Origin of the sequence: Streptomyces sp. A012304 (genome assembly GCF_026008495.1) — a bacterium.
Classification (GTDB): Bacteria; Actinomycetota; Actinomycetes; order Streptomycetales; family Streptomycetaceae; genus Streptomyces.
The window spans coordinates 66703-122106 of sequence record NZ_BQUN01000068.1; the positions used below are offsets into that span (position 1 = coordinate 66703).

The 55404-nt window shown below is 72.5% G+C and carries 55 protein-coding genes and 2 pseudogenes (1 of these 57 only partly in view); 31 read left to right on the forward strand and 26 right to left on the reverse strand.

Annotated elements, in window-relative coordinates; genetic code table 11:
* A partial coding sequence (locus ALMP_RS15435; RefSeq protein WP_264928280.1) for an NADH:flavin oxidoreductase occupies positions 1-1054 on the forward strand: 1054 nt, incomplete at its 5' end.
* A gap of 26 nt (positions 1055-1080) precedes the next feature.
* A complete protein-coding gene (locus ALMP_RS15440; RefSeq protein ID WP_264928282.1) occupies positions 1081-1944 on the forward strand; it encodes a metallophosphoesterase in 864 nt (287 codons plus the stop codon).
* 73 nt (positions 1945-2017) lie between these two features.
* On the opposite strand, the gene ALMP_RS15445 is transcribed toward ALMP_RS15440, so the two are convergent.
* From ALMP_RS15445 to ALMP_RS15460, 4 genes are all read right to left on the reverse strand, one after another.
* Complete coding sequence (locus tag ALMP_RS15445; protein ID WP_264928284.1) at positions 2018-2587, reverse strand: hypothetical protein; 570 nt, start codon at positions 2585-2587, stop codon at positions 2018-2020.
* A gap of 135 nt (positions 2588-2722) precedes the next feature.
* Positions 2723-4150, reverse strand: coding sequence for a PTS transporter subunit EIIC (locus ALMP_RS15450; protein WP_264928286.1), 1428 nt, complete (start codon positions 4148-4150; stop codon positions 2723-2725).
* Positions 4151-4166: 16 nt separating this feature from the next.
* Positions 4167-5102 carry an N-acetylmuramic acid 6-phosphate etherase gene (murQ, locus tag ALMP_RS15455; protein WP_264928288.1) on the reverse strand — a complete coding sequence of 312 codons (936 nt, stop codon included), beginning with the start codon at positions 5100-5102 and terminating at the stop codon, positions 4167-4169.
* 182 nt (positions 5103-5284) lie between these two features.
* Positions 5285-6148, reverse strand: coding sequence for a MurR/RpiR family transcriptional regulator (locus ALMP_RS15460; protein ID WP_264928656.1), 864 nt, complete (start codon positions 6146-6148; stop codon positions 5285-5287).
* A 77-nt stretch (positions 6149-6225) separates the two neighbouring features.
* On the opposite strand from ALMP_RS15460, the gene ALMP_RS15465 reads away from it, so the two are divergent.
* Both ALMP_RS15465 and ALMP_RS15470 read left to right on the forward strand, forming a co-directional pair.
* Complete coding sequence (locus ALMP_RS15465) at positions 6226-6621, forward strand: hypothetical protein (RefSeq protein ID WP_264928290.1); 396 nt, start codon at positions 6226-6228, stop codon at positions 6619-6621.
* 43 nt (positions 6622-6664) lie between these two features.
* Complete coding sequence (locus tag ALMP_RS15470) at positions 6665-6928, forward strand: DUF4031 domain-containing protein (RefSeq protein WP_264928292.1); 264 nt, start codon at positions 6665-6667, stop codon at positions 6926-6928.
* Positions 6929-6949: 21 nt separating this feature from the next.
* Here the strand turns inward: ALMP_RS15470 and ALMP_RS15475 are convergent, their stop codons facing one another.
* Positions 6950-7594, reverse strand: coding sequence for a hypothetical protein (locus ALMP_RS15475; RefSeq protein WP_264928294.1), 645 nt, complete (start codon positions 7592-7594; stop codon positions 6950-6952).
* A 51-nt stretch (positions 7595-7645) separates the two neighbouring features.
* On the opposite strand from ALMP_RS15475, the gene ALMP_RS15480 reads away from it, so the two are divergent.
* Both ALMP_RS15480 and ALMP_RS15485 read left to right on the forward strand, forming a co-directional pair.
* The gene (locus ALMP_RS15480) at positions 7646-8320 is read left to right on the forward strand and encodes a maleylpyruvate isomerase family mycothiol-dependent enzyme (protein ID WP_264928296.1); all 675 of its coding nucleotides are present in this window, start codon (positions 7646-7648) and stop codon (positions 8318-8320) included.
* Between the two features lie 83 nt (positions 8321-8403).
* Positions 8404-9150, forward strand: coding sequence for a copper homeostasis protein CutC (locus tag ALMP_RS15485; protein WP_264928298.1), 747 nt, complete (start codon positions 8404-8406; stop codon positions 9148-9150).
* On the opposite strand, the gene ALMP_RS15490 is transcribed toward ALMP_RS15485, so the two are convergent.
* Positions 9147-11222, reverse strand: coding sequence for an AAA family ATPase (locus ALMP_RS15490; protein ID WP_264928300.1), 2076 nt, complete (start codon positions 11220-11222; stop codon positions 9147-9149). The genes ALMP_RS15485 and ALMP_RS15490 overlap by 4 nt on opposite strands.
* A gap of 358 nt (positions 11223-11580) precedes the next feature.
* On the opposite strand from ALMP_RS15490, the gene ALMP_RS15495 reads away from it, so the two are divergent.
* Positions 11581-11760 (forward strand): hypothetical protein, encoded by a 180-nt coding sequence (locus ALMP_RS15495; protein ID WP_264928302.1) that lies wholly within the window; start codon positions 11581-11583, stop codon positions 11758-11760.
* A gap of 34 nt (positions 11761-11794) precedes the next feature.
* Here ALMP_RS15495 and ALMP_RS15500 read toward each other — a convergent pair whose 3' ends face one another.
* Entirely contained in the window at positions 11795-13441 is a 1647-nt protein-coding gene (locus ALMP_RS15500) for a DNA repair helicase XPB (protein ID WP_264928304.1), read from the reverse strand.
* Between the two features lie 175 nt (positions 13442-13616).
* Between ALMP_RS15500 and ALMP_RS15505 the strand changes: the two genes are divergently transcribed.
* On the forward strand, positions 13617-14159 hold the full coding sequence (locus ALMP_RS15505; protein ID WP_264928306.1) for a hypothetical protein: 543 nt from the start codon (positions 13617-13619) through the stop codon (positions 14157-14159).
* Positions 14160-14265: 106 nt separating this feature from the next.
* Here ALMP_RS15505 and ALMP_RS15510 read toward each other — a convergent pair whose 3' ends face one another.
* Positions 14266-16725: a helicase C-terminal domain-containing protein gene (locus ALMP_RS15510; RefSeq protein ID WP_264928308.1), complete on the reverse strand. Its 2460-nt coding sequence runs from the start codon at positions 16723-16725 to the stop codon at positions 14266-14268.
* Positions 16726-17048: 323 nt separating this feature from the next.
* Between ALMP_RS15510 and ALMP_RS15515 the strand changes: the two genes are divergently transcribed.
* Entirely contained in the window at positions 17049-18059 is a 1011-nt protein-coding gene (locus ALMP_RS15515) for a hypothetical protein (RefSeq protein WP_264928310.1), read from the forward strand.
* A 43-nt stretch (positions 18060-18102) separates the two neighbouring features.
* Positions 18103-18729 (forward strand): HAD family hydrolase, encoded by a 627-nt coding sequence (locus ALMP_RS15520; protein ID WP_264928311.1) that lies wholly within the window; start codon positions 18103-18105, stop codon positions 18727-18729.
* On the opposite strand, the gene ALMP_RS15525 is transcribed toward ALMP_RS15520, so the two are convergent.
* Positions 18711-18956 (reverse strand): hypothetical protein, encoded by a 246-nt coding sequence (locus ALMP_RS15525; RefSeq protein ID WP_264928313.1) that lies wholly within the window; start codon positions 18954-18956, stop codon positions 18711-18713. The two genes, ALMP_RS15520 and ALMP_RS15525, sit on opposite strands and share 19 nt — an antisense overlap.
* 165 nt (positions 18957-19121) lie before the next feature.
* Between ALMP_RS15525 and ALMP_RS44160 the strand changes: the two genes are divergently transcribed.
* Positions 19122-19505: a cold-shock protein gene (locus ALMP_RS44160; RefSeq protein ID WP_309299481.1), complete on the forward strand. Its 384-nt coding sequence runs from the start codon at positions 19122-19124 to the stop codon at positions 19503-19505.
* A 12-nt stretch (positions 19506-19517) separates the two neighbouring features.
* On the opposite strand, the gene ALMP_RS15535 is transcribed toward ALMP_RS44160, so the two are convergent.
* The 4 genes from ALMP_RS15535 to ALMP_RS15550 form a co-directional block, all read right to left on the reverse strand.
* The gene (locus tag ALMP_RS15535; protein WP_264928315.1) at positions 19518-20381 is read right to left on the reverse strand and encodes a 1,4-dihydroxy-6-naphthoate synthase; all 864 of its coding nucleotides are present in this window, start codon (positions 20379-20381) and stop codon (positions 19518-19520) included.
* On the reverse strand, positions 20365-21120 hold the full coding sequence (locus ALMP_RS15540) for a futalosine hydrolase (protein ID WP_264928318.1): 756 nt from the start codon (positions 21118-21120) through the stop codon (positions 20365-20367). Before ALMP_RS15540 ends, ALMP_RS15535 begins: the two co-directional genes overlap by 17 nt.
* On the reverse strand, positions 21090-21602 hold the full coding sequence (locus tag ALMP_RS15545; protein WP_264928320.1) for a DUF2771 domain-containing protein: 513 nt from the start codon (positions 21600-21602) through the stop codon (positions 21090-21092). Before ALMP_RS15545 ends, ALMP_RS15540 begins: the two co-directional genes overlap by 31 nt.
* A gap of 99 nt (positions 21603-21701) precedes the next feature.
* Positions 21702-23126: an MFS transporter gene (locus ALMP_RS15550; RefSeq protein ID WP_264928322.1), complete on the reverse strand. Its 1425-nt coding sequence runs from the start codon at positions 23124-23126 to the stop codon at positions 21702-21704.
* Positions 23127-23450: 324 nt separating this feature from the next.
* On the opposite strand from ALMP_RS15550, the gene ALMP_RS15555 reads away from it, so the two are divergent.
* Positions 23451-24377, forward strand: a complete 927-nt coding sequence (locus ALMP_RS15555) for a DUF3027 domain-containing protein (protein WP_264928324.1) — start codon at positions 23451-23453, stop codon at positions 24375-24377.
* Between the two features lie 4 nt (positions 24378-24381).
* Here ALMP_RS15555 and ALMP_RS15560 read toward each other — a convergent pair whose 3' ends face one another.
* The 4 genes and pseudogenes from ALMP_RS15560 to ALMP_RS15575 all read right to left on the reverse strand — a co-directional run bounded on the left by ALMP_RS15560 (position 24382) and on the right by ALMP_RS15575 (position 26570).
* Positions 24382-25002, reverse strand: coding sequence for a Uma2 family endonuclease (locus ALMP_RS15560; protein ID WP_264928326.1), 621 nt, complete (start codon positions 25000-25002; stop codon positions 24382-24384).
* 239 nt (positions 25003-25241) lie between these two features.
* Positions 25242-25590, reverse strand: a pseudogene (locus ALMP_RS15565) (hypothetical protein).
* Between the two features lie 30 nt (positions 25591-25620).
* Positions 25621-25908, reverse strand: a pseudogene (locus ALMP_RS15570) (helix-turn-helix domain-containing protein); the annotation flags it as partial.
* 137 nt (positions 25909-26045) lie between these two features.
* The gene (locus tag ALMP_RS15575; protein ID WP_264928328.1) at positions 26046-26570 is read right to left on the reverse strand and encodes an ATP-binding protein; all 525 of its coding nucleotides are present in this window, start codon (positions 26568-26570) and stop codon (positions 26046-26048) included.
* A 111-nt stretch (positions 26571-26681) separates the two neighbouring features.
* Here ALMP_RS15575 and ALMP_RS15580 point away from each other — a divergent pair, with 111 nt between their 5' ends.
* From ALMP_RS15580 to ALMP_RS15595, 4 genes are all read left to right on the forward strand, one after another.
* Positions 26682-27560 (forward strand): helix-turn-helix transcriptional regulator, encoded by an 879-nt coding sequence (locus tag ALMP_RS15580; protein ID WP_375803489.1) that lies wholly within the window; start codon positions 26682-26684, stop codon positions 27558-27560.
* Positions 27557-27772 (forward strand): DUF397 domain-containing protein, encoded by a 216-nt coding sequence (locus ALMP_RS15585; RefSeq protein WP_264928330.1) that lies wholly within the window; start codon positions 27557-27559, stop codon positions 27770-27772. Before ALMP_RS15580 ends, ALMP_RS15585 begins: the two co-directional genes overlap by 4 nt.
* A 54-nt stretch (positions 27773-27826) precedes the next feature.
* Positions 27827-30946, forward strand: coding sequence for a sacsin N-terminal ATP-binding-like domain-containing protein (locus ALMP_RS15590; protein ID WP_264928331.1), 3120 nt, complete (start codon positions 27827-27829; stop codon positions 30944-30946).
* Between the two features lie 241 nt (positions 30947-31187).
* A complete protein-coding gene (locus ALMP_RS15595; protein WP_264928333.1) occupies positions 31188-32111 on the forward strand; it encodes a hypothetical protein in 924 nt (307 codons plus the stop codon).
* Positions 32112-32226: 115 nt separating this feature from the next.
* On the opposite strand, the gene ALMP_RS15600 is transcribed toward ALMP_RS15595, so the two are convergent.
* Together ALMP_RS15600 and ALMP_RS15605 are read right to left on the reverse strand one after the other, a co-directional pair.
* On the reverse strand, positions 32227-34599 hold the full coding sequence (locus tag ALMP_RS15600) for a cation-translocating P-type ATPase (RefSeq protein WP_264928335.1): 2373 nt from the start codon (positions 34597-34599) through the stop codon (positions 32227-32229).
* A gap of 131 nt (positions 34600-34730) precedes the next feature.
* Positions 34731-35015: a DUF2530 domain-containing protein gene (locus ALMP_RS15605; protein WP_264928337.1), complete on the reverse strand. Its 285-nt coding sequence runs from the start codon at positions 35013-35015 to the stop codon at positions 34731-34733.
* Positions 35016-35129: 114 nt separating this feature from the next.
* On the opposite strand from ALMP_RS15605, the gene ALMP_RS15610 reads away from it, so the two are divergent.
* The gene (locus ALMP_RS15610) at positions 35130-36581 is read left to right on the forward strand and encodes an NCS2 family permease (RefSeq protein WP_264928338.1); all 1452 of its coding nucleotides are present in this window, start codon (positions 35130-35132) and stop codon (positions 36579-36581) included.
* Positions 36582-36625: 44 nt separating this feature from the next.
* Here ALMP_RS15610 and ALMP_RS15615 read toward each other — a convergent pair whose 3' ends face one another.
* Positions 36626-36808, reverse strand: coding sequence for a BrnA antitoxin family protein (locus ALMP_RS15615; protein ID WP_264928339.1), 183 nt, complete (start codon positions 36806-36808; stop codon positions 36626-36628).
* A 162-nt stretch (positions 36809-36970) separates the two neighbouring features.
* Between ALMP_RS15615 and ALMP_RS15620 the strand changes: the two genes are divergently transcribed.
* Both ALMP_RS15620 and ALMP_RS15625 read left to right on the forward strand, forming a co-directional pair.
* A complete protein-coding gene (locus ALMP_RS15620) occupies positions 36971-37408 on the forward strand; it encodes a MarR family winged helix-turn-helix transcriptional regulator (RefSeq protein ID WP_264928340.1) in 438 nt (145 codons plus the stop codon).
* A 25-nt stretch (positions 37409-37433) separates the two neighbouring features.
* Entirely contained in the window at positions 37434-38804 is a 1371-nt protein-coding gene (locus ALMP_RS15625) for an MFS transporter (protein WP_264928342.1), read from the forward strand.
* 61 nt (positions 38805-38865) lie between these two features.
* On the opposite strand, the gene ALMP_RS15630 is transcribed toward ALMP_RS15625, so the two are convergent.
* Positions 38866-39387 (reverse strand): GNAT family N-acetyltransferase, encoded by a 522-nt coding sequence (locus ALMP_RS15630; RefSeq protein WP_264928344.1) that lies wholly within the window; start codon positions 39385-39387, stop codon positions 38866-38868.
* A gap of 51 nt (positions 39388-39438) precedes the next feature.
* Here ALMP_RS15630 and thpR point away from each other — a divergent pair, with 51 nt between their 5' ends.
* Positions 39439-40011 (forward strand): RNA 2',3'-cyclic phosphodiesterase, encoded by a 573-nt coding sequence (thpR, locus tag ALMP_RS15635; protein ID WP_264928346.1) that lies wholly within the window; start codon positions 39439-39441, stop codon positions 40009-40011.
* 139 nt (positions 40012-40150) lie between these two features.
* Here thpR and ALMP_RS15640 read toward each other — a convergent pair whose 3' ends face one another.
* On the reverse strand, positions 40151-41140 hold the full coding sequence (locus tag ALMP_RS15640; protein WP_264928348.1) for an aldo/keto reductase: 990 nt from the start codon (positions 41138-41140) through the stop codon (positions 40151-40153).
* A gap of 103 nt (positions 41141-41243) precedes the next feature.
* Here ALMP_RS15640 and ALMP_RS15645 point away from each other — a divergent pair, with 103 nt between their 5' ends.
* Positions 41244-42005 (forward strand): aminoglycoside adenylyltransferase family protein, encoded by a 762-nt coding sequence (locus tag ALMP_RS15645; protein WP_264928350.1) that lies wholly within the window; start codon positions 41244-41246, stop codon positions 42003-42005.
* On the opposite strand, the gene ALMP_RS15650 is transcribed toward ALMP_RS15645, so the two are convergent.
* The gene (locus tag ALMP_RS15650) at positions 41990-42667 is read right to left on the reverse strand and encodes an SGNH/GDSL hydrolase family protein (protein WP_264928352.1); all 678 of its coding nucleotides are present in this window, start codon (positions 42665-42667) and stop codon (positions 41990-41992) included. The two genes, ALMP_RS15645 and ALMP_RS15650, sit on opposite strands and share 16 nt — an antisense overlap.
* 89 nt (positions 42668-42756) lie before the next feature.
* Between ALMP_RS15650 and ALMP_RS15655 the strand changes: the two genes are divergently transcribed.
* Positions 42757-43755, forward strand: a complete 999-nt coding sequence (locus ALMP_RS15655; protein WP_264928354.1) for a WD40 repeat domain-containing protein — start codon at positions 42757-42759, stop codon at positions 43753-43755.
* Positions 43756-44193: 438 nt separating this feature from the next.
* Here the strand turns inward: ALMP_RS15655 and ALMP_RS15660 are convergent, their stop codons facing one another.
* Positions 44194-44955: a TetR/AcrR family transcriptional regulator gene (locus ALMP_RS15660; protein WP_264928356.1), complete on the reverse strand. Its 762-nt coding sequence runs from the start codon at positions 44953-44955 to the stop codon at positions 44194-44196.
* 94 nt (positions 44956-45049) lie between these two features.
* Between ALMP_RS15660 and ALMP_RS15665 the strand changes: the two genes are divergently transcribed.
* From ALMP_RS15665 to ALMP_RS15680, 4 genes are all read left to right on the forward strand, one after another.
* The gene (locus ALMP_RS15665) at positions 45050-46006 is read left to right on the forward strand and encodes an ATP-binding cassette domain-containing protein (RefSeq protein WP_264928358.1); all 957 of its coding nucleotides are present in this window, start codon (positions 45050-45052) and stop codon (positions 46004-46006) included.
* A complete protein-coding gene (locus ALMP_RS15670) occupies positions 46003-46827 on the forward strand; it encodes an ABC transporter permease (RefSeq protein WP_264928359.1) in 825 nt (274 codons plus the stop codon). Before ALMP_RS15665 ends, ALMP_RS15670 begins: the two co-directional genes overlap by 4 nt.
* A 156-nt stretch (positions 46828-46983) precedes the next feature.
* The gene (locus ALMP_RS15675) at positions 46984-48546 is read left to right on the forward strand and encodes a cellulase family glycosylhydrolase (protein WP_264928361.1); all 1563 of its coding nucleotides are present in this window, start codon (positions 46984-46986) and stop codon (positions 48544-48546) included.
* 406 nt (positions 48547-48952) lie between these two features.
* A complete protein-coding gene (locus ALMP_RS15680) occupies positions 48953-50089 on the forward strand; it encodes a hypothetical protein (RefSeq protein WP_264928363.1) in 1137 nt (378 codons plus the stop codon).
* Positions 50090-50241: 152 nt separating this feature from the next.
* On the opposite strand, the gene ALMP_RS15685 is transcribed toward ALMP_RS15680, so the two are convergent.
* Both ALMP_RS15685 and ALMP_RS15690 read right to left on the reverse strand, forming a co-directional pair.
* A complete protein-coding gene (locus ALMP_RS15685) occupies positions 50242-51294 on the reverse strand; it encodes an NlpC/P60 family protein (RefSeq protein ID WP_264928365.1) in 1053 nt (350 codons plus the stop codon).
* Positions 51291-51752 (reverse strand): helix-turn-helix domain-containing protein, encoded by a 462-nt coding sequence (locus tag ALMP_RS15690; protein WP_264928367.1) that lies wholly within the window; start codon positions 51750-51752, stop codon positions 51291-51293. The genes ALMP_RS15685 and ALMP_RS15690 overlap by 4 nt, the downstream gene beginning before the upstream one ends.
* A 127-nt stretch (positions 51753-51879) precedes the next feature.
* On the opposite strand from ALMP_RS15690, the gene ALMP_RS15695 reads away from it, so the two are divergent.
* The 5 genes from ALMP_RS15695 to ALMP_RS15715 form a co-directional block, all read left to right on the forward strand.
* Complete coding sequence (locus ALMP_RS15695; protein ID WP_264928369.1) at positions 51880-52356, forward strand: hypothetical protein; 477 nt, start codon at positions 51880-51882, stop codon at positions 52354-52356.
* Positions 52353-52652 (forward strand): hypothetical protein, encoded by a 300-nt coding sequence (locus tag ALMP_RS15700; protein ID WP_264928371.1) that lies wholly within the window; start codon positions 52353-52355, stop codon positions 52650-52652. The genes ALMP_RS15695 and ALMP_RS15700 overlap by 4 nt, the downstream gene beginning before the upstream one ends.
* 74 nt (positions 52653-52726) lie before the next feature.
* Entirely contained in the window at positions 52727-53461 is a 735-nt protein-coding gene (locus ALMP_RS15705) for a hypothetical protein (RefSeq protein WP_264928374.1), read from the forward strand.
* Positions 53458-54945, forward strand: coding sequence for a hypothetical protein (locus ALMP_RS15710; protein WP_264928376.1), 1488 nt, complete (start codon positions 53458-53460; stop codon positions 54943-54945). The genes ALMP_RS15705 and ALMP_RS15710 overlap by 4 nt, the downstream gene beginning before the upstream one ends.
* Before the next feature lie 23 nt (positions 54946-54968).
* Positions 54969-55404 carry the beginning of an SCO6880 family protein gene (locus ALMP_RS15715; protein WP_264928378.1) on the forward strand. 989 nt of this gene lie beyond the right edge of the window, so only the first 436 of its 1425 coding nucleotides appear in the window; it begins with the start codon at positions 54969-54971; its stop codon lies beyond the right edge, outside the window.

Below are 55404 nucleotides of genomic sequence, written 5' to 3' on the forward strand. Positions count from 1 at the left end.
CGTCCCCAACCGCATCGCCATGGCGCCGATGACGCGCATGTTCTCCCCGGGCGGCGTGCCCGGCGAGGACGTCGTCTCGTACTACGCCCGTCGGGCCGCCGCCGGGGTGGGCCTGATCGTCACCGAGGGCACCTATGTCGGGCACGACTCGGCGGGGCAGAGCGGCCGGGTGCCCCGGTTCCACGGGGAGGAGCAGCTCGCGGGCTGGGCGAAGGTCGCCGAGGCGGTGCACGCGGCGGGCGGGACGATCGTGCCGCAGCTCTGGCACATCGGCATGGTCCGCAACGCGGGTGAGGAGCCGTACCCCGACGCCCCGGCCATCGGCCCCTCCGGGATCCGTCTCGACGGCACCGAGGGCGCGGGCAGGGCGATGACCCAGCGCGACCTGGACGACGTCATCGGCGCGTTCGCGGAGGCCGCCGCGGCCGCCGAGCGCATCGGCTTCGACGGTGTCGAGCTGCACGGCGCCCACGGCTACCTCCTCGACCAGTTCCTGTGGGCCACCACCAACCGCCGTACCGACGCCTACGGCGGCGACGCGGTCGCGCGGACGAAGTTCGTGGCGGAGGTCGTCGCGGCCGTGCGGGAGACCGTCTCGGCCGACTTCCCCGTCGTCTTCCGCTACTCGCAGTGGAAGTCGGACAACTACGACGCCCGTCTCGCCGAGACCCCGGAGGAGCTGGAGGCCGTCCTCGCCCCGCTCGCCGCCGCCGGTGTCGACGCCTTCCACGCCTCCACCCGCCGCTACTGGCTCCCCGAGTTCGACGGCTCCGACCTGAACCTGGCGGGCTGGACGAAGAAGCTCACCGGCAAGCCCGTGATCACCGTCGGCTCGGTCGGTCTCGACGGCGACTTCATCAAGGGCTTCATGGGCGAGGGTTCCCCGGTCAAGGGCATCGACGACCTGCTCGACCGGCTGGAGCGCGACGAGTTCGACATGGTCGCCGTCGGACGCGCCCTGCTCCAGGACCCCGAGTGGGCGGCGAAGGTCCTGGGCGGCCGTTTCGACGAGCTGAAGCCGTACGAGGCGTCCGCGCTGAAGACCCTCAGCTGAGACAACACGCCGGTATGGTCCGGGAGATGAGGATCCTTCATCTCTCGGACACCCACCTCGACCGGGCCGACGCGCCCGACGCCCGCAGGGTCGACGCCACCGCCTCGCTGCGGCTGATGCTCGACGAACTGCGTCATCTGCGGGACGTGGACGCCGTCGTCGTCACCGGCGACCTCGCCGACGACGGGTCGGCGGAGGCCTATACGGCGCTGCGTGAGCTGGTCGGCGGCTTCGCGCGGGCGCTCGACGCGCCGGTCTTCTGCACCACCGGCAACCACGACGAGCGGACCGCCTTCACCAAGGTGCTGGGCAGCGGGCACCTCGCGGCGGACGGCACGCTGCGGGCGGAGCCGGCCGTCGACTGCGCCGCGGTGAGCACGGTCGGCGGATGGCGGTTCGTGACGCTGGACTCGCTGGTCCCCGGCGAGGTGTACGGCCGGCTGGGCGCGGCCCAACTGGACTGGCTGAGGGGCGTGCTGAGCACCCCGGCCGAGCGGGGCACGGTCCTCGCGCTGCACCATCCGCCGATCGCCCTCGACCTCTCCGCGACCCAGCCGGTCTTCGGGCTGCGCGACCCCGGGGAGCTGGCGGCGGCGATCCGGGGCAGTGACGTACGGGTCGTGCTGGCCGGGCACTACCACCTCCAGCTCTTCGGGATGCTGGAGTCGGTGCCGGTGTGGGTGACGCCCGGGGTCGTGAGCCGCGTCGATCTGACCGCGGCGCCGGGGACCGAGCGGGCCGTGCGCGGGGCGTCGGCGTCGCTGGTGGTGCTGGGGGAGCCGGGCAGTCCGATGTTCCACACCTTCCACGCCCGGGACCCGCAAGCCCATGAGACCGTCTACGAGCTGGACGAGCGGCGGACCCGGGAGTTCGTCGAGCGCCGGGGCTGAACCGAGGCGGCTGCGGCAGGGCGCGAGGCCGCGCGGCCCGGAGATGGCCGAGGCCGCGTGGGGTCGCGTGGCTTCAGAGGTTGCCGAGGGGCTCGATGTCCACCTTCACCGGGGTGCCCCAGACGCGCAGGACCTCGTAGTCGGTGAACTCGTGGACCAGCCGGTAGGCCATCGCCGGGCGCGACCCGCGGCGCAGGGCGGCCAGGTACAGCTCGGCCTCGCGGCGGTCGCGGCGCGGGGTGCCGCACAGCTGCCACTCCTGCCCGTTCCACAGCTCCGGCCGCCAGCGCTGCTGGGGCTGTGGGCGGTCGGCGCTGGTGCCGTACCGGGAGGGCGCGGTGGGGGTGTGCGCAGCCCTGGGGGCGGGACCGTTGAACTCGGCCCTGCGGGCCGCCCGGCGGCGCGTCTCGCACAGCAGGCACAGGTCGGGGGCGCCCTCGTCGACGGGGCCCTGCGGGTGCTCGGCGCAGCGGGTGGCGGGCGCGGCGCCGGTCACGCTGTCGTCCAGCAGCTCCAGGGCCCGCCGCAGATCGGCCCGCACCTCGTGCAGCCGGGAGTCCGGGGTGTCGGCGGTCAGGGCGTCGCCGTGCTCGCCGAGGAGGCGGAGGGCACGGCCCAGGTGGGCGAGCTGGGCGTGATTCATGGCGATGGTCGGCGCTCGGGGTTGTGGGGGCTGAGGGGCCTGCGGGACTCGGGCTGTCGGGGCTGCGGGTTCGATCCAGTCTCGCACCGCGGCGAAGGGCCTGTCACCCTCCGCCCCACAGCCCAGGTCCGGGCTTCAACTGCCTGCCGACCGGTCGGCACCGCGCACGCGGTCGGTCACGCCGAAGAGATATGTGACGGCGAAGCCGACCGCGTACCCCGTCAGCAGGCCGCCCGCGTACACCCCGAACGCCGGGCCCCAGCCCTGGGTGCCGGACAGGAGGGGGAACAGGGCCCAGCCCGAGGGGCCGATCGCGGTCGCGCCGACCTGGTTGCCGAGCATCGCGAAGAAGCCGACGAAGGCCCCGCCTGCCGCGCCGCCCACGCAGGCGGTGAGGAACGGGCGGCCGAGGGGGAGGGAGACGCCGTAGATCAGGGGTTCGCCGACGCCCAGGAGGCCGGCCGGGAGGGCCGAGCGGATCGTCGTGCGCAGTGAGGTGTCGTGGCGCAGCCGGACGTACACCGCGAGGGACGCGCCGACCTGGCCGGCGCCCGCCATCGCCAGGATCGGCAGCAGCGCGGTGGAGCCCTGCTGGTCGATGAGGGTGGTGTGGATGGGGATCAGGGCCTGGTGCAGGCCGAGCATCACCAGGGGCAGGAAGAGACCGCCGAGGACGAGGCCGGCGAACGCGCCGGTCGTCTCCAGCAGCCGGTCCGCGGCCGTGCCGATCGCCGAGGACACCGCGCCGGCCGCGTACATCAGGCCGTACAGCGTGGCCAGGCCCGCGACGAGGACCGTCACGGTCGGGGTGAGCAGCACGTCCAGCGCGTCCGGGACCCGGCCGCGGCACCACCGCTCGACGTACGCCGCCAGCAGCGCCGCCGCCAGCGCGCCCAGGACGCCGCCCTGGCCGGGGGAGAGGGTCACCCCGAACGCGGTGACCTTCGTGACGCCCGGGTAGACGACGATCGCCGCGACGGCGCCCCCGAGCACCGGTGTCCCGCCGAACTCCTTCGCCGTGTTCACGCCGACGAACACGGCGATCAGCGCCATGAACGCCGAGGCGACGGCGGCCAGGGCGGGCGTGAGGCCGGGCAGCAGACCGGCGTTCGTCAGCAGCCCGCCCACGCCCGCGAGGACGCCGCAGCCGATCAGCGCCGGAATGAGCGGCACGAAGACCGCCGCGACGCGACGCAGGCCGGTCTTCACCGGCGTGGCGTTCCGCCGCCGCCGCGCCTCCCGCAACTCCGCTCCCCGGGCGGCCGGCCGCTCCCCGGTCGAGCGGGTCGGCGGTGCGACGGCGGCCGGCCGGGCGGCCAGTTCCTCGAAGGCCGCCGTCACCCTCGTCACCACTCCCGGGCCCAGCACCACCTGGTACGTGCCGTCGGCCACCACGAGCCCCAGGACGCCGGGCAGGGCGCGCAGTGCCGGTTCGTCCACCAGGGACGGATCGGCCAGGCCCAGCCGCAGTCGGGTCATGCAGCAGGCGACGGAGGTGACGTTCGCGGGGCCGCCGACCAGGGGGAGGATCGCGGCGGCCGTGGCACGGGCATCGGTAGGCACCTGCTGAGCGTGCGGCTCAGGCCCCGGCCGCCGCCAGCGCGGCACGCAGACGACCGCCGGACTCCTCCAGAAGGCGGGCGGCCGACGGGCCGTCCACCCCCGCAAGCAGCACCAGGATCGCGTCCTTCACCTCGCCGTCGGTGGCCGCGAGCGCGCGTTCGATCTCGTCGTCGCCCGCGCCCGTCGCGAGGGAGACGATCCGCCGGGAGCGGGCCCGCAGCTTCTCGTTCGAGGCGCGGACGTCCACCATCAGGTTCCCGTACGTCTTGCCCAGCCGGATCATCGTGATCGTCGACAGCATGTTCAGCACCAGCTTCTGCGCCGTGCCCGCCTTCAGCCGCGTCGAGCCGGCCAGCAGCTCCGGCCCGACGACCACCTCGATTCCGTGCTCGGCCGCCGCCGCCAGCGCGCTGCCCGCGTTGCAGGCCAGCCCCACCGTCAGCGCGCCCCGGGCCCGCGCGTACCGCACGGCGCCGAGCGCGTACGGCGTCCGCCCGGACGCGGAGATCCCGACGACGGTGTCGTCGGCGGTCAGCGCGAGCCCGGCGAGATCGGCCTGCGCCAGCTCCCGCGAGTCCTCGGCGCCCTCGACGGAGGCGACCATCGCCCGCGGTCCGCCCGCGATCAGCCCGACGACCTGCCCGGGCTCGGTGTTGAAGGTCGGCGGACACTCGGAGGCGTCCAGCACCCCCAGCCGTCCCGCCGTCCCCGCCCCGGCGTACACCAGCCGCCCGCCCCGCGCCATCCGCGCGGCGACGGCGTCGATGGCCCCGGCGATCTCGGGCAACCGCTCCGCGACGGCGGCGGCGACGGCCGCGTCCTCCCCGTTCATCAGCCGGGCGATGTCGAGCGTGGGCAGCCGGTCGATCTCGGCCAGGTCGGGGCGGACGGCCTCGGTGGTGAGGGAGGCGAGCTGTGACCGCAGGTCGTCACGGCGGGAGGCGGAGGTCATGGGGAACGGCCCTTTTCACGTGCGGCGCGGAAGGCGGTACGGGACGGCGGTACGGGTGACGGCGGTATGGGTGACGGCGGTACGGGACGCGGCGGTACGGGTGGTGACGGCGGTACGGATGGCATGCGGTGTGGATGAGGCAGCGGGCGGACGGCGTGCCGACGGACCGTCACTTCCACGTCTTACCGGTGCCGGTGCGCCAGCGCCTCGTACGACGCGGCCAGAGCCGGCGCGGCCCGCTCGTAGGTCCGCTGCGCCACCCCCACGAACAGACAGTCCACCACCAGCAGCTGCCCCGTCCTCGACGACATCGCCGCGGGCCGCAGCTCGCTCTCCCGGGCCGTCGACGTCGTCAGCACGTGGTCCGCGTACTGGGCGACCGCCCCGCCCGGCCGCCCGGTGATCGCGACGGTCGTCGCGCCCCGCTCGAACGCCACCCGCAGCGGCTCGACGACGTCCCGGGTCGACCCGGAGTGCGTGATGGCGACGGCGACGTCCCCCGACCGCAGCTGGACCGCGTTCGTCACGGCGAGGTGGGGGTCGCTGTGGGCGTGCGCCAGCAGCCCGATGCGCAGCAGCTTCTGCACGAGGTCCTGGGCGACCAGCCCGCTCGCGCCGACGCCGTACACGTCGACGCGCCGGGCGACGGCCGCCGCGGCGACCGCGGCGGACAGCTGGGCGATGTCCAGGCCGGCGGCGGTGTCGGCGAGGGTCCGCCGCTCGTCGTGGGCGAGTTTGGCGACGACGTCCGCGATCGGGTCGTCGACCGCGATGTCGGTGGTGATCGCCGGGGCGCGGCCCGACTGCCGCCGCGCGGCCAGCCCGGCGAGGGCCAGCCGCAGGTCGCGGTAGCCGGGGTAGCCGAGGAGGCGGGCGGTGCGCACGACGGTGGCCTCGCTGGTGCCGGTGCGCTCGGCCAGGCCGGTGACGGTGAGGGCGGCGCAGCCGGCCGGGTCGCTCACGACGGCCTCGGCGACGCGTTGCACGGAGCGGGTCATGGAGGGGGCGAGCGTGCGGACCTTGGCGGCGAGGGCCTCGCCGGACATCTCCTTCACGTCCTGAGACACGTAAGCGAAGGTATTTTCGTACCGGGAACGCGGTCAAGCATGCGCACAATGGGTGCATGGACCCCTCCGGCAACCCCGTCGCCCCACTGGAACAGGCCCTGCACGCGGCGCGTGCCCTGGTGCTCGCCGATCTGGTCGCCGGGCAGGTCGCGGAGGCGGACGTGGTGTCGCTGGTGGAGGACTCCGTCACCCAGCGGCGCTGGTGGGTCCAGCAGTGGCCGGAGGGCGTGGACTTCGTCGCCGGGCTGGTCGCGCAGGACGTCCAGGACGCCCTGCTGGAGCGGTACGGGCGCTGGCCGCTGTGCCCGGTCTGCGGCTCCGGCGACCCGCACGCCCTCGACGTCGAACCCGAACTCGGCCCCGATCCGCACTGGGTGTGCCACAAGGCGGGCGTGAAGGTCGCGGCGGTCGGCTCGCTGGGGTCGGCCACCGGCGGGACGCCGTCCTCATGACGCCTCCGGTGAGGCGCCGCACGACGCCTCGGGTGAGGCGCCGGTGACCCTCTACATCGACCCGCCGACCTGGCCGGGCCACGGCCGCCTGTGGTCCCACCTCGTCAGCGACGTCTCCTACGACGAACTCCATCTGTTCGCCGCCGGGCTGGGCGTGCCCCGGCGGGCCTTCGAGCGGGACCACTACGACATCCCGGCGCACCGGTACGCGGAGGTGGTGGCCGCCGGCGCGGTCGAGGTCAGCAGCCGTGAGGTGGTCCGGCTGCTGCACCGGGCGGGCCTGCGCAGACGCAAGCGCCGGGGGTGAGCCGGCCGGCCGGCGCGCGGGTCAGGCCGTCAGCAGGTCCAGTTCCGCGCGCAGGTTGTAGCGGGCCGTCGCCTCCCACTCGCGCTCGCCGTACGGGGTGCGGAACAGGCGGGGCAGGGCGAGGAGCCGGCGCAGGACGTCCGCCCGGCCCTCCCGGAAGGCGTCGTTCGGGACGAAGTGGTACTCCTCGCGGACGGCCGCCGTGTACGCGGCGTACGTGGACGGCGGCGCGGCGAGGATCGCGAGGTCCGCGTCGCACAGGAGCTGGCCGTCGCGGTCGTCGTCGTCCGGGTCGTGGGTGACGGTGAGCCGGACCAGGCGGGCCACCTCGGCGGTCCTCGGACCGGACAGGCCGGCCTCGGGCAGGGCGCGTTCGGCGAGGCGGGCCGAGCGTTCCTCGTTCTCGGAGCGGTCGGGCAGGTAGACGGCGTCGTGGAACCAGGCGGCGAGCCGGACGACGTCCGGGTCGGCGGCGTACGTCTCCAGTGTGTCGACGTGGTCGAGTACGGCGGTGAGGTGGGTGAGCGTGTGGTACCGGCGCTGCGGTTCCCGCCAGCGGGCCAGGAGGTTGTCGGCGTAGGGGACCGGGTCCGGACCGCCGGCCGGCCCTCGGGCCCCTTCCAGGGCGCGGACGAAACGGGAGCGCAGCGCGTCGAGATCGGCCATGCCGCCATTTTCTCCCGCGGCGCGCCGCTTCAGGCGCCTAGCGTGGGAGGCATGACGACGACCGATCCTTACGACGTCCGTGACCCCGAGCTGCCCGGGCGGCTCCTGATCACCGAACGGGACGCGCTGGTGCCGTTGCTGCGGGCCCGGCCCGACGCCGACTTCGCGTTGCCGGTCGCCGCGTGTCCCGGCTGGAGCGTGCGGGACGTGCTGGCGCACTGTTCATCGGCGCTGACGCGGGTGGTGGAGAGCCGGTTCGAGGAAGGCGTGTTCTCGCCCGAGGCCAACGACCGGGACATCGCGGCGCGGGCCGAGTGGTCGCATGCCCGGATCGTGGACGAGCTGGAGCGGGGGATGACCGAGGCGGGGCCCGTGATCGCGAAGGCCGGCGGCGCGCTGGACGGGATCGCGCTGGGCGAGTGGGTGCACGCGGGTGATGTGCGGGAGGCGTTCGCGGAGCCGGGCGCCTACGCGGGGGCGGGGCTGCCGGACGCGCTGGCCCTGCTGGGCCGGGTGACCCGGCAGCGGGGGCACGTACCGCTTCAGGCCGATCTCGACGACGTGGACGAGCCGCTGCGGCTGGGCGGTGTGCCGGGGGAGCGGACCCCGGCCCGGTTCATCGGCGACGCCGTCACGCTCGTACGGCTGTACGCGGGGCGTTCGACGGCCGGCGCGGTGTACGAGCTGGCGGGGGCCGAGGAGGGGGAGCTGAACCTCTTCGGGTGAGGCGGGCGGGACCCCGGGGCGGGCGTAGTCTTGAATTGGACTAGACCTGTAGAGCTGTAGTCGGCCGAGACGAATGGGGTCCCATGAGCAAGCACGCGGTCCTGGAGGTGATCGCCCTCGACGCCGAGGACGCGGTCGCCGCCCAGGCGGGAGGCGCGGACCGCCTCGAAGTGGTCACCGACATGGCGGCCGACGGGCTCACCCCGTCCCCCCGGACGGTGGCCCGGATCCGCGCCGCCGTCGACATCGCGCCCCGCGTGATGCTGCGGCTCGCGGACGGGTTCGCCGCGGGCGACGTCGACCGGCTGGCCGGGGCCGCCGCGGAGCTGCGCGGCGCGGGGGCCGAGGAGTTCGTGCTCGGGTTCCTCGACGCCGACGGCCGCGTGGACCTGGACGCGGTGGAGCGGATCGTCGGCGTGCTGGACGGATGCCCCTGGACCTTCCACCGGGCGATCGACCGGGCCGCCGACCGCGCCGCCCTGCGCAAGCAGCTGGACGGACTGCCCGGCCTGGACGCCTACCTGACGGCGGGCTCCGCGACCGGCGTCGACGCGGGCCTGCCCACGCTGCTCGCGGAGGCGGCGCGGCGCGGGGAGCCCGGCTACCGGCAGCGGATCCTCGTGGGCGGAGGCCTGCGCCTCGACCACGTCCCGGCGCTCACCGCCGCCGGCATCGACGCGTTCCACATCGGCGGCGCCGCCCGCCCCGACGGCTGGACGGGACCGGTCTGCGCAAACGCCGTGCGCGAGTGGCGCCGACTCCTCGACGGCGACGACGGCGACAGCGGCGGCGCAGGCGACAGCGGCGGCGGCGAAGGCGACGGCGTCTAGGCGACGAGCTGGGGCCGGGCGAGTTGCGGCGGCAGCGGGGCCGTGTGGGTGACGATCAGGCCCGAGACGGCTCGGGTCAGGGTCACGTACAGGCGGCGCAGGCCGGTGCGTTCGTCCGGTTCGCCGTCCACCACCGCCTGCGGCTCGTCCAGGACGACGTAGTCGTACTCCAGACCCTTCGCCAGCGACGCCGGGACCAGTGTCAGACGGGTGTCGCGGGTCGTCTCCTCGCCCGGCGCGAGATACGGCAGGCCCGCCGCCGTGAGGGCCCGCGCGAGCGCCGGGACCCGGGCGTCGGCCGCGATCAGGCCCGTCGAGCCCTCGTTGCGCAGCAGCTCCTCGCAGGCGGCGACGGTCTCGGCGTCCCCCGTGACCGCGCGCAGCGCGAAGAAACCCGGGTTCTCCCGGACCGACGCGACCGGGGTCAGGCCCGGGGCGATGTGGGGGAGCAGCCGGGAGGCGTAGCCGATGACGTCCGTCGGGACGCGGAAACCGGCCGTCAGCTCCTCGATCACCGCGTCCGGTTTGCCGAGGTGGGTCAGGGCCTCCTGCCAACTGCGCGTCGCCCACGGCGTGGTGCCCTGCGCCAGGTCGCCCAGCACGGTCGCGGAGCCGGTCGAGCAGCGGCGCCCGACGGCCCGGTACTGCATCGGGGACAGGTCCTGCGCCTCGTCGAGGACGACATGGCCGAGCGAGTGCGTGCGCTCGACCAGGTCCGTCGCCTCGTCGATCAGCACCGCGTCCGCCGCCGACCACTTGGCGGACTTCACGCTCCGCACGGGCTTCGCCCAGAGGATCGCCTTGCGCTCGTCCTCGTCGAGGATCCCCTCGGCGTGCACGGCGAGGAAGTCCGCGTCCGTGAGGAGCCGCAGCACCAGCTTCGCCGGGTCGACGGGCGGCCAGATCGCCTTCACGGCCGCCTTTACCGCGCTGTTGCGGGCGACGGCGTCCTGCACCCGGTCGTCCGGGGCCTCCCCGGAGCGCTCCATCTGCACCAGCACGGCGTGCGCGATCCGCTGCGGCAGGGCCTCGCGGGCGGCGCCGTACCGGATGTCGCGGTCCAGCAACTCCCGGACCATGTCCTCGAGTTCGTACGCCGGCACCCGCCACCGCCGTGAGCCGCGCACCACGACGACCGGTTCGGTGGGCGGGGTGACATGGGAGTAGACGGCCCGGCGCAGGACCTCCGCCATCCGTGCGTCGCCCTTGACGATCGCGGCCGCCGCGTCGTCCGTGCCGCGCACCTCCACATGGGCGACGAGGTCGTCCACCGTCGCCTGACGGACCGCCAGCTCACCGAGGGCGGGCAGCACTTGCTCGATGTAGTGCAGGAAGGAACGGTTCGGGCCGATGACGAGGGTCCCGGTGCGGGCCAGCCGCTCGCGGTGGGCGTAGAGGAGGTACGCGACGCGGTGCAGGCCCACGGCCGTCTTCCCGGTCCCCGGGCCTCCCTGCACGCACACGCTGCCGCCCAGGCCGCTGCGCACGATCTCGTCCTGCTCGGGCTGGATCGTGGCCACGATGTCGCGCATCGGGCCGACACGCGGCCGTTCGATCTCCTGCTGGAGCAGCTTGCTGGTGGTGGCCGCCTCCGCCGGGTCCGAGAGGTGCTCGTCCTCGTACGCGGTCAGGTCACCGCCGGTGTAGCCGAAGCGGCGGCGCAGCGCGATGTCCATCGGGTCCTTCTTGGAGGCCCGGTAGAACGGCTGTGAGACCGGCGCGCGCCAGTCGATGACCATCGGGTCGCCGTCGTGGTCGTGCACATGCCTGCGCCCGATGTAGAAGCGCTCCCCGTCCGCGCCCTCGGCCCGCTCGGCGCCGGGGGAGTGCAGATAGTCGAGCCGGCCGAAGAACAGCGGGGTGTCACTGAGGTCGGCGAGCGCCTTGATGCGCTCCGCCATCTGCCGGGCCAGCACCTCGGCGTTGACCCAGTTCGCGGTGACGTCGCTGATGTCGAGGGACTCGACGTCCTGCCGCATGGCGCGCAGCGCCGCCCGGGACGCGGCGAGGTGGGTGCGTTCACGGGTGAGGGGGTCGTTGACGGACGTGGCCAAGGGGGTGCCTCCGGGCATGCGGAACCTGCGGAATGGGGGGTTGCGGGATGCCGTCCGGTTGCCGTCCGGACGGCGGCACTCCCTGAGGGAGGCGGGCAAGAGCGGAGATTGTAGGGGAGAGGGAGAAGCGGGGGCGAACGATTTTCCCCGGGCCGTCCCCGCCCGGATGCGGGTCCCGTCCGCCCGGAGACGAGTCCCGTCCGCCCGGATGCGGGTCCCACCACCGTCCAACCCGCCCCCGCCCAGATACGACCCCTAGGGGACGGGGGCCTCATCCCCGGGGGGAGGCCGTCACCCCGGAGGTGTACGAAGGCAGTACCCGGCCTGGGACCCCAGGCCGATGCCGCGACGGGGTCCGGGGTCGCACCATGGAGACATGAGTGCAGCGACCATCACCCCAGCCCCCGGTCGCCCGTCCGGAGCGACCCCCCTCACCGGAACCCACCGCCACCGCCTCGGCGACGCCCTGCGCGCCGTCCGCGTCTTCGCCGGCGCCGCCTTCGACGTGATCATCCTCGGCGAGTACGGGGAGGAGGCGGGCGTCCGCCGCAGGTGACACCGCGGCCCGCGCCCGCTCCCGGGCCGGACCGTCAGGCGCCCTCTGCCAGGAGCTCGTCCGCGTCCATGATCCGGTAGGCATAGCCCTGTTCCGCCAGGAACCGCTGCCGGTGGGCGGCGAAGTCCTGGTCGATGGTGTCGCGGGCGACCACCGAGTAGAAATGCGCCTGGTGGCCGTCGGCCTTGGGCCGCAGGACCCGCCCCAGCCGCTGCGCCTCCTCCTGCCGCGACCCGAAGGTCCCGGACACCTGGATGGCGACCGTCGCCTCCGGCAGGTCGATCGAGAAGTTCGCGACCTTCGACACCACCAGCACGCTGATCTCACCCTCCCGGAAGGCGTCGAACAGCTTCTCCCGCTGGGCGTTGGACGTCTCGCCCTTGATGACCGGCGCGTCCAAGTGCTCGCCCAGCTCGTCGAGTTGGTCGATGTACTGGCCGATGACGAGGATCTGCTGCCCCGCGAAGCGGCGCACGATCGCCTCCGTCACCTTCCGCTTCGTCGCCGTCGTCGCGCAGAAGCGGTACTTCTCCTCCGCCTCGGCCGTCGCGTACGCCAGCCGCTCGGAGTCCGTCAGGTTCACCCGGACCTCGACGCAGTCCGCCGGCGCGATGTACCCCTGCGCCTCGATCTCCTTCCACGGCGCGTCGAACCGCTTGGGCCCGATCAGCGAGAACACGTCCGACTCACGGCCGTCCTCGCGCACCAGCGTCGCCGTCAGCCCCAGCCGCCGCCGCGCCTGGAGATCGGCGGTGAACTTGAACACCGGCGCCGGCAGCAGATGCACCTCGTCGTAGACGATCAGCCCCCAGTCCCGGGAGTCGAACAGCTCCAGGTGCGGGTAGACGCCCTTCCGCTTGGTCGTCAGCACCTGGTAGGTGGCGATGGTGACGGGCCGGATCTCCTTCTTCGTCCCGCTGTACTCGCCGATCTCGTCCTCGGTCAGCGAGGTCCGCTTCACCAGCTCGTGCTTCCACTGCCGGGCGGAGACGGTGTTCGTGACGAGGATCAGCGTCGTGGACTTCGCCTGCGCCATCGACCCGGCGCCGACCAGCGTCTTCCCCGCGCCGCACGGCAGCACCACGACCCCGCTGCCGCCGTGCCAGAAGTTCTCCACCGCCTGCTTCTGGTACGGCCGCAGCGCCCAGCCGTCCTCGGCCAGCTCGATCGGATGCGCCTCACCGTCGACGTACCCCGCGAGGTCCTCGGCCGGCCAGCCCAGCTTCAGCAGCACCTGCTTGATCTGCCCGCGCTCGGAGGGGTGCACGACCACCGTGTCCGGGTCGATCCGGGCGCCGACCAGCGGTGTGATCCGCTTGGAGCGCAGTATCTCCTCCAGTACCGGCCGGTCGGTGCTGGTGAGGACGAGTCCGTGCGCGGGGTGCTTGCTGAGCGTCAGCCTGCCGTACCGGTCCATCGTCTCGGCGACGTCGACGAGCAGCGCGTGCGGCACCGGGTACCGGCTGTACTCCACGAGCGCGTCCACGACCTGCTCGGCGTCATGGCCGGCCGCCCGCGCGTTCCACAGCCCGAGCGGCGTCACCCGGTAGGTGTGGATGTGCTCCGGCGCCCGCTCCAGCTCGGCGAACGGCGCGATGGCCCGACGGCAGTCGTCGGCCCGCTCGTGGTCGACCTCCAGGAGCAGGGTCTTGTCGGACTGGACGATGAGAGGACCGTTCACGTACGCGCATCCCTTCCGCACGGGCCAAACGTCCAGTGTGCCGTACCGGCCGCCGAACAGGTCGCGGCGTAGCTCACATCCGGCGGCGCGCGGGCGCCGTGCAACCCCGGCACCCGGCCGTGTGTCTTGACCGGCGGGAGCGGCGCGGTGCGCGCGGCGCGGGGAGGAGCTCGCGGTGACGTCGGCAGGCAGATGGGCGATCGGTTCGGGAGCGGTGGCGGTGCTGGTGGCGACGGGCGCGTGGGCGCGGGGCCCGGCCGGCGTCGACGCCCGCCTGTGGGCCGAGGTGCGGCCGGTGATCGAGGCCCGGCTGGTGATGGAGTCCCGGGGCAGCGGCCTCGGCGAGAGCATGCCCGCGCTCGACGCGCGCTGGTTCTGCCGCGCGGAGGCACTGGACCTCCAGGAGCGCGCCGGCCGGGTCCGGGCGGGCGTCGACACCCTCTGCATGGAGTACGGCGTGCGCGACGGCGCCCTGGTGGAGTGCGGCGGCGCACAGGTCCCGCAGGTGGTGCGGCTGGAGCGGGCGGCCGACGGCGACTACCGCGTCGTCTCCCGCGAGGAGCCGCCGGACGGCGCCGGCTACGCGGAGTGGGAGGAGACCCACTTCAGCTACGACGCCGAGTCCCGCCTCGGCGGCCCGGTCCCCTCCGACGCCCTGGAGACGGCGGCCCGCACCCACTTCGGCCTCCCGGCGGGGGCACCGGTCGAGGCCTGCTAGCCGGTCGAGGACGGACGGCGGTCGAGGGCTGCCGACGGTCGAGGACGACGCGGTCGTTGAGGGCGTCCGCGGTGTCCGTCGTCCACGGTGTCCGTCGTGCGCGGTCTCAGCCGTCCGCGAGTTCCGCGACGCCCGTGATCCGGTGCAGTGGGAAGGTGCGGACCTCGTCCGCCGTGTGGTCGTACGCCGTCACGAAGCCGCCCTCGACGCGGACCGGGGCGATGACGCGCTGGCTGGCGGCGCCCTCGGCGTTGACGTAGCCGATCCACAGGGACTCGCCTGTGAGGACGGCGGCCTGCATGGTGGCGAGGGTGTCGGCGGAGCTGGTCCGGGGGAGTTCGCCAGGGGCCAGAGTGGTGGAGTCGGTGGACTTGCGGGGCGTTGTGGACGCGAGGTCGCCGGCGCGGATCGCGCGGATCGCGGCCGTCAGGAGGGTGGTGTCGGGGACGGGCGGGCCCTCCGGGACCGGTGCGGGCGCCGTGCGGGGCGGGGTGCGGTGGGCGAGGGCGCGGGTGATCAGGACGTCGCCCTCGGCGGACTCGGCGGCCGGCGCGTAGCCCATCGCGCGCAGGCCCTCCAGAAGCGTCGCCGGGTCGGCCTCGGCCGCCAGCACGGTCGGCGCGAGACGCCGCAGGCGCAGGGTGGCGGCGCGCCGGTCGGCGAGGATCTCGCCCAGCACGGTGTCGTCGTCGCAGCGGACGTAAGCGGACGCCGCGCCCACCCGCAGATGGCCGTGCCTGCGGGCCACGTCGTCGATCAGGTACGCGAGCGGCTGCGGCACCGGGGTGCGGGAGTGCTCGGCGAGGAAGGCGTGCAGGTCGGAGGCGGTCCGGCCGGCGTCCAGCGCGCGGCGCACGGAGGCGGGCGTGAAGCGGTAGACGGTCGCGCCGCCCTTCGACTCCACGTCCGCGAGGACACCCAGCGTCTCGGCGAGCGGGCGGTGCAGCGGCCCGGGCGCCACCGCCGTCAGGTCCGCCTGGAGCAGGACGTGGTCCAGCGGCTCGGGCAGGAGCGGGGCGAGGAGCCGGGCGGCGGCCGCGGCGGCGACGGCGTGTTCGCCGGGGCCGGCTTCGTCAGGGGTGGTGAGCAGCGCCCGGCCGTGGGCCGACAGGGCACCGCGGCCCGTCACCCCCAGCAGCTCGGCCTCCGACAGCGTCCAGCGGGCGAGCCGGGTGCGCAGGTCGTCGTCCTGCTGGGGGGTCTGCGCTCCCCGCAGGGGACGCTCCCAGCGCAGTCGGGCCAGCACCGTCTCACCGTCCGGCGCGGCGCCCTCGGGCAGTTCGGCCAGCAGGGTGAGCACCCGGTGGCGCACCTCGGGCGCGGCGGAGCGGTCCAGCCCCGGCCCCAGCGCCGACAGCGTCCGCTCCTTCGCGTCCCGCCCGCCGACCACCCCCGAGGTGCGGGTCGCGGCCAGCCACGCCTGAGCGAGCGTCGCCCACCGCTCGGCGGCCGGACGCTCCCGCCACTCGTCGTACGCCGGGGTCGCCGCGTACCGCTCGTCGGCCTCGCCGTCGGAGGCGATCAGCCCGGTCGCATACGCCAGCTCGACCCAGAACGCGGCCACCGGCTCCGACACGTCGAGCGCGACGGCCGTCCGCTTGAGGTCACGGACGCTCAGCCCGCCGGCCCGCAGCACCGCGGGCCCGCCCTCGTCCCACTCCTTCAGCAGCTCCTCGACGGTCGCCAGCGCCGTGTACGCCTGGCCAGCCGCCGTCGCGTCCACAACCTGTGGACGGTGGGTGACGGCCGGCTCGACGGCGGGCGGCACGGGCTCCGGGTCGCGGTGCGCGCGGCCGGCCCGCAGATGCAGGGCGACCTCGCGGGGCAGCACGACCGTGCCCGGCGCGGTCGGCAGCAGCAGGCCCCGGTCCAGCAGCCAGCGCAGCCGCGCCGCCGGGGCCGCGGTGACCTGCCCGTACGGCGGGCCCCACACCAAGCGTTCCAGTACGTCGAGGGAGTCGGCCGGGGCCTGCGCGAGCAGCGCCGTCATCCGGGCGCGGTCACGGAAGAGGCCGGTGAGCGCGGTGACCGCGGAGACGGAGTCATGGGTGGACGGCAGCCCGGCCGCCGCCACGATCTCCTGGATCCGGCCCGGCGACATGCCGGCGGTGGCCTCCCGCACGGACGGGCCGAGCCCGGTCGGGGACGGATGCTGCGGGGACGGCGCGAGCAGCTCCCGCGCGGTGCGCACCAGCCGCAGCCGGTCGTCGGCGCCCCAGACGAGGGCCTGCTCACGCAGTGCCGCCACGGCGTCCGGCAGCGCGGCGACGACGGCCTCGTCGGGGGTGTCACCCGCCATCAGCCCCAGCAGCTCCTCGTACGACGCCGGGTCGCCGGCGACGGCCAGCGCCTCCGCCGTCTGGAGGGTGAACCGGTCCAGCCGCTCCAGTGCCCGTACGACGGAGGCGCGGGTGCCGGCGCGGGTGGCGAGCTGGGTGAGGTCGGTGGGGACCGGGGTGATGAGATCGGGGCGACGGCGCAGCAGAGCGGCCAGGGAGGCGTCGTCCCGCGCGCGGAGCGATTCCGCGAGGGACCGGGGGGCGGCCGGGAGGTCCTGGGTGCTCATCTGACCCACGTTAGCGGGTTGCCTCCGGGCGGCAGAGCGCCTTCCTCAAGCGCCGGGCAGGCTGGGGGGGGGTGTGTCCGCCGGTGTGGCGTTGTGCGGGTCGGCCGGTGTGACCGTACCTGGGGGCTGCCGCCCCCCGGCCCCCCGCTTCGGCCCTGAACGGGCCTCGTCCTCAAGCGCCGGACGGGCTGGTATGCGTCGGCGGGCTGGGAAGTGCGGGTCGGTCGGTGCCTGGGGGGAGGTGCTGGGCGGGACGGGATGCGGTGGGCGGGGCTGGAAAGGTCCGGGCCGGTGGGCGGCGGGTGCGCGGTAGCGTCTTCCTCGTGGGGATCGAGAGCGACCAAGTCGTCTACGAGTATCTGAGCCGGGTCGGGGACGTGGCGCAGCAGCGGCAGTTGTCGTCGGCCACGCGGATGCGGCTCGTCACGGAGCTGCGCAACGAGATCGACCGGCGCCGGGCCAAGGCGCCCGTCGACAGTCCCGCCGCCGTCCGTCGTATCCTCGCCCGCCTCGGCAGCCCCGACGACGTCGTCGACGCCGCGGCCGGGACCGGACCGGGTGTCCCGGACGCGCCGGCGTCGGCCGTGCCGGTGCAGCGGGACCGCGAGGAACCCAAGGAGCCCAAGGAGCCCAAGGAGAAGGGGGGCAAGGGGCTTCGGCGGATCGTGCCCCGGCCCCGCGCCGCCGCCCCGCCCGAGCCGTCCCCCGCCGCCCCCACGGACGTCCCCTCCCCACCCCACCTGGCCGGCCTGCACGAACTCGGTGACGCCACCGACACCCCCGACTGGTGGCGCCGCGACCCCGACCCGCTGGCCCTCGGCGACGAGGTGCCGGGCTTCGTCGGCGGCGTCGAGATCCCCGAAATGCTCAGGCGCCCACCGGAGAAGGAGGCGGAGCGGGAGAGCGGTCCCGTCGCGGAGGCCGCCGCGGTCGAGGCGGCGCCGGAGGAGGAGCGGCAGCGCCGCCGGTTCTCCCTCCTCCCCTCCCTGCGCCCCGGCCGGTGGAGCAACCCCCTTCTGCTGCTCGCCGCCGGCTGTCTGGTCGTCGGGGCGGTGATCGGGAAGTGGCTCGTGCTGATCGTCGGCTGGGTCATCGCCTACGCCTCCCGCCGCCTGACCGAGAGCGAGACGAAATGGGCGGTGATGTTCATCCCCGCCCTGTCGGCCGCGGCGGGCGTGACCTGGCTCTGGGGCCGCACGGAGGGCCGCTGGGGCACTCCCGTCGCCGAGGGCCAGATGAACGCCGCCGTGAGCGAGACCCTCCCCTGGGTGATCCGCGGCGCCGCCGTGGCCTCGGCCGTGTTCCTGGTGTGGCGGTCCCAGCGGCAGAAGTAGACCGAAACCGGAACAGTCCGGCCCGCTGGGCACAATGACGGGCATGACGTCCTCCGCCGCCCCGCTCACCGTCGGTTTCGATCTCGACATGACCCTCATCGACTCCCGGCCCGGAATCCACGCCGTCTACACGGCGCTGGCCGAGCGGACGGGGGTGCACGTCGACGCCGACCTCGCGGTGTCGCGGCTCGGGCCGCCGCTGGAGGAGGAGCTGCGGAACTGGTTCCCGGCGGAGCGGGTCGCCGAGATCGCCGCCCTGTACCGGGGCATGTACCCGGGCATTGCCATCGCCACGACACCCGCCATGGCCGGCGCCCGGGAGGCCGTCGAGGCGGTGCGGGCGGCCGGCGGGCGGGCGGTCGTCGTCACCGCCAAGTACGAGCCGAACGCCAAGCTGCACCTCGGCCACCTCGGCATAGAACCCGACGCGGTGATCGGCGACCTGTGGGCCGAGCGGAAGGCGCACGCCCTGCGCGAGCACGGCGCCGCCGTCTACGTCGGCGACCACGTCGGAGACGTCCGCGGGGCACGCGCCGCCGGGACGCTCGCGGTGTCCGTGGCCACCGGGCCGTGCGACGAGCGGGAGCTGACCGAGGCCGGCGCGGACGTCGTCCTGCCCGACCTCACCCATTTCCCGCGGTGGCTGTCGGGCTACCTCGCCCGCGCCTGACGCCGTCCCGCCGCGATCGACCGGAACACGCCCGCCCCCGCGAGCAGGAAGCCGACACCCATCAGCATGCTCAATCCGAACATGTACGTCGGAAAAGGCTCCGTGCCGAGGAACAGCGGGGCGACCGTGACGAGAGTGGCCACGGCACCGACGAAGAACACGATGGCACCGGCACGGATCAGTCGGTCACCAGGCGCGGCGGAATTCGTTTGGGTTTTGTCACGCACCGGACCAGGGTAGTTCCCAGCGCGGAGGAACAACCGGGCGACGTCTTGTCAGCCGCCCCAAGACCATTAGCCTTGGTACCGGCGGGTCATGGTCGACCCGCTGTAGTGCTATCAAGAGCCGTTTTCAGAAGCAGTTTTCCGACGAGTACGAGGACGAGGACAGACGTGCCTACCGGCAAGGTCAAGTGGTTCAACAGCGAGAAGGGCTTCGGCTTTCTCTCCCGCGACGACGGCGGTGACGTCTTCGTCCATTCCTCGGTCCTCCCCGCCGGAGTCGAGACACTGAAGCCGGGACAGCGCGTGGAGTTCGGCGTCGTGGCCGGACAGCGCGGCGACCAGGCACTCTCCGTGGTGGTCCTCGACCCGACCCCCTCGGTCGCGGCGGCCCAGCGCAAGAAGCCGGACGAACTCGCCTCGATCGTGCAGGATCTGACGACCCTCCTCGAGAACATCACCCCGATGCTGGAGAAGGGCCGCTACCCCGACAAGGCCTCCGGGAAGAAGATCGCCGGCCTGCTGCGCGCGGTCGCCGACCAGCTGGACGTGTAGTCCCCGCAGCTCTCAGGGGAAGCTCAGCGTGTCAGGGCCGAGGGGCGGCAGCAGCCCCTCGGCCGCCGCGCGGGTGAGCAGCCCGCGGACGGCCGCGTAGCCGTCCTCGCCCAGATCCGCCGTGAACTCGTTGACGTACAGCGCGATGTGCTGGTCGGCGACGGCCGGGTCCATCTCCTGGGCGTGCTCCATGACGTACGGGCGGGACACCTCGGGGGCGTCCCAGGCCGCGCGGACGGACGTACGGATCGCGTCGGCCAGCCGGGTCAGGGTCTCCCGCCCCAGCGACCGCTTCGCGATGATCGCGCCCAGCGGGATCGGCAGCCCGGTGGTGGCCTCCCAGTGCTCCCCCATGTCGGCCAGCTTGTGCAGCCCGTAGTCGCGGTACGTGAACCGCGCCTCGTGGATGACGAGCCCCGCGTCGACCTTCCCGTCCCGCACGGCCGGCATGATCTCGTGGAACGGCAGGACGACGATCTCCCCGACCCCGCCCGGCAGCGTGTCCGCAGCCCACAGCCGGAACAGCAGGTACGCCGTCGACCGCTCGCTCGGCACGGCGACCGTACGCCCGGTGAGGTCGAGCCCCGCCTCCCTCGTCAGCACCAGCGGCCCGCAGCCCCGCCCCAGCGCGCCCCCGCACGGCAGCAGCGCGTACCTGTCGAGGACGTACGGCAGCACCGCGTACGACACCTTCAGCGCGTCGAACTCGCCGCGCTCGGCCATGCCGTTGGTGAGGTCGATGTCCGCGAAGGTCACGTCCAGCGCGGGCGCCCCCGGGACCCGGCCGTGGGCGAGGGCGTCGAAGACGAACGTGTCGTTCGGGCAGGGCGAGTACGCGATGCGCAGCGGCTGCGACAGGTCACCGGTGGTCGTCATGTGGGGTCCAACTCTCCAGGACGGGGGTGAGCTTCCCGAAGGCCGTGGTCAGCGCGGCGAGCGCGTCGCCGACGCGCCACGCGGCGCGGTCGCGCGGGCCGACGGGGTTGGAGACCGCGCGCACCTCCAGGACGGGCGTGCCGTGCGCGGCGGCCGCCTCGGCCACCCCGAAGCCCTCCATGGCCTCGGCGAGGGCCCGCGGATGGCGGGCGCGCAGCGCGGCGGCGCGGGCGGCGGTGCCGGTGACCGTGGAGACGGTCAGGACGGTGCCGGTGCCCGCCCCGGTGGCGGCCGCGGCCTGCCGCACGAGGGCGGCGGGCGGGCGGTGGGTGACGGTGCCGAAGCCCAGCTCGGTCACCGGCAGGAAGCCGTCGGCGGTCTCGGCGCCCAGGTCGGCGGCGGTGATCTCGTCGGCGACGACGAGGGATCCGAGGGGCGCGCCGGGGAGGAACCCGCCGCCGATGCCCGCGGAGACGACCAGGTCGTACGGGGTGCCCGCGAGGGCGGCGGCGGTGAGGGCGCCCGCGGTGGAGGCGGCGGCCGGGGCCGGACCGACACCGGCGGCCAGCAGGTCGTACGCCCCCCTGCGCTCCAGGGTCAGCGCGGGGAGCCGCAGCTCACGGGCCGGTCCGGGCAGCGCCTGTGCCACCGCGTCCCGCTCCACGGGGACCGCGGTGGCCACGAGCACCCGGCGCCCGGCGGCAGCGATCAGTCGTCCTTCTTCAGCCTGAACGACCACAGCCCGGTGACCTCCTGGCTGTCCTTCTTGCCGTCGCCCGCCTTGATGGAGACGAGGGTGGAGTCGCCCTGGGCGCCGTACTGGGCGTTGAAGAACACGCTGCCCGGGATCGTCCGGTAGGTCTTGTCGCTGTCCTCGGTGAGCGGCTGGCCGTTCATCAGGATCGTCCAGCGCTTCTCCGCGACGTCGGGGTCGACGCCGAAGCGGACCGTCTCGTCGGGGTCGACGGAGATGGACTTGATGTCCTTGTCCTGGAGGCACTTCGTCGCGTCCGCGGCCTTCAGGACGTCGCCCTCGCCACCGCAGGTGGCCTCCGAGCTGACCGAGGACCGGCCGACGGTGATCGTGGACAGCGGCGTCGGCTTGTCGCAGGCCGACAGGACGAGCAGTCCGGCGGAAACGGCGCCGGCGGCGGCGACGGCGCGGCGGCGTCGCACAGCCCGGGATGCATCAGCGGCTTCGCCGCGGGGCAGCGTGGTCATGCCCGAAGGCTATCGGGCACGTCGGGCGGTCTCTCTACGTGGGGGGCGGCGTGGCTGTGTGTCACACCACACGCGGCACCCCGCGCCCGGCTCCGCGGGTCAGAGCACCCGGGCCCGCTGGGGGCCGCCGTGGCGGGCCGAGGAGAGCAGGCCGCGGACGGTGGTGACCCAGCCGAGGGCGACGACCGCGGCCGCCACCGACAGGCCCAGCGTGCCGTTCAGCGGCATGGCGATGCCGACCGCGCCGCCGAACACCCACGACACCTGCAACAGCGTCTCCGAGCGCGCGAACGCCGACGTGCGCACCGGCTCCGGCACGTCCCGCTGGATCAGCGCGTCCAGGGACAGCTTGGACAGCGCCTGCGCGAACCCCGCGACGGCCGCCACACAGGCCACCAGGAACGCCCCGAAGAACGCCGCCGCCGTGATCACCGAGGCCAGCACGCCCGCCACGACCGTCACGATGATCAGCTCCGGCGCCCGGGAGCGCAGCCAGGCCCCCACGGCCGTCCCCAGCGCGTTGCCCGTGCCCGCCGCGACGGCCACCATGCCCAGCGACACCGCCGCGCTCTGCCCGGTCAGCGGATGCTCGCGCAGCAGGAACGCCAGGAAGAAGGTGAGGAACCCCGACAGCCAGCGCTGCGCGGCGTTGACGGCCAGGCCGTGGGTGACGGCGATGCCGACCGTCCGCAGGCCCGGCCGCTTCACCGGCTGCCGGTGCGGTCCGTGCAGATGCTGCTCGTCCGCCGCGAGGAGCGCGGTGTCCTCGCCCTTGGCCGAGTCGACCTTCGCGGGCAGCGTGAAGGACAGGACCGTCCCCGCGACGAAGATCACGAAGGCGCCGTACAGCGGATAGCGCGGCCCGAGGGCCTGCAACCCGGCCGCGACCGGCGCGGCGATGCCGGTGGCGAGGAGACCGCCGAGGGTGACCCGGGAGTTCGCCTTCACCAGGGAGAACGCGGGTGGCAGCAGCCGGGGTACGACGGCGCTTCTGACGACGCCGTAGGCCTTGGAGGCGACCAGCACGCCCAGCGCGGCCGGGTACATCTCGATGCTGCCGGTGACGACCGCGCCGGACAGCACCAGCGCGAGCAGCGCCCGCGCGCCCATCGCGGCCGCCATCGCGGCCCGGCGGCCGTGCGGCACCCGGTCCAGCAGCGGGCCGATCACCGGGGCGAGCAGCGTGAACGGCGCCATGGTGATCGCCAGGTAGAGCGCGACACGGCCGCGGGCCTCGTCGGTCGGCACGGAGAAGAAGACGGTCGAGGCGAGCGCCACGGTGATCATGACGTCGCCCGCGCCGTTCACACCGTGCAGCTCGATCAGCTTGCCGAGGCCGGACTCCCCGGCGCCGTGCGCGTGCGTGGCCTTGCGGATACCGCGGGCGGTGCCGGTGAACGGCAGGTGCAGGGCACGGCCGACCGCGCGGACGGGCCCTCGCCTCTGGCCCGAGCCGCCAACGCTGCTTTTTCCCTTCGCCCCACCGGTCCCGGTGGCGCCCTGGGGTGTCCTCGCGGTTGCCACCCCGTCATAGTGCCCCGAGAACGGCGTCCGTAGTGCGGTTACCGCGCGTACGGCCCCGTCGGGAACGGCCGGCGGGGGCGGGCGGAGTGGGGAAAACCAGACGTGGACGGTCGCAGAAGGGTCGCAGTAGGACCGTCGGTGTGGGCTGAGAGCCCGCGAACAGGTAGCGTGCGTATCTCAGCCATCCCCCACAATGGATGGCACAGGTGCGTCCGGGCGCGAATCGGACGCGGACGTCGACGCGGCCCCCAGGTCCGCTCCGTCCGCACCCGCCGCCTTCAGGTCGGCGCACCCGAGTGACGGCGTAGGAGAGAAGCGATACCTGTGAGCGCAGCGACCACGCGAAGCCGCACCCCCGACCGCCTGTGCGCCGAGGCCGTCGACCTCGCCCGCGCCGCGGCAGAGGAGGCCGCCGCACCCGGCGTGGTCGGGGAGCACGTAGGGGTGCTCTCCGAGGGCGACCGCGTGGTCACGCACTTCTTCGAGTGCAGGGAACTCGGCTACCGGGGCTGGCGCTGGGCGGTGACGGTGGCCCGCGCGTCCCGCGCGAAGATCGTCACCCTCGACGAGGTGGTGCTGCTGCCCGGCCCCGACGCGGTGCTGGCACCGGAGTGGGTCCCGTGGAGCGAGCGCCTGCGCCCCGGCGACATGGGCCCCGGCGACCTGCTGCCGACGGACGCCGAGGATCTCCGCCTGGAGCCCGGCTACACCGGCGAGGACGCGCCCCCGCCCAACGCGGCCGTCTCCCACGAGATGGCGGACCTGGTGGAGGCGGAGGACGCGGAGGTCACGGCGGGCCCGCCCGCCAACCTCCCCACGGCCCCGTCCCGCGGCTCCATCGCCGCCGTCGCCGAGGAACTCGGCCTGCGCCGCGCCCGCGTCCTGTCCCGCTACGGCCTGCACATCGCGGCCGACCGCTGGGAGGAGGCGTACGGCCCGAAGACCCCCATGGCCCAGGCGGCGCCCGCCTCCTGTGTCAGCTGCGGTTTCCTCACGCCCATCGGCGGCTCCCTCGGCCAGGCCTTCGGCGTCTACGCCAACGAGTTCTCCCCGGCCGACGGCCGTGTCGTGTCCCTCTCCTACGGCTGCGGCGGCCACTCCGAGGCGGCCGTCATGCCGAAGCCGCCCCAGCCGGCCCCGCCGGTCATCGACGAGACGCGGGTGGACCCGTTCCCCCTCCGCCCGGCGGCGGACTCGGGCTCGGTCCCGGCGGTGACGGACGAGGAGTCGGCGGAGCTGGGGCACTCCTGAGCCGTCAGCGTCCCGACTGCGGCCGGTTGTCCTCGTCCCGGTAGAGCGGCAGGCCGTCCGTCGGGATCGTCCAGTCGCCGATGGTGACGTCCTCGCCGTACACGAAGTCCTTGCGGGTCGCGTAACGGGGGCCGTCGGGGGTGGGGTGGATGTCGGTGAGGACGGCGCCGGTGCCGGTGCGGGGGTCGAAGACGGCGTAGACGGGGACGCCGATCAGCGGGTAGTCGCGCATCTTGGACACCCAGTCGTTGTCCGGGTTGGAGCGCGAGACGATTTCCACGGCGGCGACGAGCGAGCGGGGATCGAAGGATCCGTCTCCCTCCATCTCGGCCTCGCTGATCACCATCACATCGGGACGGCGCATGACGCCCTCGGGTTCGTCCTCGACGTCGGGCTCACCCGTGTGCGCCACGAGATCCTCCGGCATCACCTTCTCCAGGCGTTTCCGGACGCGCAGCACGGTGAGCTCGTGCGGCTTCGAGGGCGACCTCATGTCGAGGACGATCCCTTCCTTGGTGATCTCGAACCTGCCGGGAAGGGTGTCGTCCGTGGACTGCACGAAGTCCCGCATGGCCCGGTAGAGGTGGGAGGCGCCCTGCCGCGCGTTGTCCGGGGCGATGGTCATGGCGCTCGCTCCTCGTCGTCTGTGCCCAGGGGCAAGGATCGTCGCTTTCATGCTAGGCGGCCCGTCGGGAGTTCGGTTCGTCGCGGCAACCGAGCGGTGAGGTGGTCGGCCGGGAGCGCGGCGCAGGAGTGAAAGTGGCGCTCAGGAACCCAGGTGGGTGATCTGCACTTCTGCGAGGAAGCCGGCAGGGGCGGTATGCGCTGCCTCCTCGGCGCCGAAGGCGTATTCCCACTTCCAGGTCACTCGCGGACCGCTCTCATGGCTTCGTCCAGGACGGTGCTCAGCCCCTTCAGGGCGTCCCGGGCGATCATCGGGTCCTCTTGCTCCAGATTGCTCACGGCCCGGGCATGGCGGAAGGCGAGATCCGGGCGGCGGGCGATCTCGATGTCCCTGGCCCACGCCAGGACCCAACTCCGGACCGGGCTGAGGCTTTGCCACTCGACCGCCTTGGCGAAGGCCTCGTCCTTCGTGGCCTGCATCTCCTCCAGACGCCCCCGGTGCCACTGAGGCGAGCGCCGCACGAAGGGCGTCGGGGGTCTGCTCGGGGCGGGGGATCAGCTCGTGCCCGTGGTTGGCCTGAGTGCTCATGGTGTCCTCCAGAGGATGCCCAGGCCAGACGTGGGTCTCCAGCTCGCGTAGCGCGGCGGCGATACGGGCCCTGCCCTCGGGGAAGCGGTCGGCGAGCGACTTGATGTCGACCCGGGCGCCCTGCGGCAGCGACTGGATGTGCACGGCGAGGCCGATCGCCAGCAGCGAGAGTTCGGCGTGCTGGGCGAGGTGGTTGCCGATCACCGTGAAGCGGGTGGTGTGGCGGGCATTGTCGTGGTTGAGACCCGCGTGGGGGTGGTTTTTGCCCGCGATACGGGACTCGGCGCACGGGGGCGCGCTAGGGTTTTGCGTGTCCATCGGGAAGCCCTACTTCCTCGGTGGTCAGGCCCTCGCATCGGGATGCCAGTCCCGGCGAGGGCCGTCGCATGTCTGCGGTTGGTCGCGCTGAGCGTAAGGCAGGCAACCGCCCTCGAATCCAGCCCAGTCCGGCATATTCACTCGCGGGAGTGAGTTTGCGCGGCGGGCGGGAGGGGTGGGGCTTGGTGGGGTTCTTTCTCCCCGGTTTCTGCCTGGAAGGGATCGCCCTTGTCACCGAAGCGCGCGTTTTCGGGTTCCGGTGACAGTCGGATCTCCGCCCACACCGTCTTGCGCGGCGGCAGCCCCTCGAACACGCCCCAGCGGTCGGCCAACGTGTCCACGAGCAGCAGGCCGCGGCCGGACTCGTCGTCCGGGGTGCCGTGTCGCAGGCTCGGCATCCGGTCACCGCGCGTATCGGTGACCTCGACGCGGAGGGTGCCGCCGATGACGTACAGCGACAGCGCGAAGTCCCTGCCGGGGACGCGGCCGTGGGTGACGGCGTTGGCGGCCAGCTCGGCGACGATGTGCGCCGCCGGGTCCAAGGGCAGGCCCCAGGCACGGAGTTGCTCCGTGGCGAGCAGTCGGGCGAGACGGGCACCGCGAGGAGTGGGGGACAGCCGCTGACCGAAGTTGCGGAAGCGGTGGGCGGATTTCTGGATCACGTCACTCAGAGTGGCCGCGTCTGCTTACTGTGAACAGTGACGACTTCGTTGCGTACGGTAACTGTCCGGAAGTTGTCCGGCGGTGTCGACGCTGTCCAGTGGGGGTGTGGCGTGACGCAGGTGAACGGCACGGAGGTGCGGCGTGAGGTGGAAGGTGAAGAGCCGGGCTGGGAGGTGGATCCGGACGACGACTGGGGCGTCGCGGTCGTCGAGACGGTCGGACGGCAGTTGAAGCTGCGCAGGGAGGCCTTGGGGATGCGGGCCGCCGAATTCGGGGTGGCGGTCGGCTACGGCGAGGACATGATCTACAAGATCGAGAGTGGCAAGCGGATTCCCCGACCGGAGTTCCTCGACAGAGCGGACGAGGTGTTGGAGGCCGGCGGGCTGCTCTCTGCGATGAAGGAGGACGTGAAGAAGGTCAGCTATCCCAAGAAGGTACGGGACCTGGCTTCGCTGGAGGCCAAGGCGGTCGAGTTTCAGCTCTACGACCCGCTGAACATCCACGGGCTGTTGCAGACACCTGAGTACGCCCGCGCGCTGCTGCTGATGCGGCGCCCCGCATACGTCGAGGAGGAGGTAGAGCGGTTCATCGCCGCGCGTGTGGCTCGGAAGTCGGTGTTCGAGAGGGAGCCCGCGCCTGAGATCAGCTTCGTTCTGGAGGAGTGGACTCTGCGCCGTCCGCTCGGAGGGACCACGGTGTTGCGCCACCAGCTCGAGCACCTGCTCGAAGCAGGTCGGTTGCGGAACGTCGAGCTTCAGGTGATGCCGATGGACCGCGAAGCGCACGCTGGCGTGGATGGCGGCATCGAGGTGCTGAAGTTCGAGGACGGTTCGGCAGTGGGTCGTTCCCCAGTCGTGGCCAACGGGCGACCGGTTTCTGAGCCCAGGCATCTCCGTATCCTGGAACTGCGCTATGGCATCATCCGGGCTCAGGCGCTCACCCCGCGTGAGTCGACGGCCTTCATCGATCAACTGCTGGGGGAAACATGATCCGCAACACCTCGGCCGGGGGTGCCTCCGGCCTGGCGTGGTTCAAGAGCAGCTACAGCAGCGGCAGCGAAGGCGACTCCTGCGTAGAGGTCGCCACCACCTCCGCCACCGTCCACGTCCGCGACTCCAAGAACGCCTCGGCCGACGGTCCCCGCCTCGCCCTCGCGCCGCGGGCCTGGGCCGCCTTCCTCCCCTACGCCTCCGCGAGCTGACCCCGCCCCGCGCGATACCTTCTCCTCACGCCGACGAGGAAGAGGGAAACCGACGTGAGCAAGTTCGTGCGGCCCGCGCCCGAGGGCGCGGACCCCTTCGGTACGGCCCGTCTGCGCCGGGGGGTGCTGGACGCCTGGGCGACCAGTCCCGCCCGGTTCCGGGAGGACGCCAACGCCGAGGAGGATCTCGTCCTCGGCGGCTACCGGGACCGCCTCGTCGTCGAGCTCGCGCAGAACGCCGCCGACGCGGCCGCCCGCGCCGGAGTGCCGGGGCGGCTGCGGCTCACCCTCCGGGAGGGCGTCCTCGTCGCCGCGAACACCGGTGCCCCGCTGGACGCGACCGGGGTCGAGTCGCTCGCGACCCTCCGGGCGTCCGCGAAGCGCGACACGCACCAGGCGGCGGTCGGCCGGTTCGGCGTCGGGTTCGCCGCCGTCCTCGCCGTCACCGACGAGCCCGCCGTGGTCGGCCGGCACGGCGGGGTGCGCTGGTCGCTGGCGGAGGCCCGGGTGCTGGCCGCCGAGACCGCACGGCACAGCCCCGGCCTCGGCGACGAGATCCGCCGCCGCGACGGGCACGTGCCGCTGCTGCGGCTGCCGTTCGCCGCCGAGGGCACCGCCCCCGACCCGTACGACACGGCCGTCATCCTGCCGCTGCGCGACCCGGCCGCCGCCGACCTCGCCGAGCGGCTGCTGACCGCCGTCGACGACGCCCTGCTGCTCGCCCTGCCGGGCCTGGAGGAGGTCGTGGTCGAGATCCACGACCAGGCGCCGCGCACCGTGCGCCGGGCCGCCGACGGCGACCTCACCGTCGTGGAGGACTCCCGGGACGGCACCACCCGGTGGCGGATCGCCGCCGCGAACGGGCCCCTCACCGCCGACCTGCTCGCCGACCGGCCGGTGGAGGAACGCCTGCGGCCGTACTGGTCGGTCACCTGGGCCGTCCCGGTCGACGAGGATGGCAGCCCCGCACGGCCCCGCACCAGCCCCGTCGTGCACGCGCCCACCCCCAGCGACGAGCCGCTCGGTGTGCCCGCCCTGCTCATCGCCTCCTTCCCGCTGGACACCACCCGCCGGCACGCCGCGCCCGGCCCGCTGACCGACTTCCTGGTGCAGCGCGCCGCCGACGCGTACGCCGGGCTGCTCGCCGGCTGGCGGCCGGTGGACGCCGGGATCATCGACCTCGTGCCGGGCCCGCTGGGCAAGGGCGAGCTGGACGGCGCCCTGCGCCAGGCGATCCTGGAACGACTGCCGCGCACGGCCTTCCTGCCGCCGGCCGCCGAGCCCGCACCCGAGGAGGACCTGCCCGAAGCGCTGCGCCCGCGCGACGCCGAGGTCGTCGAGGGCGCCGGCGCCGACACCGTACGGGTGCTCGCGGAGGTGCTGCCGACGCTGCTGCCCGCCGGGCTGGAACGCCGGGTCGAGCTGCGCACCCTCGGCGTGACCCGGATCCCGCTCGCCGACGTCATCGACCGGCTGGCCGGGCTGGAGAAGCAGCCCGAGTGGTGGCACCGCCTCTACGACAGCCTCGCCGGCGTCGACCCCGACCGGCTGACCGGCCTGCCCGTGCCCCTCGCGGACGGACGGACGACGATCGGCCCCCGGCAGGTGCTGCTGCCCACCCCGGAGGCGGCCCGCGTCGACGCGGACGTCCTCGCCCGGCTCGGCCTGAAGGTCGCCCACCCGGACGCCGCGCACCAGCTCCTGGAGAAGCTCGGCGCGCTGCCCGCGACCCCGCGCGCCGTGCTGACCACGCCGCAGGTGCGGGCGGCCGTCGCCGCGTCCCTGGACGACGACGGCGGCGCCTGGGACGAGGACACCCCCGACGCCGAGGAACTCGCCGACACCGTCCTCGCGCTCGTCCGCGACGCGGGCCTGGAGCCCGGCGACGAGCCCTGGCTGGGCGCCCTGGCCCTGCCCGACGAGGACGGCGAACCCGCCCCCGCCGGTGAACTCGTCCTCCCCGGCAGCCCCTTCGCGCGCGTCATCCGGGAGGGCGAGCTCGCCGCCGTGGACGCCGAGCTGGCCGCCAGGTGGGGCGAACAGCCGCTCGCCGCCTGCGGTGTCCTCGCGGACTTCGCGCTGGTGCGCGCCACCGACGTCGTCCTCGACCCGGACGAACTGGAACCCCGCGAGGGCGACTACGCCGAGCCCGACGACCCGGGGCTGCTCGACGCCGTCGACGTGTGGTGCGAGGACATCCTCGACCGCTTCCCCGACTCGCCCGTCCCGCCCGTCGCCACCGAACTCGTCGCGGTCCGCGACCTCGACCTCGTCGACGACGAGCACTGGCCGCAGGCGCTCGCCCTGCTCGCCCGGCCCCCGCTGCGCGACGCCCTCACCCAGCCGGTGCGCATCCTGCTGCCCGACGGCACCCACGAGGTCGTACGGCCCTACACCGCGTGGTGGCTGCGCGGGCACCCCGTGCTCGACGGCCGCCGCCCGGCCGGTCTCCTCGCCGCCGGCGGCGACCCGCTGCTGCACGGCCTGTACGACCAGGCCGACGCCACCGGCTTCGACGACGAGCAGGTGCTGCGGGCCCTCGGGGTACGGACGTCCGTGGCCGCGCTGCTCGACGAGCCCGGCGGCGCCGCCGAGCTGCTGGACCGCCTCGCCGACCCGGAGCGTACGGTGACCGCCGCGCAACTGCACGGCCTGTACGGCGCGTTGGCCGAGCTGGACCCCGAGCAGGTGACCCTGCCGGAGGAGCTGCGGGCCGTCGTCGACGGGCGGGTGGAGGTCGTGGACGCGGCCGACGCCGTCGTCGTCGACTCGCCCGACCTGCTGCCCTTCACCGAGGGCGTCCCGCTGCTGCCGGTGCGGCCGTCGCGGGCCGCCGAGCTGGCCGAGCTGTTCCAGGTGCGGCGGCTGAGCGAGTCGGTGACCGGGGAGGTCGACTCGCAGGGCACCGAGCACGACGTACCGGAGTCGGTACGGGTGCTGCTGGGCCCCCGCACCCCCTCCTCGTACGTCGAGCACGAGGAACTCGTCGTGGACGGGGTGGAGATCGACTGGCGGCTGACCGACGACGGTGTCCTGCACGCCGCGACCCTGGAGGGCGTCGCCGCCGGCCTCGCCTGGGCGGCCGGCCAGTGGCCGCGCCGCTTCGAGGTGGCCGCCCTGCTGGAAGACCCCTCCCGCACCCAGGAGTTGGCCCGGGACCGCTGGTTCGACTGAGGAGCGTCGACGGGCCGCCGGGACTCCTGAGCGATCTTCACGGGCCGCCCACGGTTGCTGCGAAATTGCCTCGCGATTTCTTCGCCGGACGTGCAACCGTGTGGCGGCACGGCGAGTCTCATCCGCCGTACAACCTTTTCCCTGAGTCGGGGATCTGATCATGCGAGCCGACAAGGCTCGTCGACACCGTGGGCTCACCGGTGATATCCGCCCGGAGAGCCCCCTTCCTCTTGGGACACTCATGCGTATTCGTGCCACCGTGGCCGCCGTCACCGGCGCCCTGGCCCTCTCCGCCTTCGCCGTCCCGGCTGCCCAGGCCACCGACAACACGCCCAGCAAGGCGGACGCCTTCAAGGCCCTGCACCAGGCCGCTTCCGGCAAGACCGCGTTCACCGGCGAGACCGCCGAGGACGGCGAGCCCTACGCCCTGAACGCCACCTTCTCCGCCGTGAAGGTCAACAACGGCAAGCCGATCGTCGCCGGCACCACCGGCGTCGTCTCCGTCCCGGTGACCTTCACCGTGACGCACTCCGCGGACGTCAACCTCAACGCCGCCGACACCGACGTGGACGTCTTCATCTACCGCGGCACGCTCGCGGACCCGACCAACCTGCTGCTCGGCGACGACTGGCCGAGCTGCGTCGCCGCCTCCGCGACCGTGTCCAACTGCAAGGGCACCGTCGACATCTACGCGGCCGAGGAGCTCTCCAACGCCGACGCCACCACCTGGAAGGCCGCGGGCTGGATCGCGGACTACAACGACCAGGCCGACGTCGAGTTCGAGGACATCGACTGGAGCAAGGTCGGTTACACCGAGCAGGACAACCTGACCACCGCCCGGCTCCAGCGCCTGACCAAGCTGACGGTCAACGCCTCCCCGGAGCCGGTGAAGAAGGGCGCCAACCTCAGCGTCACCGGCCGCCTGACCATCGCCAACTGGGACACCGGCACGTACACCGGCTACGCGGGCGTGTACGCCCAGGCCCAGATCCGCCGGGCCGGCACCACCGCCTACTCCGGCATCAAGTTCGTCAAGACCACCTCCACGGGCGGCCTGTCCACCACCGTCACGGCGACGGTGGACGGCTACTACCGCTACAGCTTCGCCGGCACCAACGCCGCCACGGCGTCCGTCGCCGCGGGCGACTACGTCGACGTGCGCTGAACCCACTGATCCACGTGACAGGGCCCGGCCCCGCAACCAGCGGGGCGCGGGCCCTTTCCGCGTCTTCCCGGTCTACCGGGTCTTCCCGGTCTTCCCGGTCTCCCTGGCTTTCCCGCTAGACGGGGAAGCGGCGGTCGACCCACCTCCACACCAGCTCCAGCGTGGCCGACGCCGCCACCGCGATGCCCACCGCCGTCCACGGCATCGTCACCCCGACCAGCTTCAGCGCGAAGAACTCCTGCAACCACGGCACCACCAGCACCACCAGGAACCCCGCGCCCATCGCGGCGACCAGGGCGACCCGCCACCAGGTGTACGGGCGGGCGATGATCGCCAGGACCCACATGGAGATCAGGAAGAGGGTCAGCGTCGCCGCGCTGGTCTCGGCGTCCAGGGCGCCCGGACCGGTGTAGTGGTGCCGCGCGACCAGGTACGTCACGAAGGTCGCCGCGCCGGCCAGCACCCCGCCCGGGATCGAGTACCGCATGACACGGCGTACGAAGTGGGGACGGGCCCGTTCCGTGTTGGGGGCGAGGGCGAGGAAGAAGGCCGGGACGCCGATGGTGAGGGTGGACAGCAGCGTCAGGTGCCTCGGCAGGAACGGGTACTCGACCTGCCAGCACACCACCAGCAGCGCCAGCAGCACCGAGTAGACCGTCTTCACGAGGAAGAGGGTCGCCACCCGGGTGATGTTGCCGATGACCCGCCGGCCCTCCGCCACCACCGACGGCAGGGTCGCGAAGCTGTTGTTCAGCAGGACGATCTGCGCGACGGCCCGGGTCGCCTCGGAGCCGGATCCCATGGCGACGCCGATGTCCGCGTCCTTCAGCGCGAGCACGTCGTTGACGCCGTCGCCGGTCATCGCGACCGTGTGCCCGCGCGACTGGAGGGCGCCCACCATGTCCCGCTTCTGCTGCGGGGTGACCCGCCCGAACACCGTGGCGTCGTCGAGGGCCGCGCCCATGCCGTCCCGGTCGGCGGGCAGCCGCCGCGCGTCGACCGTACGGGCGTCCAGGCCGAGCTTGGCGGCCACCGCCCCCACCGACACCGCGTTGTCGCCGGAGATGACCTTGGCGTGGACGTTCTGGTCGGCGAAGTAGCGCAGGGTGTCGGCGGCGTCCGGGCGCAGCCGCTGCTCCAGCACGACGAGGGCGGTGGCCTGCGCGCCACGGGCGACCTCGGGGTCGTCGAGGTCGCGCGCGGCCCGGGTGAGCAGCAGCACCCGCAGGCCCTGCTCGTTGAGCCGCTCGGTGTCGGTGAGGGCGGGGTCGTCGTCGGACAGCAGGACGTCGGGGGCGCCCAGCAGCCAGGTGCTGGTCTCGCCGTTGCCCTCGCTGAAGGTGGCGCCGCTGTACTTGCGGGCGGAGGAGAAGGGCAGGGACTCGGTGCAGCGCCAGTCCTCGGCGTCCGGGTAGGCGTCGATGATCGCCTGGAGGGAGGCGTTGGGGCGCGGGTCGGACTCGCCGAGCGCCCCGAGCACCTGGCGTATGTAGCCCGGGTCGGCGCCGTTGAGGGAGCGGACCTCGGTGACGTCCATGCCGCCCTCGGTGAGGGTGCCGGTCTTGTCCAGGCAGACGGTGTCGACGCGGGCGAGCCCCTCGATGGCGGGGAGTTCCTGGACCAGGCACTGCTTGCGGCCGAGGCGGATGACGCCGATGGCGAAGGCGACCGAGGTGAGCAGGACGAGGCCCTCGGGCACCATCGGGACGATCCCGCCGACGGTACGGGCGACGGAGTCCCTGAGGTCGTTGTCCTTGACGAACAGCTGGGTGACGACCAGGCCGATCGCGGCCGGGATCATCATCCACGTCACGTACTTGAGGATCGTGGAGATGCCGGAGCGCAGCTCGGAGTGGACGAGGGTGAAGCGGGAGGCCTCCTCGGCGAGCTGGGCGGCGTAGGCCTCGCGGCCGACCTTGGTGGCCCGGAAGGCGCCGCCGCCCGCGACGACGAAGCTGCCGGACATGACCTGGTCACCGGGGCGTTTGACGACGGGGTCGGCCTCGCCGGTGAGCAGCGACTCGTCGATCTCCAGCCCGTCCGCCTCGATGCACATCCCGTCGACGACGATCTTGTCCCCGGGTCCGATCTCGATGAGGTCGTCGAGGACGAGGGCGGAGGTGCTGACCTCCAGGGCCACGCCGTCGCGCCGCACGGTCGGCCGGGCCTCGCCGATCACCGCGAGGGAGTCGAGGGTCTTCTTCGCCCGCCACTCCTGCACGATGCCGATGCCGGTGTTGGCGAGGATCACGAAGCCGAACAGACTGTCCTGGATGGGCGCGACCACCAGCATGATCAGCCAGAGGACGCCGATGATCGCGTTGAACCGGGTGAAGACGTTCGCCCGGACGATCTCGCCGACGGAGCGGCTGCTGCGCACCGGAACGTCGTTGACCTGACCGCGCGCGACGCGTTCCTCGACCTCGGCGGCGGTGAGACCGGTCGCGGTGAGGGCCGAGGCGGGGGCGGCGGCGTCGGTATGGGTCATGGAATCGACGGTACGTGCGGATCGGGGGGTTCACCCCCGGAAGCCCGGAAGATCCGACCTGGGAAGGACGGCCGTCGTGCGGCGGTACTACGCGCCCCTGCCGGGGTGCGCCTACCGGGGGGCGCCGGCGCTCACTGGGGTGCGCCCGCCTCTTCGGTGTCCGTGGCCTCGGAGTGCGCGGCCCGCTTGATCGCCGCGTCCCGCCTGCGGACGTACCAGATGCCGATGAAGCCGAGACCGCCGCCCGCGAGGCAGGTCCACAGCCACCACAGATGCCCGTGGTCGTCGAACCAGCCGTAGAAGGGGAGCTGGACGAGGAAGAGGGCGAACCAGACGGCCGTGCCGCCGGTGATGGTGGCGACCACGGGGCCCTCCAGGGGCTCGGGCGCCTCGTGCTTGGGGGTCCACTTGGCCATGGAGGACAGCCTACGAGGCGGACGGGTCTACGCGCGGAGATGGAGTCCCGTACATTTATGTGTTCATACTGAAACCGTTTTGTCTTTGACCACTTCTGTTCGTAGGAATCGCCAATGCCCACCTCGGCCACCGCCAAGGCCCCCGCGCCCCAGGAGCCGGGCAGTGCGCCCGCGTACGGCGCCCTCGACCGCTTTTTCAAGATCTCCGAGCGAGGCAGCACCCTCGCCCGGGAGGTCCGGGGCGGCTTCGCCACCTTCTTCGCGATGGCGTACATCATCGTGCTGAACCCGATCATCCTCGGCAGCGCGAAGGACATGTACGGGCATCAGCTGGACAACGGGCAGCTGGTCACCGCCACCTGTGTGAGCGCCGCGTTCACCACGCTCCTCATGGGCGTCATCGGCAACGTGCCGATCGCGCTGGCCGCCGGCCTCGGCGTGAACTCGGTCGTCGCGCTCCAGCTCGCGCCGCGCATGGCCTGGGCGGACGCCATGGGCATGGTGGTGCTGGCGGGCTTCGTCGTCATGCTGCTGGTGGCGACCGGTCTGCGCGAGCGGGTCATGAACGCGGTGCCCTTCGGGCTGCGCAAGGCAATCTCCATCGGCATCGGCCTGTTCATCATGCTGATCGGCCTCGTCGACTCCGGCTTCGTCAGCCGGATCCCGGACGCCGCCCACACCACCGTCCCGCTCCAGCTGGGCGGCGACGGTCACCTCACCGGCTGGCCGGTGCTGGTCTTCGTCCTGGGCGCGCTGCTCACCCTCGCGCTGATCGTGCGCAAGGTGCCCGGCGCGATCCTGATCTCGATCGTCGCCATGACCGTGCTGGCGGTGATCGTCGAGGCGGTCGTGAAGGTGCCGAGCTGGGGCCTGACCACGCCCGAGTGGCCGGGCAACCCCGTCGCGACGCCCGACTTCGGGCTGCTCGGCGAGGTCAGCCTCTTCGGCGGGTTCGACAAGGTCGGCGTGCTGACCGGCGTGCTGTTCGTCTTCACGGTCCTGCTGTCGTGCTTCTTCGACGCGATGGGCACGATCATGGGTGTCAGCGACGAGGCCAGGCTGACCGACGCGCAGGGACAGATGCCCGGCATCAACAAGGTGCTCTTCGTCGACGGTCTCGCCGTCGCCGCCGGTGGCGCCAGCTCCTCCTCCGCCACCACCGCCTTCGTGGAGTCCACGGCCGGCGTCGGGGAGGGCGCCCGCACCGGCTTCGCGAACCTGGTCACCGGCGGTCTGTTCACCGTCGCCCTGTTCCTGACGCCCGTCGCCACGATGGTCCCGTCCCAGGCGGCCACGCCGGCCCTGCTCGCGGTCGGCTTCCTGATCCTGGCCAACTCGGTCAAGGAGATCGACTGGGCCGACCACACCATCGCCGTGCCGGCGTTCGTGACGATGGTGATGATGCCGTTCACCTACTCGATCACCAACGGCATCGGCATGGGCTTCATCACCTTCGTGGTGCTGCGGCTGGCGGCCGGACGCGGCCGGGACGTCCCGGCCCCGATGTACGTGGTCTCCGCCGTGTTCGCCTTCTACTACCTGATGCCGGCCCTCGGCCTCACGTGAGGTCCGCGCGGGGTTGTCCCACCTGAGGCACCCTGCGGGATGCCTCAGGTGAGCCCGTAGAACTTCTCCGTCTCGTCGACGGCGGTCTGGAACCGCTCGTCGAAGTCATCACGAATGAGCGTCCGGACGACGTAGTCCTGGACGCTCATTCCTCTTTTCGCGGCATGCTGCCGGAGCCGTTCGAGCAGCTCGTGGTCTATGCGCAGGCTGAGCACGCTGGTCCCCATGGGTACGAGGGTCGCGGCACGGTTCGGGGCGGCGGGTGACGTTCTGTGTGTCCATCACCCGGATGAGTGACATGGGGTTGTCAGGGGGTCAGTGGTGGGCGTCACGGACGCGGGGCGCCCCCTCGGTGGTCCTTAGTCAGAGTAATGAGTTACGCTAAAGAGATGCTGGACCTTACCCATGGCGACGACGCTGCCGCCGTGAACGCACTGCGATCCGCCGTGATGCGGTTGTCCCGTCGGCTCAAGCACCAGCGGGTCGACGAGTCGCTGAGCCCCACCGAGATGTCGGTGCTCGGCACCCTCTCCCTCTGCGGAAGCGCCACCCCGGGCGAGCTCGCCCGCAAGGAGCATGTGCAGCCGCCGTCGATGACCCGCATCGTCGCGCTGCTGGAGGCCAAGGGCCTGGTCCGGCTGGAGCCGCATCCGGAGGACCGGCGCCAGAAGGTCGTCACCAAGACCGAGCAGGCCGAGACCATGCTCGAGGAGAGCCGCCGCAAGCGGAACGCGTTCCTGGCCACCCTGGTCGAGGGCCTCGACGAGGACGAGTGGGCCAAACTGCGCGCCGCCGCCCCCGTGCTGGAGAAGCTCGCACACCTGTAAGCACCTCGCGAGGAGGCGAACCCCTTTGAGTTCGGGAACCGGAGCAGATTCCGCCCCCGCACCGACCACCCACGACTCCCCCGCACGGACGCCTGCCGAAGGCGTCACCCGCACGTCCTCGATGTTCAGCTCCCTGAAGGTCAGGAACTACCGCCTGTTCTTCGCCGGCCAGGTCGTCTCCAACATCGGCACCTGGATGCAGCGCATCGCCCAGGACTGGCTGGTGCTCAGCCTCACCGGCTCCGCCACCGCCGTCGGCGTCACGACGGCCCTCCAGTTCCTGCCGATGCTGCTGTTCGGCCTCTACGGCGGCGTCCTCGTCGACCGCCTGCCCAAGCGCCGCGCGCTGCTGGTCACCCAGTCCTCGATGGCCGTCACCGGCATCGCCCTCGCCGTCCTCACGCTGAGCGGCCACGTCCAGGTCTGGCACGTCTACGTCGCCGCCTTCGCCGTCGGCCTCGCGACCGTCGTCGACAACCCGGCCCGCCAGTCCTTCGTCTCCGAGATGGTCGGCCCCGACCAGCTGCAGAACGCGGTCAGCCTCAACTCCGCGAACTTCCAGTCCGCCCGCCTGGTCGGCCCCGCCGTCGCCGGTCTGATGATCACCGGCGTGGGCACCGGCTGGGCGTTCCTCGCCAACGGCCTGTCCTTCGTCGCGCCCATCGTCGGCCTGCTGCTGATGCGCGCCCGCGAGCTGTACGTCGTCGAGCGCGCCCCGCGCGGCAAGGGCCAGCTGCGGGAGGGGCTGCGCCATGTCGCCGGGCGGCCGGAGCTGATCTGGCCGATCGTCCTGGTCGGCTTCGTCGGCACCTTCGGCTTCAACTTCCCGGTCTACCTCTCCGCCTTCGCCGACGACGTCTTCCACGCCGGTGCCGGCTCCTACAGCCTGTTCAACACGCTGATGGCGGTCGGCTCCGTGGCCGGCGCCCTGCTCGCCGCCCGGCGCGGCACGGCCCGGATGCGGGTGCTGATCGCCGCGGCGGTCGCCTTCGGCGCGATCGAGCTGGTCGCGGCCGTCGCGCCCACGCTCTGGCTGTTCGCGCTGCTCATGGTCCCGATCGGGATGTTCGGCATGACGGTCAACGTCACCGCCAACACCGGCATCCAGCTGAACACCGACCCGGCCATGCGCGGCCGCGTCATGTCCCTGTACATGATGGTCTTCCTCGGCGGCTCCCCGGTGGGCGCCCCGATCGCGGGCTGGATCACCGACGCGTACGGCGTGCGCGCGGGCCTCGCGGCGGGCGGCGTCATCTCCGCCGCGGCCGCCGCCACCATCGGCCTGCTCCTCGCCCGCACGGGAGGCCTGCGCCTGTCACTGGGCTGGCACCACGGCCACCCGACACTCCGCTTCGTCCCGAGGGAACGGAAAGAGGAGCTGGCGGCCGTGGCGTGACCGGCGAGGGCGTCAGACGCGCGGGCCAGCCGCGCAGTACAGCGATACGCGGAGCCGCCGGTCACACCCTGCGCGCCAGCACCTGACCCGGCCAGTCGTTCTCGCCGGAGGTGTACCTCTGCGTCGGGACGAAGCCGTTGGCCTGGTAGTAGGCGACCAGCTTGCCGTCGTCGCCCGCGTAGCAGTCCACCCGCAGCAGGCCCACGCCCGCCCGCCGGGTCACCTCGGCGGCGTGGTCGAGCAGGGCACTGCCCACGCCGTGGCCCTTGAAGCGGCGGTCGGAGGCGAGCCAGTGGATGTACCGCTCGGGCTCGCCGGGCGGCGGCAGGTGGGACAGGTAGGGGCCGGGCGCGTCGGTGAGGGTGAGGGTGGCGGCCGGCACGCCGTCGGCGTCCGCGATGTACGCGCTGCCCTCCTCCATGTACCGGACGACCGACTCCACCGTCCTCGCGTGCCGGGACAGGGGCTGCGTCCCCCACTGCCCGGGGCGTCCCTGCGAGACCAGCCACTCCACACAGCTGTCGAGCATGCCGAGTATCATCGGGACGTCGTCGGGGCCGGCTTCTCTTATGGTGATCTCCATGCCGCCCATCATGCAGGGCGAACGGCCGCGCCACTCGGGAGAATCGAGGGCATGAGACTTTTCGCAGCCGTGCTGCCCCCGGACCGCGTCGCCAGTGAACTCGCCGCCGAGGTCGCCGAGTTGAGGAAGCTCCCGGGCGCGGAGGGACTGCGCTGGACCGGCCGCCCCGGGTGGCACTTCACCCTCGCCTTCTACGGGGAGGTCGACGACGACGTCGTACCGGAGCTGTCGGCGCGGCTGGAGCGGGTCGCGCGGCGCGGCGCGCCCTTCGAGCTGGCGCTGCGCGGCGGGGGACAGTTCGGGCACGGACGGGCGCTGTGGGCGGGGGCGGCCGGTGACCTGGCGGCGCTGCGGCTGCTGGCCGACCGCAGCGAGGCGGCGGCCCGGAAGGCGGGCCTGGACATGGGGGAGCACCGCCGCTACAAGGCCCACCTGACCCTGGCCCGCAGCCGGGACGCCGTGGACGTCCGGCCCTACGTCGAGGCCCTGCACGCCTTCGAGAGCCGGACCTGGACGGTGACCGAACTCGTACTGGTCCGCAGCAACCTGCCCCGCTCGGGCGTACCGGGCGAGCAGCCGCGCTACGAGCCGGTCGGCCGTTGGCCGCTCGGCGGGGCCGGTTAGGCTCGAAGCGTGGACCCGAAGACCCGGAACCGGATCATGGCCGGTGTGCTAGTGCTGATGTTCGTCGTGGTGGCGGTGGCGGCGGCGCTCGGAAAGTAGCCGCGCGCCGCCGCCGGCCGCCGTACGGGCCGGGCTCTCCCTACCAGGCGAAGGCCTCCGGGGAGGGCCCCGGACCCGGGAAGACCTCGTCGAGCCCGGCCAGCAGCTCCTCGCCCAGCTCCAGCTCGACCGCCCGCAGCGCGGAGCCGAGCTGCTCGGCCGTGCGCGGTCCGACGATCGGGCCGGTCACGCCGGGCCGGGTGAGCAGCCAGGCCAGCGCGGCCTCGCCGGGCTCCACGCCGTGCTTGTCGAGCAGGTCCTCGTACGCCTGCACCTGGGCGCGGCGGGTCGGGTCGGCGAGGGCCTCGGCGGACCGGCCGGAGCCACGGCGCCCGCCCTCGGCCTCCTTCTTGAGGACCCCGCCCAGCAGCCCGCCGTGCAGCGGCGACCAGGGGATCACGCCGAGCCCGTAGTCCTGCGCCGCCGGGATGACCTCCATCTCGGCGCGCCGCTCGGCCAGGTTGTACAGGCACTGCTCGCTGACCAGGCCGAACGAGCCGCGCCTGGCCGCGACCTCGTTGGCCTGGGCGATCTTGTAGCCGGGGAAGTTCGAGGAACCGGCGTAGAGGATCTTGCCCTGCTGGACGAGGACGTCGATCGCCTGCCAGATCTCCTCGAAGGGCGTGAGCCGGTCGATGTGGTGGAACTGGTAGACGTCGATGTAGTCGGTCCGCAGCCGCTTGAGCGAGGCGTCGACCGCCCGCCGGATGTTCACGGCGGACAGCTTGTCGTGGTTGGGCCAGGCCTCGTCGGTCGCCGCCATGTTCGCGTACACCTTGGTGGCGAGGACGACCTTGTCGCGCCGCTCGCCGCCCTTGGCGAACCAGTTGCCGATGATCGTCTCGGTGCGGCCCTTGTTCTCGCCCCACCCGTACACATTCGCGGTGTCGAAGAAGTTGATGCCCGCGTCCAGCGCCGCGTCCATGATCGCGTGGCTGTCGGCTTCGTCTGTCTGCGGGCCGAAGTTCATGGTCCCGAGGACCAGTCGGCTGACCTTGAGTCCGGTGCGTCCGAGCTGCGTGTACTTCATGACCACCAAGCCAACGACCTAGAGTGCGCTCTACGCAAGGGAGTTGAGGGACGGTGGTGGCGGGACCCGGCACCGCACGGCCCGGAACGCGGAGGACACACGGATGGCAGCAGGCCCCGGCACCGACCACCTCGTCGCCCTCGTCCGCCGCGTCCTCGGCGACGACGACCTCCTCGGCGTCCAGCTGCACGGCTCGGCCGTCCTCGGCGGGCTGCGCCCGCACAGCGACCTGGACCTGCTGGCCGTCGCCCGGCGGTCGCTGACGCCCCGGCAGCGGCGGGAGCTGCTGGCCGGGCTGCTCGCGGTCTCCGGCCGCGACGGCCACCGGCCCGTCGAGCTGACCGTCGTCGTCCAGTCCGATGTCCGGCCCTGGCGGTACCCGCCCACCTGCGACTTCCTCTACGGCGACTGGCTGCGCGCCGACTTCGAACGCGGCGTCGTGCCCGCCCCCGCGCCGAGTCCCGATCTCGCCCCGCTGCTCACCATGACCCTGCTCGGCGACACACCCCTGTACGGCCCGCCGCCCGCCGAGCTGCTCGACCCGGTGCCGTACGACGACCTGGTGCGCGGGATCACCGCCGGGGTGCCCGAGCTGATGGGCGAGCTGGCCGGGGACACCCGCAACGTGCTGCTCACGCTGGCCCGCGTCTGGACCACCCTCGCCACCGGCACCATCCGGTCCAAGGACGCCGCCGCCGACTGGGCGCTCGCCCGGACGCCCGCCCGCCACCGGCCGGTGCTGGAGCGGGCGCGGGCCGTCTACCTGGGTCAGGCGGAGGAGGGCTGGGAGGACCTGGCGGACCGGGTGCGCCCGGCGGCAGACTTCCTCGTGCGGGCCGTCGTCGAGGCTCAGGGCGCCTTGTAGGGCCCGCCGAGCCCCCACGCCTGGTGCATGGCCCCCGCGAACGCCGCCGCCAGCTTGTGCTCACCGGCCGCGTTGGGGTGGGTGCCGTCGTAGGTGTCGGTGTGGATGTCGTACGACTCCGGGACCGAGGCCAGCAGCAGGGGGGAGGCCGGCTCGTCGAGGTCGGCGGCCGTCTTCGCCAGGAGCTCGTTGAAGCGGGTGACCTGCGCGGCGAACGCCTCGTCCGACGCGGCCCGGATGTTCGGGATCACGGGGAGCAGCACCATCCGCACGCCCGGCCGCGCCTCCCGCGCCCCCGCGACGAAGGCCCGCGCGTTCTGGGCGGTCTGCTCCGCGTTCGTGTAGAAACCGAGGTCGATCAGGCCGAGGGAGACCAGCAGGACGTCCGCCCGGTGCGCGCGCACCGCCCCGCCGATCAGCGGAGCCATGTGCAGCCAGCCCTCGCCCCAGCCGGCCAGGTGGTGGCGGGGGAAGTCGGGTTCGGCGTACGCGTACGACGTGGGCGCGTCCGTCGTCTCGTCGTACAGCGTCTCGCGGGGGCCGACGAGGGTGAACGGGCCGTCGTACGTCGCGCACAGGTGGCGCCAGATCCGGTAACGCCATGTGTGCCGGCCCGCGCTGCCGATCGTCATCGAGTCGCCGACGGGCATGATCCTGAGCATCCGCTCATCATGAGGGATCCGTGGGACGCGTGGGGTGTGAGACCTGCCACCAGCCCTGAAATGCCGGGCGGGATGGCAGGCTTGGGTGCATGCGTCGACCGTTCGCCAGCCGTGCCGGAGCCCTGCTCGCCGGGGCCCTCCTCGTGGGCGCGTCCGCCGTGCCCGCCGCCTTCGCGGCCGACGGCGACAAGAGTTTCACGATCGAGGACCCCCGCATCACCGAGTCCAGCGGGCTCGCCGCCTCCCGGCAGCACCCCGGCGTCTACTGGACGCACAACGACCAGGACACCGGCGCCTTCCTCTACGCCGTCGACAGCGCCACCGGCCGGACCGTCGCCACGATCACCCTGACCGGCGTGGGCACCCCACGCGACGTCGAGGCCGTCGCCATCGGCCCGGACAACCAGCTCTACGTCGGGGACATCGGCGACAACGACGGCGTGCAGTGGCCCTACGTGTGGGTGTACCGGCTGCCCGAGCCGAAGACGCTCAAGGACCGGACGGTCCGCGCCACCCAGTACGTCGTGAAGTACTCCGACGGCTCCCGCGACGCCGAGTCGCTCGTGGTGCACCCCAGGACCGGGCGCGTCTACATCATCGACAAGCAGGAGGACGGCGGGCACCTGTACGCGGGCCCGGCCACCCTCTCCGCCTCCGGTACGAACGTCTTCCGGCCCGTCGCCCCCATCGACCTGTGGGCCACCGACGCCGCCCTCTCTCCGGACGGCGACCGCCTCGCCGTGCGCGGCTACTTCGGCGGCATCCTCTACGACTGGAACGACGGCACGCCCAAGCGGCTGGAGCGGCTCGACGTGCCGTTGCAGCGGCAGGGCGAGTCCGTGACGTACTCGCCCGACGGCTCGAAGCTGATGTACGGCACCGAGGGGGTCGGCAGCGAGGTGCAGGCCGAGGACGCGCCCGGGGAGCCCGCCGCGAAGTCCCCGACGGGCGGCGGCGGTTCGGCGTCCTCCGGCGACGGCGGCGGCGACGGCACGGGCGTGAGCGGGAACGTGCAGACCGGCGCCCTCGCCCTGGCCGTCGCCTGCGCCGCGCTCTTCGGCTTCCGCCGCCTGCTGCGGCGCCGCTGAGCGGTTCCGCCGACTGCTGGGTCGCCGCTGAGTGGTTCCGCCGTTTGCTGGGGCGCCGCTGAGTGGGCCCACCGGGTCCGCGCCGGGGGCCGGGTTCGCCGGGTCCGCGCCGGCGGGCCGGGTTCGCCGGGTCTCGCCCCGCCCGGCCGGCGGGTCCGGCCGCCCGGCCGTCGCGGGGGCTGCCGTTTCTGGCCTCGTCCGGCCGATGGCCCGGTGGGTGCGGCCGCCCGGCTGTCGCGGGGACTGCCGCTTTTGGCCTCGCCCGGCTGTCGCGGGGACTGCCGCCTCTGGCCCCGACTCCCAGCCTCGCTGTGGTCGCCGAGGGCCAGCCGGTCCGGGGGCCTGCTGCTTCGTCCGGCCGTCGCGGGGCCTACCGCTTCAGGCCCCCGGCTGTCGCGGGGACTGCCGAGGCGGGCCCCGCTTGGGCCGTTGCGGGGACTACCGCCTCTCGTTCCGCTCGGTGACCAGGACCTCCAGTCCGTCCAGGATCCGCTGGAGCCCGAACCCGAAGTGGTCGAAGTCGAGGGCGAAGGTGTTCTCGGCGAGCGCGGCCATGATCGGGTACCGGCCGGAGTTCATGATCTTCTCCAGCATGGGCGCCTGCTCCCCCCAGAACTGGGCGTCCGTCATCCCCGACTTCCGCTCCGCCTCCTCCAGGTACACCTGCGACCGCACGGCCCCGATGACGTAGTTGTCGACGAGGAGGATCGCCGACAGCAGCTCCGGGTCGGACAGGCCCATCGGCCTGATGCGGCTGAACACCTTCTCCATGCTCTCCACCGCGCTCGGGCCGAGCACGGGGCGGCTCTGGTTGACGCCCAGCAGCCACGGGTGGCGGCGGTAGACCGCGAGGGTGCTGTACGCCATGGCCGTCAGGGCGGAGCGCCAGCCGCCGTCGCCGGAGTCGTCGGGGTCCTCGGAGGGGCACTGGACCCGGTCGAGCATCAGATCGAGCAGTTCGCCCTTGCCGGGGACATAGCGGTACAGCGACATCGCCCCGGTCCCCAGCTCGGTGGCGATCCGGCGCATCGAGACCGCCTCGAGCCCCTCCCGGTCGGCGACCTCGACGGCCGTCTCCACGATCCGCTCCAGCGTCAGCCCCGGCTTGGGCCCCCGGCTGGGCCGTTTGCCGGTGTCCCACAGCAACTCCATGGTGCGCGCGATGTCACCGCTGCCGCTGGTCTCCGTACCGCTCGTCATGTGGGCAGTTTAGTTCCGCGCCGAAAAACCGGGTACACCGTACGCGTAATCGGGTACGGTGTACTCAATTGATCGGTCACGGAAAGGGGGACTCATGGCCGACGGATACGCCGTGCGCGCCGAGGGACTTCAGAAGCGCTACGGCGAGAAACACGCCCTCGACGGCTTCGACCTCGCCGTCCGCGAGGGCACCGTGCACGGCCTGCTCGGACCGAACGGCGCCGGCAAGACCACCGCCGTGCGCATCCTGTCCACACTGATCCGGCTGGACGGCGGCCGGGCGAGCGTGGCCGGCCTCGACGTGACCCGGCAGCCGCGCGAGGTCCGCGCCCGCATCGGGCTCACCGGGCAGTACGCGGCCGTGGACGAGGTGCTCACCGGCCGGCAGAACCTGGAGATGTTCGGGCGCCTCTTCCACCTCGGCGGCAAGCGGGCCAAGCTGCGCGCCACCGAACTGCTGGAGCAGTTCGACCTGACCGACGCCGCCGACAAGGGCGTCGGCAAGTACAGCGGCGGCATGCGGCGCCGCCTGGACCTCGCCGCCTCGATGATCCTCGCCCCGGCGGTCCTCTTCCTCGACGAGCCGACGACGGGACTCGACCCCCGCAGCCGGGGCGAGGTCTGGGAGTCCGTACGGGCGCTGGTGGCGAGCGGCACCACCGTCCTGCTGACCACGCAGTACCTGGAGGAGGCCGACCGGCTGGCCTCCCGGATCACCGTCATCGACCAGGGGCGGGCCATCGCCGACGACACCCCGGACGGCCTGAAGAACCGCGTCGGCGGCGACCGGATCGAGGTCGTGGTCACCGAGAAGACCGACATACCGCAGGTCGTGAAGGTCGTCGCCCGGGTCGCGGACGGCGAACCGGAGGCGGACGAGAGCGAGTCGCGGGTGCACGCCCCCGTGACCGACCGGGTGGCCGCGCTGACGGAGGTCGCCCGCACCCTCCAGGACGAGGGCGTCTCCGTCGAGGACATCGGACTGCGCAGGCCGAGCCTCGACGACGTGTTCCTGCGCCTCACCGGACACCGGACGGAGAAAGCGGCATGACCAGCACCGTCGACCTGACCACACGGGCCCCGCGCGGCCGCGCCCACTGGCTGCTCGCCGACTGCTGGAACATCGTCCGCCGCGGCCTGACCCACTACCAGCGCCAGCCCGTGAACATCGCCTGGCAGCTGGGCTTCCCGATCCTCTCCGTCCTCCTCTACGGCTATGTCTTCGGCAGCGCGATGCGGGTGCCCGGCGGCGGGAACTACAAGGACTTCCTGATGCCGGGCATGTTCGTGATGACCATGGCGTTCGGTTTCATCAACACGGCGACCCTGGTGGTCTACGACGCCACAAGGGGCGTCATCGACCGGTTCCGTTCCATGCCGATGGCCTCCTCGGCGGTGGTCGCCGGACGCGGGTTGACCGATCTCCTCGTGGCCTGCGCCGAGTTGGCGATCATGATGCTGACCGCTCTGGCCATGGGCTGGCGTCCGGACGGGGGCTGGGGCTTCGTCGCCGCCTTCGGTCTGCTGCTGTGGCTGCGGTTCGCGCTGATCTGGATCGGGGTGTGGCTGGGCCTGCTGGTGCCCAACCCGGAGGCGGCGGGCGGCCTGTTCGCCGTGGCCTTCCCGCTGACGATGATCTCCAGCATCTTCGTGGCGCCTCAGCTCATGCCGGACTGGCTGGGCTTCGTCGCCGCCTGGAACCCCATCTCCTCAACGGCCGCCGCCACCCGCGAGCTGTTCGGCACACACGTCGGCGACGGCGACTCCTGGATCGAGCAGCACGCGCTGCTGATGGCGGGGGTGTGGCCGGTGCTGCTGACGCTGGTCTTCCTGCCGCTGGCGGTACGCAGGTTCCAGAAGCTGAGCCGGTGACGTCCTGACGTCCCGGGGCCGGCGGCACCCCACGGTGTCGCCGGCTTCGTCCCCCTTCTTGACGTGGCCATGTTGCGTCAGTTTCCTTGAGGGGCGCGGTGTATGGGAGCGCTCCCATATGTTCCGGGTCCGCGCCTCCCGGAAGGAAGCAACGACATGTTCGGCAACTTGCGCAGAGCGCTGTGCGCCGTGGTCGCGGCCGTGCTGTTACCGCTGGCGGCGGGCGCGCAGACCGCCCGCGCGGCGTCGGCCGAGGCCGAGACGGCGCAGGCCGGCGCGGCGGCGGCGGGCGCCGGCTACTGGCACACCAGCGGCCGTCAGATCCTCGACGCGGCCGGGCAGCCGGTCCGTGTCGCCGGCATCAACTGGTTCGGCTTCGAGACCGCGAACCGCGTCGTCCACGGACTGTGGGCCCGTGACTACAAGAGCATGCTCGACCAGATGAAGTCGCTGGGCTACAACACCGTGCGGATGCCGTTCAGCGACGACATCTTCAAGGCCGGCACCATGCCGGACAGCATCAACTTCTCCGACGGCAAGAACGCCGATCTGCAAGGGCTGAACTCCCTGCAAGTCCTTGACAAGATCGTCGCGCACGCCGGCCGGCTGGGCCTGAAGATCGTCCTGGACCGGCACCGCCCGGACGCGGCGGGCCAGTCCGCGCTCTGGTACACCTCCGCCGTCCCCGAGTCGACGTGGATCACCAACCTCCAGGCCCTGGCGACCCGTTACAAGGGCAACCCCACCGTCGTCGGCATCGACCTGCACAACGAGCCGCACGACCCCGCCTGCTGGGGCTGCGGCGACACGGCCAGGGACTGGCGCCTGGCCGCCGAACGGGCCGGCAACGCGGTCCTCTCCGCCAACCCCGACCTGCTGATCTTCGTCGAGGGCGTGCAGAGCTTCAACGGCGTCTCCGGCTGGTGGGGCGGCAACCTGATGGGCGTCGCCCAGTACCCGGTCCGCCTGGACGTGGCGAACCGGCTCGTCTACTCGGCCCACGACTACGCGACGAGCGTGGCCCAGCAGAGCTGGTTCGACGACCCGTCGTTCCCGGCCAACATGCCGGGCATCTGGGACAGGTACTGGGGCTACATCTTCAAGCAGAACATCGCCCCCGTGTGGCTGGGCGAGTTCGGCACCACGCTCCAGTCGACGGTGGACCAGCGCTGGCTGGCCGCGCTGGTGGACTACCTGCGCCCGACCTCGACGTACGGCGCCGACTCCTTCCACTGGACCTTCTGGTCCTGGAACCCCAACTCCGGTGACACGGGCGGCATCCTGAAGGACGACTGGTCGACCGTGGACACGGTGAAGGACGGCTATCTGACGTCCGTCAAGGCACCGGGCTTCCCGCCGGGAACCGGGGGCGGTGACCCGGGCGGCCCGGGCGGTCCGGGCGGACCCGGGGGCGGCACGGCCGCCTGCACCGCCGCCTACGCCGTCAGCAGCGACTGGGGCGGCGGCTTCAACGCCGAGGTGAAGGTCACCAACACCGGCACGACGGCCATCTCCTCCTGGAAGGTCACCTGGACGTGGCCCGGGTCCCAACGCGTGACCAGCATGTGGAACGCCTCCTACACCCAGACCGGCGCCACGGTCACGGCGACGAACGCCGCCCACAACGGCACCCTCGCGACCGGCGCGTCAGCGAGCTTCGGCTTCGGGGGAGCACCGGGGGGTGGGGGCGCGCCGAGCGTGAGCTGCACGGCGACGTGACCCCGGCATGACGCCCGGATCGGGAGGGGCGGCCGGTGAGCAACCGGGCGCCCCGCCCGAGTTGTACCGCCGCCGGAGGCGGAGCAGCGCGACGCAGGGCCTTGCCCGTTCAGGGGCCTGGCCGGCAATGCCGTTGACCGAGTCACGGACGGCACCGCAAGCGGGAGTGTGGGGGTCGTCCGGACGGAGGTCCCAGAGTGATCCCGCTGCAGCCGATTACCTCACGAGGTGAAGTCTGTAGATCCCCTCGCCGACGTGCTTGTATGGCGGCTGTAGGGAAGGCGGCGGCAGACGCGGTTTGACGGCCGTCGCCGCCAGTGGAAGCCCGGCTGCCGCACCCATAGGGGCACCGGGCGTACCGGCAGGTGGTACCAGAGGCGGGTACTTAGCGAGGAGAGAGAAGCAGATGGCGACACCCACTCCGGGGGAGCCGTTCAACGAAGCGGCCGGAGAGGCGGTGCAGACGGCCGTCGTGGTTACGCGTCTGCTCATGGTGATCGCGGACGCTGTGCGACGGTACCAACAGCGCAGACAGAAAAGGGATGAGGCAAACCTGCCGTCCGCCGAACAGGCGGTAGGCGAGGTTGACGAGGTCGTCAAGCGCCTGCTCTCCTCCGATGTCTCCGCCGCGCTGACGGGGGAGGCGGACTGGTCGCAGTTGGCGCAACAACTGGTGGCGTTGCGCCGGGCGGGCGTCGACCTAGAGCAGATCCTGCCGCGGGTCGGTGAAATCACGGTGAACGTGCAGGTTCAGTTCGCCGCGAATGCCCATGGGGCAGCAGCCGACGGGCAGTGGGAGCGGGTGGTACGTGAAACGTTGCCGGCCGGGCCCGCACGGGAGGCGATCCTGTCTCCTCCGGCCTGGCCGGAGGTGGTGGCGACGATGGCTCGCCTGGAAGAGCGCGGCATCAACGCGCGAGAGGTCCTGGTGGCGGCCCACGACGAGGCACTCGGCGTCGGACAGGCAGCGGCGAAGAGTTTCGGAGCCGTCGCGGAACCCGCGACAAGCCGGGACGCCCAACTGTCGTATGGTCCGCTGACGACCGGGCTGGACGTACCCAAAGACCTCGATCTAGGTGACCGGGCGCGGGCGCTACGGCAGTTGGCTGTCTCGCCAGCGGAGAATGAGCGCTACACCCGCTGGGTGCGTGAGGTGATGCCCGAGCGGGTGCGGGAAGCCGACCTCTTGATCAGTGCGAGGCAGTGGCCGCTGGTCGCCGCGCGGATGGCCACGATGGAGAGCGAGGGAAAGCCGGTGCGAGAACTCCTCGCCCAACTGTCGAAGGACCTCTCTTGGGAAGAGGGGCCACGGTCGCAGCTTGGCTCCAGGCTGTTGCAGGCCGCCAACGAAGCGCTGCGTCGACCACACGGTGCGACGGCTGTTCCAAGGGCGACGGTGAACACATCAGCGGCGCGGGCGACGTCGACGACGGTGGGCCCTAAAGGGCGGGGGACTGCGAAAAAAGCGGTCCCTGGGCAGGCTGGGATCGCCCCGCAACGACGGGAAAGCATGCCCACGCCGAGGCGAGCCCGGACCAGGTAGCCGCCAAGTCTGCCACCGCGTCGCGAGTTGAAGAACGCGCCGACGGTCGCGCAGGACCGCTTCCGAGGTAGCCAAGTCCGGTGCCGTCCGGAAGCGTAGCGGGCCAGAGCTCAGAGCCAGGGCAGCTTTTCCAGCAGCCGGGGTGTTCCGGGTCAAGGGCGGGTCGCGCCGTAGTAGTCGCGTTCGGGCATCGCGGAGGTGAGGGGGACGATCTCGACGTTCTTGCCGGTGCGTGGGGCGTGGATGACGTTGCCGTCGCCTGCGTACATGGCGACGTGGTGGATGGCGCCGGAGCCGCTCTTGGACCAGAACAGCAGGTCGCCGACCTTGAGGTTGTTGCGGGAGACGGGGCGGTCGGAGGTGGCGCCGTACTGGGCGGCGGCGGTCCTGGGCAGGTGAGTGGAGGGCCAGTAGGAGTACTGGACGAGCGACGAACAGTCAAAGCCGACCGTGGACGAGGCGGAGCACTTGCCGCCGAGGTAGCCGTTGGTGCCGTCGCAGAAGCCGGTGGAGGGGCCGTTGGGGCCGCCGCCGCCCCAGGCGTAGGGGGTGCCGAGGCGGGTGGCGGCCCGGCGGACGGCGTCGGCGCCGTCGCCGGAGCCGGACACCTCGTACAGCCCCGGACCTAGGAAGCGCGGCATCGTCGCCAGGATGATCTTGACGTAGTTCTGGGTTTCCGTGATGGCAGGGACGCCTCGGGCGTTCTGCACGGCGCCCCAGCCCGCGTTGTAGCCGGCCAGGGCCAGTGCCCGCACGTCACCGCCGTATCCGGACTTCTTCGCCTGCTTGAGCAGGGAGCACATCATGCGGCCTTGGGCGGTGACGGCGTCGCCGATGTCCCAGGGGGAGGCGACGCCGTTGCCGTCGGCGTCGCGGCCCCAGGTGGCCCAGGTGCCCGGCATGAACTGCGCCGGGCCCTCGGCGCCGGCGTGGGAGGTGGCCTGCTCGCGGTTGGTCTGGAACTTGCTCTCCTGGTAGAGCTGCGCGGCCATCAGTGCCGGGGTCAGCTCCGGTTCGGCGCATTCCTCGGCGGCCTTGAGGATCCACCGCCGGAACTCGCCGGGCACGCCGCGCAGCCCGCCTCCGCCGTCCGCGCTCTCGGTCGCTTCCGCGTTGCCGTCGACGAGTACCGCGGCCACGAGGCCGGTGACGGACAGCACGCAGAAGCCGATGACCGCGGCGGCGGCCCTTACGATCCCCTTCACGGCTTCGTCCCCCGGGCCGCGCGCCGGCGTGTGCGGTCGGCGACCTTCTGGCGGACAAGGTTGCGGGCTGCCGCGTAGGCCCGGCGCCACTGCGCTGGCGTCAGCTCGTAGGCATCAGCCCATGAAACCAGGACGCGCACCCCGGAAACGCCGCGCTCGACCTGGAAGACTTTCTGCCGGAGGACGCAGATCCGGGCCGCCATCTCCTCCTGCGGGAGCCCCAGCCGCGCGCGTGCGTCGCGCAAGGTCAGGTTCTGGTCGTTGGTGAAAAGTTCGCCTAAGGGAACCCCGAGCGCGCGGGCGGGGGCGCGCACGACGCGGGGATGTGGCTGGTGAAAGCCCTTCTCGGCCGACCGGACGGTGTCGGCGCTGACGCCTGCGGCGACCGTCAGGTCTTCGGCACCGATACCGGCTTCCAGACGCAGAGCCCGCGCCCGCGCACCGCCGAATTCCCCCACGAATCCCGTGACCTCCCCCGACTCGGATACCGCTACGCAACGTCGTCGACGAGTCACGCTAGCCTCTGTAGCCTCAGAAGCCCAAGATCCAGTGGGCAAACGCAAACGTGCAGGGGGGAGTTGCGGCGTGTCCACCCATCCGGTGACCCCAACGGCAGGGAACACCGCTCCCGTTGCGCTGCGGTTTGCGCTGATTCCCGTGCATGGGTACGGCCTTGAGGGTGCCACCGTAGCCCGGATGCTCGACCCTCAGGGAAGCGGGCAGGCCCGTCTGCTGCACCCCGGCGAAGCCGTTCCGTACGGGGCGCGGCCGGTGCTGCTGGCGGAGACCACCGTGTACAGCGCGACGTGCGTGGAGCACATGATCCGCGGCTGGAGCACCGGATTGCCGCGCCCCTGGCTGGTGTTGATCTCCGACGCGCCGGCGCGTCCTGCACCGGCCGCGCGCTATCTCTTCCGGGCGCTGGGCTCCCGCCTGGCGGGCACCGCGACCGTGCCGTACCTGCCGGTGCTGCGCTCGGTGGAGTCGGCCGACGAGGCGCTGCAAGACAAAGACGTGAAGGCCGCTGCCGAGAGGCTTCGGCGGCAGATGGAAGGACGATGACCATGCAGGCAGTCATGGACATGATCACTTTCGCTGAGGGTGAGCTGATTCCAGGCACCAAGCCGACGCAGATCCCGGGCCTGAGCACCCCCGTCGGCACGATGTTCAACTACGGGCTGTGGCTGCTGATGCTGGCGGGCGCCGGCGGTACCGGCTTCGGCGTCTACAAGCTCGCCGTGTCCGACAAGTCGCGGAACGGTGGCGGCAGTGAGCCGTTCAAGTGGATGGGCGCAGGCGTTGCCTCGATCCTTTTGTCCGGGTCCCTGATCACGATCCTCAACTCCATCGCGAAGTAGGCGGCACCGTGTCACGAACGAGGGGGCCCTGGAACAGCAAGGGTGTGTGGCTGGCGGGCGGTGCCCTCGCGGCGGTGCTGGCGCTGACCGGGTACGCGGTGCTCAGCGGTGACGGCGGCGGATCGGACACAGCGGGCAACGGAGGTGCGACGCCGAGCACGTCGAGCTCTGCCACGGCCAGTCCGGCTCCGGCCTACACCCAGCCGGAGGACTGGACGGAGCCGGAGCGGTGGGCGGCGCTTCCTCGAGGCAGCCGCACCGACAAGTACGGCAGCCAGGTCGGTTTCCCGCACACCACCGAGGGAGCGGTGGGGATGATGGTGACCTCCACCACCGGCAGCGTCGAGCCGGGCAAGAGTGCTCTCGACGGGCAGATGCGTGTCTACCGCTCGTACATCCGGCCCGGTGATCACAGCGACGAAGCTGCTGATCAGATCGAGCAGAGTGCCAGGGAGACCGACAGGAGTCTGCATCAGCAGATGGGGGTGCTCGAGGACAGCGAGCTGCCGCCCGGCTCGTACGTGCGCACCACGGTGATCGGTTACAAGGTCATTCAGGTGTCTGACGACGAGGTTGGTTCCTGGCTGCTGGCGAAGGTCGTGACGAAGAAGGGTGAGCTGGAGAAGGAGACCAGCGAGTACATCCGCCTGGTTATGGGCGCCGTGTGGGAGTCCGGAGACTGGAAGCTTTCAGGGCAGGCGAGCGCGCGCGCCTCGCAGCAGGGTGGTTCGGACAAGCCAGGGATGGCCACTCCGGGTGACGCGAAGTTCAACGAGATCGGGTGGACCGCCATCCGTGAAGCGTCGTGAGGCGTCTGGCTGCGGTGCTGCTCGCCCTGGTGGCCGTGCTCATGGTGGCGGTGGCCGGGAGCGAGCTGGCGGTCGCCGACGATGGACCGATCAGCAGCGGCATCAGCGGCGCGTGCAAGGTCACCCAAACGACCTCCCCGATCGGGATCGTCACCAACATCGTCACGTCGGGCGCGGGCTACGACCTGTGCGACAAGGTCGGCGACAGCGTCGAGAGCAAGGTCAAGGAGGAGTGGAGCAACGTCTGGGACTCCGTCCTCGGTGACGTGGTCAAGTCGGCCGCTGATGTCACGAAGTGGATCATCAAGAAGGTCCTGACGGTCGCCCTGCTCGGCCCGAGTCTGGACCTGGAGGCCACCGGCCTGTTCGGTAAGGACGCCACCTTGGCGGGGATGATGACCTGGCTGGGGTTGGTCATCGCCACTGCGGGCGCGATGTGGCAGGTCGGGAAGATGGCCATCACCGGCCAGGCCAAGCACGTCGGCCGGGCGATGTTGGGCTGGATGGAGAGCACCGTCCTCTCCGCCCTCGGCGTCGGCCTGGTCGCGCTGTTGCTGATCGCCGGGGACGCCCTGACCGCCGGGCTGGTCAACGCCACCTTCGAGGACGACGGCAAGGCCTACGAGACGATCGTGGCGGTCATGGTGCCCGCCGCGATCAAGAATCCGGTCACCATGCTGTGCGTGGTCCTGGTGCTGCTGCTGGTCGGCTTCATCCAACTGATCCTGGTCTTCCTGCGGCAGTCTGCGATCCCGATCCAGTGCCTGCTGCTGCCGGTGGCCGCTGGGGGCCGGGTCGGCGGGGACGCCACCCGGCAGTGGGCGCCCCGCCTGATCACCTCGATCCTCGTGGTGATCGCCTACAAGCCGATCCTCGCGGTGATCATCTGTGTCGGGTTCGCCGAGTTCGGCACCGCCACCACACTCGCGGAGTGGCTGCGCGGCTGCGCCACGCTCATTCTGGCGATCCTCGCGCCCGGCCCACTCACGCGGATCTTCGCGCCGTTCGGTGAGGCCGTCGGGGCGGGCATGGCGGCCGGAGGCATCGGCGGAGCACTCGGCAGCGCCGCGGGGTACTTCACCGGCCGCCAAGGCAAGGACGGTGACGCCGACGGCGGGGCGCGGCCCACCAACGCGGTGGAGCACGCCGCCTACGTCGAGCAGAACATGGGCCGTCAGGGCCGTGGCGGCGAAGGCGGCGGCGAGGCGGGGCGGGATGCCCAGGCTCAGGCCCAGCGCAACGAGGCCGGACGGGTGCCCGGTCAGGGCGGTGCTCCCTCGGAGGGCGCGCCGACGGGCGTCGGAGGCGGTGTCTCCGGCGGTGCGCCCGGTGGACAGACGGGCGGAGCACCCGGCGGCATGGCGGGCAAAGGGGCCAGCACGGCGGCCGGCGGCGCCGCTATCGGGATCCAGTTTCTGGACGGGGTCAACAACACCATGCAGAGCGCGAGCGGGCAGATCGGAAACGGGGGCAACTCGCAGTGAGCACACACGAGGTGCCGAGGGCCTTGACGGTCGACGGTTTCAGGACCCGGCAGAGCTTCGGGTTCGGAGGGTTGTCGAAGACGGCCACGATGGTTGCGGCCGGGGTCCTGGTCGCCGAGGGCATCATCGGCTCGCAGGCACCGGCCACGCTCTTCATCACCCTCCCCATCACCTTCGTCGGTCTGGTCCTGGCGGCCGCCCGCCGGCACGGTATGTCCGCGCTGGCCTACTACTGGGCGCGCCTGTCGTGGAAGCGGGCGACCCGTGCCGACGTCACCTCCTACCGGAGGGTGCTGCTGCCCCACCCTTACGCCCTGGATCTGCCGGGGGTTGGCGCCTCGTCCACTCTCATCAAGGCCTACGACCCGGCCACCGGCAAACATGTCGGTGTCGTCCACGACCGCGCCTCCGGCCGGATGACCGTCACGACGCTGCTCGCGCCGGGCGGCAGCCTGATGG

Excerpts from the sequence above, each read along its gene's own strand:
- ALMP_RS15440 (WP_264928282.1), top strand. The coding sequence starts at position 1,081 with ATGAGGATCCTTCATCTCTCGGACACCCACCTCGACCGGGCCGACGCG.
- ALMP_RS15445 (WP_264928284.1), bottom strand. The coding sequence starts at position 2,587 with ATGAATCACGCCCAGCTCGCCCACCTGGGCCGTGCCCTCCGCCTCCTC.
- murQ (WP_264928288.1), bottom strand. The coding sequence starts at position 5,102 with ATGACCTCCGCCTCCCGCCGTGACGACCTGCGGTCACAGCTCGCCTCC.
- ALMP_RS15460 (WP_264928656.1), bottom strand. The coding sequence starts at position 6,148 with ATGTCCGGCGAGGCCCTCGCCGCCAAGGTCCGCACGCTCGCCCCCTCC.
- ALMP_RS15465 (WP_264928290.1), top strand. The coding sequence starts at position 6,226 with ATGGACCCCTCCGGCAACCCCGTCGCCCCACTGGAACAGGCCCTGCAC.
- ALMP_RS15475 (WP_264928294.1), bottom strand. The coding sequence starts at position 7,594 with ATGGCCGATCTCGACGCGCTGCGCTCCCGTTTCGTCCGCGCCCTGGAA.
- ALMP_RS15480 (WP_264928296.1), top strand. The coding sequence starts at position 7,646 with ATGACGACGACCGATCCTTACGACGTCCGTGACCCCGAGCTGCCCGGG.
- ALMP_RS15485 (WP_264928298.1), top strand. The coding sequence starts at position 8,404 with ATGAGCAAGCACGCGGTCCTGGAGGTGATCGCCCTCGACGCCGAGGAC.
- ALMP_RS15490 (WP_264928300.1), bottom strand. The coding sequence starts at position 11,222 with ATGCCCGGAGGCACCCCCTTGGCCACGTCCGTCAACGACCCCCTCACC.
- ALMP_RS15495 (WP_264928302.1), top strand. The coding sequence starts at position 11,581 with ATGAGTGCAGCGACCATCACCCCAGCCCCCGGTCGCCCGTCCGGAGCG.
- ALMP_RS15510 (WP_264928308.1), bottom strand. The coding sequence starts at position 16,725 with ATGAGCACCCAGGACCTCCCGGCCGCCCCCCGGTCCCTCGCGGAATCG.
- ALMP_RS15520 (WP_264928311.1), top strand. The coding sequence starts at position 18,103 with ATGACGTCCTCCGCCGCCCCGCTCACCGTCGGTTTCGATCTCGACATG.
- ALMP_RS15535 (WP_264928315.1), bottom strand. The coding sequence starts at position 20,381 with ATGACGACCACCGGTGACCTGTCGCAGCCGCTGCGCATCGCGTACTCG.
- ALMP_RS15545 (WP_264928320.1), bottom strand. The coding sequence starts at position 21,602 with ATGACCACGCTGCCCCGCGGCGAAGCCGCTGATGCATCCCGGGCTGTG.
- ALMP_RS15560 (WP_264928326.1), bottom strand. The coding sequence starts at position 25,002 with ATGACCATCGCCCCGGACAACGCGCGGCAGGGCGCCTCCCACCTCTAC.
- ALMP_RS15585 (WP_264928330.1), top strand. The coding sequence starts at position 27,557 with ATGATCCGCAACACCTCGGCCGGGGGTGCCTCCGGCCTGGCGTGGTTC.
- ALMP_RS15595 (WP_264928333.1), top strand. The coding sequence starts at position 31,188 with ATGCGTATTCGTGCCACCGTGGCCGCCGTCACCGGCGCCCTGGCCCTC.
- ALMP_RS15600 (WP_264928335.1), bottom strand. The coding sequence starts at position 34,599 with ATGACCCATACCGACGCCGCCGCCCCCGCCTCGGCCCTCACCGCGACC.
- ALMP_RS15605 (WP_264928337.1), bottom strand. The coding sequence starts at position 35,015 with ATGGCCAAGTGGACCCCCAAGCACGAGGCGCCCGAGCCCCTGGAGGGC.
- ALMP_RS15610 (WP_264928338.1), top strand. The coding sequence starts at position 35,130 with ATGCCCACCTCGGCCACCGCCAAGGCCCCCGCGCCCCAGGAGCCGGGC.
- ALMP_RS15615 (WP_264928339.1), bottom strand. The coding sequence starts at position 36,808 with ATGGGGACCAGCGTGCTCAGCCTGCGCATAGACCACGAGCTGCTCGAA.
- ALMP_RS15620 (WP_264928340.1), top strand. The coding sequence starts at position 36,971 with ATGCTGGACCTTACCCATGGCGACGACGCTGCCGCCGTGAACGCACTG.
- ALMP_RS15630 (WP_264928344.1), bottom strand. The coding sequence starts at position 39,387 with ATGGAGATCACCATAAGAGAAGCCGGCCCCGACGACGTCCCGATGATA.
- thpR (WP_264928346.1), top strand. The coding sequence starts at position 39,439 with ATGAGACTTTTCGCAGCCGTGCTGCCCCCGGACCGCGTCGCCAGTGAA.
- ALMP_RS15640 (WP_264928348.1), bottom strand. The coding sequence starts at position 41,140 with ATGAAGTACACGCAGCTCGGACGCACCGGACTCAAGGTCAGCCGACTG.
- ALMP_RS15645 (WP_264928350.1), top strand. The coding sequence starts at position 41,244 with ATGGCAGCAGGCCCCGGCACCGACCACCTCGTCGCCCTCGTCCGCCGC.
- ALMP_RS15650 (WP_264928352.1), bottom strand. The coding sequence starts at position 42,667 with ATGCTCAGGATCATGCCCGTCGGCGACTCGATGACGATCGGCAGCGCG.
- ALMP_RS15655 (WP_264928354.1), top strand. The coding sequence starts at position 42,757 with ATGCGTCGACCGTTCGCCAGCCGTGCCGGAGCCCTGCTCGCCGGGGCC.
- ALMP_RS15660 (WP_264928356.1), bottom strand. The coding sequence starts at position 44,955 with ATGACGAGCGGTACGGAGACCAGCGGCAGCGGTGACATCGCGCGCACC.
- ALMP_RS15665 (WP_264928358.1), top strand. The coding sequence starts at position 45,050 with ATGGCCGACGGATACGCCGTGCGCGCCGAGGGACTTCAGAAGCGCTAC.
- ALMP_RS15670 (WP_264928359.1), top strand. The coding sequence starts at position 46,003 with ATGACCAGCACCGTCGACCTGACCACACGGGCCCCGCGCGGCCGCGCC.
- ALMP_RS15675 (WP_264928361.1), top strand. The coding sequence starts at position 46,984 with ATGTTCGGCAACTTGCGCAGAGCGCTGTGCGCCGTGGTCGCGGCCGTG.
- ALMP_RS15680 (WP_264928363.1), top strand. The coding sequence starts at position 48,953 with ATGGCGACACCCACTCCGGGGGAGCCGTTCAACGAAGCGGCCGGAGAG.
- ALMP_RS15700 (WP_264928371.1), top strand. The coding sequence starts at position 52,353 with ATGACCATGCAGGCAGTCATGGACATGATCACTTTCGCTGAGGGTGAG.